The 53,048-nt window shown below is 38.0% G+C and carries 55 protein-coding genes and 1 pseudogene; 38 read left to right on the top strand and 18 right to left on the bottom strand.

Annotated features, from left to right (window positions below; genetic code table 11):
• Positions 1-319, top strand: a 319-nt coding sequence (locus tag BMY57_RS08600) for an ATP-binding protein (RefSeq protein ID WP_177176360.1), incomplete at its 5' end; no start/stop codon positions are given.
• A gap of 31 nt (positions 320-350) precedes the next feature.
• On the opposite strand, the gene BMY57_RS08605 is transcribed toward BMY57_RS08600, so the two are convergent.
• Together BMY57_RS08605 and BMY57_RS15865 are read right to left on the bottom strand one after the other, a co-directional pair.
• Positions 351-581 (bottom strand): VOC family protein, encoded by a 231-nt coding sequence (locus tag BMY57_RS08605; protein ID WP_091773611.1) that lies wholly within the window; start codon positions 579-581, stop codon positions 351-353.
• Between the two features lie 81 nt (positions 582-662).
• On the bottom strand, positions 663-770 hold the full coding sequence (locus tag BMY57_RS15865) for a putative holin-like toxin (protein ID WP_143063807.1): 108 nt from the start codon (positions 768-770) through the stop codon (positions 663-665).
• 254 nt (positions 771-1,024) lie between these two features.
• On the opposite strand from BMY57_RS15865, the gene BMY57_RS08610 reads away from it, so the two are divergent.
• The 3 genes from BMY57_RS08610 (at position 1,025) to BMY57_RS08615 (ending at position 3,829) form a co-directional block, all read left to right on the top strand.
• Positions 1,025-2,983 carry an aconitate hydratase gene (locus BMY57_RS08610; protein ID WP_091773612.1) on the top strand — a complete coding sequence of 653 codons (1,959 nt, stop codon included), beginning with the start codon at positions 1,025-1,027 and terminating at the stop codon, positions 2,981-2,983.
• Positions 2,984-3,160 carry a hypothetical protein gene (locus tag BMY57_RS16085; protein WP_175614439.1) on the top strand — a complete coding sequence of 59 codons (177 nt, stop codon included), beginning with the start codon at positions 2,984-2,986 and terminating at the stop codon, positions 3,158-3,160.
• Between the two features lie 183 nt (positions 3,161-3,343).
• Positions 3,344-3,829: a DinB family protein gene (locus BMY57_RS08615; protein ID WP_091773613.1), complete on the top strand. Its 486-nt coding sequence runs from the start codon at positions 3,344-3,346 to the stop codon at positions 3,827-3,829.
• 138 nt (positions 3,830-3,967) lie between these two features.
• On the opposite strand, the gene rsgA is transcribed toward BMY57_RS08615, so the two are convergent.
• Positions 3,968-5,008: a ribosome small subunit-dependent GTPase A gene (rsgA, locus tag BMY57_RS08620; protein WP_256205282.1), complete on the bottom strand. Its 1,041-nt coding sequence runs from the start codon at positions 5,006-5,008 to the stop codon at positions 3,968-3,970.
• Positions 5,009-5,304: 296 nt separating this feature from the next.
• On the opposite strand from rsgA, the gene BMY57_RS08625 reads away from it, so the two are divergent.
• The 6 genes from BMY57_RS08625 (at position 5,305) to BMY57_RS08645 (ending at position 9,404) form a co-directional block, all read left to right on the top strand.
• Complete coding sequence (locus tag BMY57_RS08625) at positions 5,305-5,943, top strand: trimeric intracellular cation channel family protein (RefSeq protein WP_091773615.1); 639 nt, start codon at positions 5,305-5,307, stop codon at positions 5,941-5,943.
• A gap of 1 nt (position 5,944) precedes the next feature.
• A complete protein-coding gene (locus BMY57_RS08630; RefSeq protein WP_091773616.1) occupies positions 5,945-6,634 on the top strand; it encodes a Crp/Fnr family transcriptional regulator in 690 nt (229 codons plus the stop codon).
• 152 nt (positions 6,635-6,786) lie between these two features.
• Complete coding sequence (locus BMY57_RS15870; protein ID WP_143063808.1) at positions 6,787-6,906, top strand: cytochrome c oxidase subunit 2A; 120 nt, start codon at positions 6,787-6,789, stop codon at positions 6,904-6,906.
• A 16-nt stretch (positions 6,907-6,922) separates the two neighbouring features.
• Positions 6,923-7,390, top strand: a complete 468-nt coding sequence (locus BMY57_RS08635) for a cytochrome c oxidase subunit II (protein WP_091773617.1) — start codon at positions 6,923-6,925, stop codon at positions 7,388-7,390.
• On the top strand, positions 7,391-9,019 hold the full coding sequence (locus tag BMY57_RS08640) for a b(o/a)3-type cytochrome-c oxidase subunit 1 (protein WP_091773618.1): 1,629 nt from the start codon (positions 7,391-7,393) through the stop codon (positions 9,017-9,019).
• 28 nt (positions 9,020-9,047) lie between these two features.
• Positions 9,048-9,404, top strand: a complete 357-nt coding sequence (locus BMY57_RS08645) for a cupredoxin domain-containing protein (RefSeq protein ID WP_091773619.1) — start codon at positions 9,048-9,050, stop codon at positions 9,402-9,404.
• Positions 9,405-9,443: 39 nt separating this feature from the next.
• On the opposite strand, the gene BMY57_RS08650 is transcribed toward BMY57_RS08645, so the two are convergent.
• Complete coding sequence (locus BMY57_RS08650) at positions 9,444-9,701, bottom strand: hypothetical protein (protein ID WP_091773620.1); 258 nt, start codon at positions 9,699-9,701, stop codon at positions 9,444-9,446.
• Positions 9,702-9,826: 125 nt separating this feature from the next.
• Here BMY57_RS08650 and BMY57_RS08655 point away from each other — a divergent pair, with 125 nt between their 5' ends.
• From BMY57_RS08655 to BMY57_RS08665, 3 genes are all read left to right on the top strand, one after another.
• Positions 9,827-11,116, top strand: a complete 1,290-nt coding sequence (locus BMY57_RS08655; protein ID WP_091773661.1) for a hemolysin family protein — start codon at positions 9,827-9,829, stop codon at positions 11,114-11,116.
• A 124-nt stretch (positions 11,117-11,240) separates the two neighbouring features.
• Positions 11,241-11,465 carry a helix-turn-helix transcriptional regulator gene (locus tag BMY57_RS08660; protein WP_246247155.1) on the top strand — a complete coding sequence of 75 codons (225 nt, stop codon included), beginning with the start codon at positions 11,241-11,243 and terminating at the stop codon, positions 11,463-11,465.
• Positions 11,466-11,467: 2 nt separating this feature from the next.
• A complete protein-coding gene (locus tag BMY57_RS08665) occupies positions 11,468-11,758 on the top strand; it encodes a hypothetical protein (protein ID WP_091773622.1) in 291 nt (96 codons plus the stop codon).
• Positions 11,759-11,793: 35 nt separating this feature from the next.
• Here the strand turns inward: BMY57_RS08665 and BMY57_RS08670 are convergent, their stop codons facing one another.
• From BMY57_RS08670 to BMY57_RS08680, 3 genes are all read right to left on the bottom strand, one after another.
• Positions 11,794-12,189 carry a YuzC family spore coat inner layer protein gene (locus BMY57_RS08670; RefSeq protein ID WP_091773623.1) on the bottom strand — a complete coding sequence of 132 codons (396 nt, stop codon included), beginning with the start codon at positions 12,187-12,189 and terminating at the stop codon, positions 11,794-11,796.
• Positions 12,190-12,386: 197 nt separating this feature from the next.
• Complete coding sequence (locus BMY57_RS08675) at positions 12,387-13,853, bottom strand: catalase (protein ID WP_091773624.1); 1,467 nt, start codon at positions 13,851-13,853, stop codon at positions 12,387-12,389.
• Between the two features lie 218 nt (positions 13,854-14,071).
• Complete coding sequence (locus BMY57_RS08680) at positions 14,072-14,452, bottom strand: RidA family protein (RefSeq protein WP_091773625.1); 381 nt, start codon at positions 14,450-14,452, stop codon at positions 14,072-14,074.
• A 157-nt stretch (positions 14,453-14,609) separates the two neighbouring features.
• On the opposite strand from BMY57_RS08680, the gene mbcS reads away from it, so the two are divergent.
• Positions 14,610-16,190: an acyl-CoA synthetase MbcS gene (mbcS, locus tag BMY57_RS08685; protein ID WP_091773626.1), complete on the top strand. Its 1,581-nt coding sequence runs from the start codon at positions 14,610-14,612 to the stop codon at positions 16,188-16,190.
• Positions 16,191-16,300: 110 nt separating this feature from the next.
• Complete coding sequence (locus BMY57_RS08690; RefSeq protein WP_091773627.1) at positions 16,301-17,320, top strand: nuclease-related domain-containing protein; 1,020 nt, start codon at positions 16,301-16,303, stop codon at positions 17,318-17,320.
• Positions 17,321-17,527: 207 nt separating this feature from the next.
• Here the strand turns inward: BMY57_RS08690 and BMY57_RS08700 are convergent, their stop codons facing one another.
• Positions 17,528-18,415, bottom strand: a complete 888-nt coding sequence (locus BMY57_RS08700) for a cation diffusion facilitator family transporter (protein ID WP_091773629.1) — start codon at positions 18,413-18,415, stop codon at positions 17,528-17,530.
• 148 nt (positions 18,416-18,563) lie between these two features.
• On the opposite strand from BMY57_RS08700, the gene asnB reads away from it, so the two are divergent.
• Positions 18,564-20,411 carry an asparagine synthase (glutamine-hydrolyzing) gene (gene asnB / locus BMY57_RS08705; protein ID WP_091773630.1) on the top strand — a complete coding sequence of 616 codons (1,848 nt, stop codon included), beginning with the start codon at positions 18,564-18,566 and terminating at the stop codon, positions 20,409-20,411.
• A gap of 77 nt (positions 20,412-20,488) precedes the next feature.
• Here the strand turns inward: asnB and BMY57_RS08710 are convergent, their stop codons facing one another.
• A complete protein-coding gene (locus tag BMY57_RS08710) occupies positions 20,489-21,589 on the bottom strand; it encodes a branched-chain amino acid aminotransferase (protein WP_091773631.1) in 1,101 nt (366 codons plus the stop codon).
• A 198-nt stretch (positions 21,590-21,787) separates the two neighbouring features.
• Here BMY57_RS08710 and BMY57_RS08715 point away from each other — a divergent pair, with 198 nt between their 5' ends.
• The 10 genes from BMY57_RS08715 to BMY57_RS08760 all read left to right on the top strand — a co-directional run bounded on the left by BMY57_RS08715 (position 21,788) and on the right by BMY57_RS08760 (position 30,933).
• A complete protein-coding gene (locus BMY57_RS08715) occupies positions 21,788-23,236 on the top strand; it encodes a carbon starvation CstA family protein (RefSeq protein ID WP_091773632.1) in 1,449 nt (482 codons plus the stop codon).
• Positions 23,237-23,248: 12 nt separating this feature from the next.
• A complete protein-coding gene (locus BMY57_RS08720; RefSeq protein WP_091773633.1) occupies positions 23,249-24,001 on the top strand; it encodes a 2-keto-4-pentenoate hydratase in 753 nt (250 codons plus the stop codon).
• Positions 24,002-24,366: 365 nt separating this feature from the next.
• The gene (locus BMY57_RS08725) at positions 24,367-24,651 is read left to right on the top strand and encodes a hypothetical protein (protein ID WP_091773634.1); all 285 of its coding nucleotides are present in this window, start codon (positions 24,367-24,369) and stop codon (positions 24,649-24,651) included.
• A gap of 380 nt (positions 24,652-25,031) precedes the next feature.
• Positions 25,032-25,733 (top strand): ABC transporter permease, encoded by a 702-nt coding sequence (locus BMY57_RS08730; RefSeq protein WP_423809560.1) that lies wholly within the window; start codon positions 25,032-25,034, stop codon positions 25,731-25,733.
• 6 nt (positions 25,734-25,739) lie between these two features.
• Positions 25,740-26,531, top strand: coding sequence for an ABC transporter ATP-binding protein (locus BMY57_RS08735; protein WP_091773636.1), 792 nt, complete (start codon positions 25,740-25,742; stop codon positions 26,529-26,531).
• Between the two features lie 17 nt (positions 26,532-26,548).
• Positions 26,549-27,613, top strand: a complete 1,065-nt coding sequence (locus tag BMY57_RS08740) for an ABC transporter substrate-binding protein (protein WP_256205283.1) — start codon at positions 26,549-26,551, stop codon at positions 27,611-27,613.
• A gap of 202 nt (positions 27,614-27,815) precedes the next feature.
• Positions 27,816-28,604: an ABC transporter substrate-binding protein gene (locus tag BMY57_RS08745; protein ID WP_091773638.1), complete on the top strand. Its 789-nt coding sequence runs from the start codon at positions 27,816-27,818 to the stop codon at positions 28,602-28,604.
• A gap of 23 nt (positions 28,605-28,627) precedes the next feature.
• Positions 28,628-29,287 (top strand): amino acid ABC transporter permease, encoded by a 660-nt coding sequence (locus BMY57_RS08750; RefSeq protein WP_091773639.1) that lies wholly within the window; start codon positions 28,628-28,630, stop codon positions 29,285-29,287.
• On the top strand, positions 29,280-30,002 hold the full coding sequence (locus BMY57_RS08755) for an amino acid ABC transporter ATP-binding protein (RefSeq protein ID WP_091773640.1): 723 nt from the start codon (positions 29,280-29,282) through the stop codon (positions 30,000-30,002). Before BMY57_RS08750 ends, BMY57_RS08755 begins: the two co-directional genes overlap by 8 nt.
• Before the next feature lie 157 nt (positions 30,003-30,159).
• On the top strand, positions 30,160-30,933 hold the full coding sequence (locus tag BMY57_RS08760) for a DUF3298 and DUF4163 domain-containing protein (protein WP_091773641.1): 774 nt from the start codon (positions 30,160-30,162) through the stop codon (positions 30,931-30,933).
• A 27-nt stretch (positions 30,934-30,960) separates the two neighbouring features.
• Here BMY57_RS08760 and BMY57_RS08765 read toward each other — a convergent pair whose 3' ends face one another.
• The 8 genes from BMY57_RS08765 to BMY57_RS08800 form a co-directional block, all read right to left on the bottom strand.
• Positions 30,961-32,799: an ABC transporter ATP-binding protein gene (locus BMY57_RS08765; protein WP_091773642.1), complete on the bottom strand. Its 1,839-nt coding sequence runs from the start codon at positions 32,797-32,799 to the stop codon at positions 30,961-30,963.
• A complete protein-coding gene (locus BMY57_RS08770; RefSeq protein ID WP_091773643.1) occupies positions 32,789-34,519 on the bottom strand; it encodes an ABC transporter ATP-binding protein in 1,731 nt (576 codons plus the stop codon). Before BMY57_RS08770 ends, BMY57_RS08765 begins: the two co-directional genes overlap by 11 nt.
• A gap of 225 nt (positions 34,520-34,744) precedes the next feature.
• The gene (locus BMY57_RS08775; protein ID WP_091773644.1) at positions 34,745-36,010 is read right to left on the bottom strand and encodes an exo-beta-N-acetylmuramidase NamZ family protein; all 1,266 of its coding nucleotides are present in this window, start codon (positions 36,008-36,010) and stop codon (positions 34,745-34,747) included.
• Positions 36,011-36,112: 102 nt separating this feature from the next.
• Positions 36,113-38,215 (bottom strand): glycoside hydrolase family 3 protein, encoded by a 2,103-nt coding sequence (locus BMY57_RS08780; RefSeq protein WP_091773645.1) that lies wholly within the window; start codon positions 38,213-38,215, stop codon positions 36,113-36,115.
• Between the two features lie 25 nt (positions 38,216-38,240).
• A complete protein-coding gene (locus tag BMY57_RS08785; RefSeq protein WP_091773646.1) occupies positions 38,241-39,956 on the bottom strand; it encodes a serine hydrolase domain-containing protein in 1,716 nt (571 codons plus the stop codon).
• Between the two features lie 615 nt (positions 39,957-40,571).
• Positions 40,572-41,909 (bottom strand): hypothetical protein, encoded by a 1,338-nt coding sequence (locus BMY57_RS08790; protein ID WP_091773647.1) that lies wholly within the window; start codon positions 41,907-41,909, stop codon positions 40,572-40,574.
• Positions 41,902-42,477, bottom strand: coding sequence for an RNA polymerase sigma factor (locus tag BMY57_RS08795; RefSeq protein WP_177176361.1), 576 nt, complete (start codon positions 42,475-42,477; stop codon positions 41,902-41,904). The genes BMY57_RS08790 and BMY57_RS08795 overlap by 8 nt, the downstream gene beginning before the upstream one ends.
• A 71-nt stretch (positions 42,478-42,548) precedes the next feature.
• A complete protein-coding gene (locus tag BMY57_RS08800) occupies positions 42,549-43,148 on the bottom strand; it encodes an HD domain-containing protein (protein ID WP_423809561.1) in 600 nt (199 codons plus the stop codon).
• A gap of 275 nt (positions 43,149-43,423) precedes the next feature.
• Between BMY57_RS08800 and BMY57_RS16185 the strand changes: the two genes are divergently transcribed.
• The 8 genes from BMY57_RS16185 to BMY57_RS08840 all read left to right on the top strand — a co-directional run bounded on the left by BMY57_RS16185 (position 43,424) and on the right by BMY57_RS08840 (position 49,164).
• Positions 43,424-43,597: a hypothetical protein gene (locus BMY57_RS16185; protein ID WP_218143540.1), complete on the top strand. Its 174-nt coding sequence runs from the start codon at positions 43,424-43,426 to the stop codon at positions 43,595-43,597.
• Between the two features lie 52 nt (positions 43,598-43,649).
• Positions 43,650-44,513, top strand: a complete 864-nt coding sequence (locus BMY57_RS08810; protein WP_091773650.1) for a 5'-3' exonuclease — start codon at positions 43,650-43,652, stop codon at positions 44,511-44,513.
• A gap of 14 nt (positions 44,514-44,527) precedes the next feature.
• Complete coding sequence (locus tag BMY57_RS08815; protein WP_091773651.1) at positions 44,528-44,965, top strand: pyrimidine dimer DNA glycosylase/endonuclease V; 438 nt, start codon at positions 44,528-44,530, stop codon at positions 44,963-44,965.
• Positions 44,947-45,138, top strand: coding sequence for a hypothetical protein (locus BMY57_RS16090; RefSeq protein ID WP_091773652.1), 192 nt, complete (start codon positions 44,947-44,949; stop codon positions 45,136-45,138). Before BMY57_RS08815 ends, BMY57_RS16090 begins: the two co-directional genes overlap by 19 nt.
• A 153-nt stretch (positions 45,139-45,291) precedes the next feature.
• Complete coding sequence (locus tag BMY57_RS08825; protein ID WP_091773653.1) at positions 45,292-46,341, top strand: ATP synthase beta subunit C-terminal domain-containing protein; 1,050 nt, start codon at positions 45,292-45,294, stop codon at positions 46,339-46,341.
• Positions 46,342-46,443: 102 nt separating this feature from the next.
• On the top strand, positions 46,444-47,412 hold the full coding sequence (locus BMY57_RS08830; protein WP_091773654.1) for a ring-cleaving dioxygenase: 969 nt from the start codon (positions 46,444-46,446) through the stop codon (positions 47,410-47,412).
• 65 nt (positions 47,413-47,477) lie between these two features.
• Complete coding sequence (locus BMY57_RS08835) at positions 47,478-48,200, top strand: 3-ketoacyl-ACP reductase (RefSeq protein ID WP_091773655.1); 723 nt, start codon at positions 47,478-47,480, stop codon at positions 48,198-48,200.
• Between the two features lie 91 nt (positions 48,201-48,291).
• The gene (locus BMY57_RS08840) at positions 48,292-49,164 is read left to right on the top strand and encodes an EamA family transporter (protein ID WP_091773656.1); all 873 of its coding nucleotides are present in this window, start codon (positions 48,292-48,294) and stop codon (positions 49,162-49,164) included.
• A 78-nt stretch (positions 49,165-49,242) separates the two neighbouring features.
• Here BMY57_RS08840 and BMY57_RS08845 read toward each other — a convergent pair whose 3' ends face one another.
• Positions 49,243-49,548 (bottom strand): YggT family protein, encoded by a 306-nt coding sequence (locus BMY57_RS08845; protein WP_091773657.1) that lies wholly within the window; start codon positions 49,546-49,548, stop codon positions 49,243-49,245.
• A gap of 138 nt (positions 49,549-49,686) precedes the next feature.
• Here BMY57_RS08845 and BMY57_RS08850 point away from each other — a divergent pair, with 138 nt between their 5' ends.
• From BMY57_RS08850 to BMY57_RS15875, 4 genes and pseudogenes are all read left to right on the top strand, one after another.
• Positions 49,687-50,838 carry an acyl-CoA dehydrogenase family protein gene (locus BMY57_RS08850; RefSeq protein WP_091773658.1) on the top strand — a complete coding sequence of 384 codons (1,152 nt, stop codon included), beginning with the start codon at positions 49,687-49,689 and terminating at the stop codon, positions 50,836-50,838.
• Positions 50,839-51,052: 214 nt separating this feature from the next.
• Positions 51,053-52,528: a degradosome RNA helicase CshA gene (gene cshA, locus BMY57_RS08855; protein WP_143063809.1), complete on the top strand. Its 1,476-nt coding sequence runs from the start codon at positions 51,053-51,055 to the stop codon at positions 52,526-52,528.
• 21 nt (positions 52,529-52,549) lie between these two features.
• Positions 52,550-52,732 carry a YtzI protein gene (gene ytzI / locus BMY57_RS08860; protein ID WP_091773659.1) on the top strand — a complete coding sequence of 61 codons (183 nt, stop codon included), beginning with the start codon at positions 52,550-52,552 and terminating at the stop codon, positions 52,730-52,732.
• Between the two features lie 137 nt (positions 52,733-52,869).
• Positions 52,870-53,048: pseudogene (locus tag BMY57_RS15875) on the top strand (IS5/IS1182 family transposase); the annotation flags it as partial.

Below are 53,048 nucleotides of genomic sequence, written 5' to 3' on the forward strand. Positions count from 1 at the left end.
TAGAAAATCACAGATAAGATTGAAACGCCTTCGTGATTCGAACCTTGTGATTATTGATGATTTAATGTTTATGGCTATGGATCAGAAAGAAGCTAATCTCTTTTTTCACTTAATCAATGATTTATATAATTCAGCTTCCATCATATTAACATCAAATAAAGGTCCAAGTGATTGGGGAGAACTTCTAGGTGATCCTGCCATAACAACGGCTGTCCTTGATCGGATAGTGCATCGAGCGGAGGTGATTCAATTAAGTGGAGATAGTTATCGAATGAAGAACAGAACTTCCATTTTTGAGGAAGAAAGTGTACAAAATTAATTAGCAAAAAGTGTTCAATTTTACTTGACGGTCACAACATGTCTTCATCAAGGTTCTCTGACTGAATACCAAGCACAACATTATTGTTTATGTCTAAATCGTGATGTTCCTCAAGTACGATCGGGATGTTAGCATGCTTTAGACTTACAATCTTCTCGCCATAATATTGATTAACCTCGAACCCTAATACCTTAGTATAAAAAGCTACTGACTCTTCTAGATTTTTCACTCTTACCGACATCACACATACATGATTTAGCATAATTGCCTCCTAAAGTTTATTTTAGGTTCATCTAAAGTTGAAGTTAATTAATTGTAAACAATTTCCTCTATAAATACAACGTTATTTTTTCTTTGTGATTGCCAAAATAATCTGTACGATGAGCGAGATTAATCCAATGATAAAAGAACCAAAGGCGAACAATATTAGGATGTACGCAGAACCGTCCATGTTGAACACCTCCAAATTATTCCACTAAATAGGTGGTTGTCCACATTATAAAACACGAACACATGTTCGTAAACCTTTTTTGAGAAAATCCTACAATGTCACTATTTTTCGGTGTAAAAATGTCGCTTTTGTACAAAATAAACATTGTTATAACTATCGATTAGTTTGTTTTGGAACCATTTAGGGTAAATTTTACATAGAAACGTTTTTAAATAACGTGGATATGTACGGAGAATATGGAAAGGAGTTTTCAAATGAAATTGAATGTAGCTCAGAAATTGATTCAAGAGCATCTTGTTTCTGGTGAAATGAAACCAGGGACAGAAATTGGTCTAAAGATTGATCAAACCTTGACACAAGATGCAACTGGTACAATGGTCATGCTTGAACTTGAGGCGATGGGAGTTGACCGTGCTAAGACTGAAGCGTCAGCTCAGTATGTTGACCATAACTTAATTCAATCCGATCACCGTAATCCTGATGATCATTTGTTCTTACGTAGTGCGGCGAAAAGGTTTGGGCTTTATTTCAGCCGTCCAGGTAACGGTGTCAGTCACCCTGTTCATATGCAAAAATTGTGTAAGCCAGGTCGTACGTTATTAGGTTCTGATAGTCATACGTGTGCGAATGGCTGTATGGGAATGCTTGCGATGGGGGCTGGAGGTATTGACGTTGCGATGGCAATCGCAGGTGAACCGTTTTACGTTAAAATGCCTCAAATTTGGGGCGTGAAATTAACGGGTAAATTACCAGATTGGGTAAGTGCTAAAGATGTCATTTTAGAAATGCTACGTCGTCACGATGTAAAAGGTGGCGTTGGTAAAATCATTGAATATTACGGCCCTGGTTTAAAAGACTTATCAGCTATGGATCGTCACGTCATTGCAAATATGGGAGCTGAGCTTGGAGCAACAGCTACAGTATTTCCATCTGATAATGAGGTTAAGCGTTTCTTGAAGCAACAAGGTCGAGAAGAGGACTGGCAAGAGATTACAGCAGACCGCGGTGCCGAATATGATCTTCATGATGAGATTGACTTATCAACTCTAGAGCCATTAATTGCTAAACCTTCTAGTCCTGGTAATGTCGTTCCAGTTAGTGAAGTAGCAGGTGAAACGATTTATCAATCTTATATAGGTTCATCAGCAAATCCAGGTTACAGAGATTTTGCTGTTGCGGCTGAAATTGTGAAAGGAAAACACGTGGCCAACGGTGTTTCTTTTGATATTAATCCATCCTCACGTCAAATTTTAACTCAATTAGTGGATGAAGGACATATCGCAAGTTTACTAAGCGCAGGTGGACGATTACACCAAGCGGGTTGTAACGGTTGTATCGGAATGGGGCAGGCACCAGCTTCAGGGCGAAACAGTTTAAGAACAACGCCTCGTAACTTCCCTGGTCGTTCAGGAACAAAAGAGGACAGTGTTTTCTTATGTAGCCCGGAAACGGCTGCAGCATCCGCATTAACAGGTGTTATTACAGATCCAAGAACGTTAGATATGGATTACCCAAGAATCAAAGAACCAAAAGTTGATTTTGAGAAAGATCAAGGTATGTTAGAGGAGCCAATCGATCCAGCAGAAGGGTTGAGTGTAGAACTAGAAAAAGGTCCTAACATTAAGTCGATCCCGAATTTAGCTCCTATTGAGGATAACTTTGAAATACCAGTGTTACTTAAAATGGGTGACAATATATCGACAGACGAGATTTTAGCTGGTGGTTCACGCGTACTACCATATCGTAGTAACCTTCAAAGAATCAGTACGTTTACATTTGAAATTGTCGATGACACCTATTATGAACGGGCGATGAAACAGAGAGATGAAGGTGGTCACGCTGTTGTTGGTGGTTTTAACTACGGGCAAGGTTCATCTCGTGAACACGCAGCATTAGCCCCACGCTTCTTAGGTTTAAAAGCCGTGCTTGTAAAAGATTTTGCTCGTATTCATTTACAAAACTTAATTAACTTCGGTGTTTTACCAATTCAATTTGTCGACGAAAGCGATTATGACAAAATTGAATCAGGTGACGTGTTAGTGTTTGAAAATGTACGTGACAAGGTTCGAAACAATCATGAATTTGAAATTAGCATTAAAGGTAAGGATGAGAAAATCCGAGTGAAACACAGTTTAACAAGCAGGCATCTGGACATAATACTAGAAGGTGGCGTAATTAATTGGATCAAGAAAAAACAAGAAAGTGGGGTTTAAATGGGCTCTCAAGAATTCAGATGTAAGGCTTGTGAAGGTAGTGGACTTTTAATGGATGATGAAGAATGGCATTACACATGTACGGTTTGTGGTGGCGACGGTTATGTCTCTAAATATGAAAACCGAGAGCAAAAACATGTCAGTGATGTTGATGAAAACAATCGAATATTAGATTAATGAAGGGCTGTCCCCAAAGTCATGAGTAGTGACTTATGGGGCAGCCTTTTATTTTAAAAGTTAAATGGCACCATCAGGCGACATCTTCACTCTTTAGATTTGGACGATCCCCTTACTTTTTATTTTCATATGCAGGATAACCACTTCCGTTGTAGAACTTTATTTATAAAAAGGAGTGGTTAGATGAGTGAGAAAACGATGATGCATGAAGAAACGGTGTTAAATCAATGGAAATTGTGGCGCAGTTGGGTGGTAGGATTCATTGATATAGTACCTGAAGAACATTATGACGAGATTCCTGAACCTTTTAAAAATAATATACGCTGGAATGCTGGACACCTATTAGTTGGGTTTGATGATGTTGTTGCCTCAGCTTTGGGTACGGAACGTCAGCTTTCTGAAAAATACCATATGATGTTTCCTCGTGGCAGTAGTCCAGCTGATTGGAAAGAAGAGCCGCCTGCGATGGAAGAAATAAAAGAAAAATTGAGAAGACAGCCGGAAGAATTAGAAGAATTAATCAAAGGAAAGCTTGATACTCCACTTAAGAAAGAGTTTATGGGAATGAACACTTTAGGAGAGGCAATTCAATTTTTATCGGCACATGATGCATTACACTTATCAACGATGAACGCTATGCGACGAATCTTAAAAAACAATAATAAATAAAGATTTTAAATAAAGGAAAATCCGAACCAAGATTCGAGACTCTAAAGCTAGAATTCGAATTAGCTCGGATTTTCCTTTATTTTAATTACTTCAACATGTGTTTAAAATATCCGTTTTAGTTATGCCTAGTATAACACTTTACCATTTCCCTTTTAAGATTTCATCAGCTTGAATACGACTTGCTCTTTGACTTCCGTACTTTTTCTTAAGGTCGAGAAACTTAGCTTCACGTTGAAGTTTAAGGAAACTTTTGTACCGTTCTTCGGAAAGTTCTCCAGTTTCAATGGCTTTTTTTACTGCACAGCCAGGTTCTGAACTATGGCGACAATCACGAAATTTGCATTGCTTTTCAAGTTCCTCAATATCTTGAAACGTTTGACTTGCTGCATCTTCACTTGACCAAAGTTGCAACTCTCTCATTCCTGGTGTGTCGATAATAATTCCACCGCTTGGTAAAATGAATAGTTCTCGTTGTGTGGTCGTATGACGCCCTTTTGCATCATCTTCTCTGATACTTTGGGTTTTCTGAACCTCTTCTCCGAGAAGTCGGTTTATTAATGTTGATTTACCGACACCTGAAGAACCAAGTAGTGAAATCGTTTGGCCCTTTTTTAGGAATGGGAAAAGTTGATCCATTCCTTCATTATGAAGAGCATCCACACTTAATATTGGAACACCCATTGCGATCTCTTCTACAGCACTTATTTTCTCATCGACATCTTCACATAAATCTTTCTTCGTTAAAATGAATACCGGAGAGGCTCCGCTTTCATATATTTGTGTTAAAAATCGTTCCATTCTTCTAAGGTTAAAATCGTTATTTAGTGCACTTACGAGAAACACAATGTCAATATTCGCAGCCATTAGCTGCTCCTGTTGTTTTTTACCGGCAGCATGACGTGATAAAACGCTTTTACGTTTTAATACTTGGTGAATCATTCCTTTTGAGTCTGCGGTGGTGTAGTCAAAAAGTACCCAATCGCCTACACAAGGAAAATCATGGGCGTCTTCTGTACGGTGAAAAAATCTACCGGATACTTCGCAATAAAACTTACCATTTACTGAATATGTGAGATAAATGCCATTTGAAGATTTAGCTACACGTCCAATCGTGTATGGAGTGTCTTTTACTAGTTCTTGAAAGTAATTGTCAAATCCTAATTCACATAAATCGTACAATTTCTTTTCCTCCTTTAAAATAACAGGAGGATAAAGCTTACTATTAAGAAGCAGCATCCCCCTTGTTTTGTCGCTGTTTCCTATGAGACTTTCGGTTATATACAATGATCATAAGCCATCACGCTCCTTTATCGTTGTTGATGTTAGTATACCAAAGTAGATATAAAATGCCACACTCTAACTAAATGATTGAAAGTGAAGGGAATAAAAGATATTTATGGAATTAACCCATTTTCATATTTCAAACAAGTTTAATTTTGTTATGATAGTTTTGTACCAAATGGAGGTGCAAAGCGATGACATGGGACATTTTAAACATCATAGGTACGATGGCATTCGCCATTAGTGGAGCGATTGTAGCTTTAGAAGAGGAATTTGATTTATTTGGTGTCTATTTATTAGGGTTTGTAACGGCATTCGGTGGCGGGATTATTCGAAATGTTTTGCTAGGATTGCCGATTTCAGATATATGGAATCAGGATGTACTCTTTACAGTAGCGTTTATAACCATGACACTCTTGTTTTTTATCCCTTTTCACTGGGTATTAGGATTTAAGAAGTTGTGGGGAGTTTTCTTCGATGCAATTGGTTTAGCTTCATTTGCTGTTCAAGGAGCACTGTTTGCCGTAATGGCAGGTTATCCGATGAGTGCTGTGATTGTAGCTGGGGTGTTGACTGGCACGGGTGGAGGTGTCATCCGTGATATGTTAGCCGATCGAAAACCACTTGTACTCCATCAAGAGATCTATGCAATATGGGCTGTACTAGGAGCGATGGCTGTTGGATTCGGGCTTGCAACCACGATGTGGCAGTTTATCTTATTAATTGTTGCGATAGTGATACTTAGAATGTTTTCTGTCGTTTACCAATGGAGTTTGCCATCACGTTTTGATTGGTTGCGACAACTGAAAAAATTTAAACGTCAGGGGGAGTAAGGTGTTTCGTTCAGAGTCTTTTTTTAGGCAGTTTCCGATTTTTACGGATTTAACAGAAGAAGAATTGAATCGGTTGAGACAAATCTCTGTAGAACGGGATTTAAGAAAAGGTGAGACCATTTTTCGTCAAAATGAAAAACGACATTCCGTTTATTTTATTCGAACAGGTCTTGTGAAAGTGTATAAAATTGACCTTGAGGGACATGAACAAATCGTTAATGTACTGCATTCAGATGAAATGTTTCCGCATGTTGGTTTTTTCGATGAGACCCCTTACCCTGCGACCGCTATTGCTTTAACTGATGTCCGAATTGTTGGGGTTCCAATTGAAGAATTTGAATGGCTTTTAATGGAGAAACCTGGTATGGCGATTAAAGTCATGCGTGTGATTGGAAAGAAGCTTTTGGAATTACAAGAAAGGCTGCAAACGATTCAATCACAAGATGTATTCCGACGAATTGTGATGATGTTAGTGAGATTTGCAAAGGAACTAGGTGTAAAAAAATCAACAGGAGAAATTTATTTACAGCTGCCTATTACTAACTCCGAGTTAGCGAGTATGATTGGCGTATCTCGTGAAACGGTCAATCGGGTATTTAATCGACTGAAAAAAGAAGAAATCATAACCTATAATCGAAAGGAAATACATATTTTAGATTATGAACAATTAAAAACATATTGGATTCATTAACGCCTTTTATGAGGCGTTTTATTTTTGGCTCCATTTGTGAAACTTTTCACAAATTCGTCAACAAAAACGCCTGAGTTTGTGATTTAAATCACAAACTTTAGATTATTTTACCAATAAGATAAAGGTAGAACATGAGATAAGGAGGGCTGCTGATGAAGCGTTCAAATCTTCATGATGAGAAATTGTACGGTGCCTTTATTTCTGTATTATTCGTAGGGGCTTTTATTGTTGGTTCATGGTTGTCTGTGTATTTTCTATTCATATCACGTTAGGTCTTAGAAGGAGGTTATACACATGCATAAGTTAGAAAAAGTGTGGCTAATGATTGGTGTAATGACACTCATTGCATTTTTATCAACAGTAGGGTATCAAGCTTTTGCGTCTGGTCATGCACCGCCCAGTGATTTAACAAAATTGGATCCAGAAAAAGTAGAAGAAACCCCACCGTTTGATGAACCAGGGTTACATCAAATAGGTGACAACGAGTACGAACTAATTATGGTTTTACAATCATTTGGATTTACCCCAAATAAAGTTGAAATTCCACAAGGGGCAACCGTTAAATTTATCGTTACGTCAGTTGATGTCGTTCACGGATTTGAGATTGCAGGAACGCGTGTCAATATGATGGTGACGCCGGGTCATGTGAATTCCATGACATATAAGTTCAATGAAAAAGGTGAGTATTTGATTCTTTGTAATGAATATTGCGGAATCGGTCACCACATGATGAGTGCCGAATTGGAGGTGAAGTAGATGAACCGATTAGACAGTAAGCTGAGTATGGCACATTTTTATATCGCCTTTGGAGCTATTGCGATTGGAGGGTTATTCGGTTTACTTCAGACGTTAGTGAGAAGTGAGATGATTACGCTGCCACCTTCACTTAATTATTATCAAATCTTAACAGCACATGGTGTGTTAATGGCGATTGTATTTACGACATTTTTTATCTTCGGTTTTCTATATGCAAGTGTGGTTAGAACAACAGGAGCTTTAAGTGAAGGAAGAAGACGTTCTGCATGGATTGGGTACTGGATGATGGTGGTAGGGATGATTCTTGGAGTCATCATGATTATGCTTGGTGAAGCGACAGTCCTTTATACGTTTTACGCACCCCTAGAAGCTCATCCACTGTTTTACGTGGCATTAGCTATGATTATTGTCGGAACTTACTTTGGTTCATTTTCAATCATTCGCCAATATAACCATTGGAAAAAAGAGCACACAGGCGAAACAAGTCCGCTTATCGCTTTTATGGCAGTTGCCACTTTAGTACTTTGGTTGATTGCTACGATTGGTGTGGTGCTTACCGTTGTTTTTCAGTTTATCCCTTGGTCGATCGGATGGGTAGATGAAATCAATATTGCCCTTAGCCGAACGCTATTCTGGTACTTCGGTCATCCGTTAGTCTACTTTTGGTTATTGCCAGCTTATATGGCCTGGTACGTCATTGTTCCTAAAATCATTGGTGGAAAAATCTTTAGTGATTCACTCGCTAGATTAGCATTTTTACTCTTTATTTTATTCTCCATTCCAGTTGGATTTCACCATCAATTGTTAGAACCAGGCATTAGTCATGAGTGGAAGTTTATTCAAGTCGTATTAACCTTTGCCGTAATCATTCCTTCGCTTATGACGGCATTTGCTTTATTTGCGACATTTGAAATGAGAGGACGTAGCCTCGGAGGAAAAGGTTTATTCGGTTGGTTTAAAAAATTACCTTGGAAAGATGTTAGATTTTTTGCTCCATTCATGGGAATGACTATCTTCATTCCTGCTGGAGCAGGAGGAATTATTAACGCTAGTAACCAGATGAACCAAGTTGTTCATAACACGATTTGGGTTACCGGCCATTTTCATCTGACCATTGGAGCGACAGTCGCTTTAACATTTTTCGGTATTAGTTATTGGCTCATTCCTCACTTAAAAGGGCGCATCTTAACAAAACAGCTCAATGGAATCGCTATCTATCAAACAATTCTTTGGACTGTAGGTATGTTGATCATGTCAGGCGCGATGCACTTCTCAGGCCTTTTAGGAAACCCAAGGAGAACTCAAGTGACCACTTACTTTGATCATTCTGTTGCATCAGGTTGGGGTGCATATGAAACGGGGATGGCGATTGGTGGTTCGTTACTTTTCATATCATTAATTCTCTATCTCATTTTAATGGTTAATCTATCGTTTTTTGCACCAAAAGGTCAAGAAGCATTTCCGATTGGAGAAGAGGCAGGCGAATCATTGAATCCTCCTCGAATTTTAGAAAATTGGAAGGTATGGATAGGCGTAGCCTTTGCTTTAATCTTATTTGCTTATACGATTCCGATAATCGATATTATTCAAAACGCCCCTCCAGGATCTAAAGGGTTTAAGTTTTGGTAAACAATAAAAATTTAGGAGGATGTAAGTGATGAAAAAATGGTTTTTAAGTTTCTCTTTAATCGTAATGGTGACCTTAGCGGCTTGTGGAGGAGAAGACTCTAATGGAGATCAAGACGCACATGAGGTAACTGACAAAATTATTTTAGAAGCAACTAACTTTGATTTTGATCAAGAAACATATGAAGTAGAATCAGGAGATATAACGATTGAATTATTGAATAAAGAAGGAATGCACGGAATCACAATTGATGAGTTGGAGGATTTTGAATTACAAGGAGATGAACGTAAGACCGTTCACTTGGACCCAGGCGAATATACCGTGAGATGTAGCGTCCCATGTGGAGAAGGTCATATGGATATGGTCGCAACCATTGTGGCGAATTAAGACAAGGACCTCTGCCTAAATAGGGGTGGAGGTCTTTTTCTAACTAAGTTCGTTATACCAATAGGAAACTGCCAAACTAATAAGTGAGCCGATAAAAAATAAAGCCCCATAACCCATGAAAAATAAATGATATTTAAAATCTAAAAAGTAGCCGAACAAAAAGGCGAGCACGCTTAAGATTAGTACACTACCAAAAATGTAAAAATTATAATCACGGCTTAAATTCAACCCGTTTTGAATGTAGTGAATTAAGAGCGACACCACAAAAAAGCCGATTAAAATAAATAGATAGATCATATTCCTTCCCCTTTAAAATGAACTCAATCCACTTTCATTATATCATAACCTTCACTTGATAAAATCCGATAGAATGGGAAAGCTAAGCTTGATGTTTTGTAGGAGTTGATGAGTCTATTATGAGCATGACATTACTATACATACTTTTAATTATTTTATTAATTGCTCTCACTGCTTTTTTTGTTGCATCAGAATTTGCGATTGTAAAGGTTAGGAGTAGCAAAATTGAATATCTTGTTGAACAAGAAGATAAACGTGCTATTGCAGCTCAAAAAATAATAGGTGAGTTAGACGCTTACTTGTCGGCATGTCAGCTTGGGATCACGATTACGGCATTAGGTCTTGGGTGGATTGGTGAACCGACTGTCGAAAGCCTCTTGCGACCGTTGTTTCATTATTTTGAATTGCCGTCTTCATTATCTCATTTGTTTTCCTTTATTCTAGCATTTGCAATTATTACATTTTTACATGTTGTCATCGGCGAACTGGCGCCAAAAACCTTTGCCATTCAATTGACTGAAAAAGTTGCGTTAATGACTTCTCGACCATTGATTTGGTTTTATAAGATTATGTTTCCATTTATTTGGTTATTAAATGGTTCCGCTCGACTTTTGACTCGAATGTTCGGCGTCAGTCCTGCATCTGAACATGAAATAGCTCATTCAGAAGAAGAGCTACGGATCATCTTATCAGAAAGCTATCAAAGCGGAGAAATTAATCAATCAGAATACAAGTATGTCAATCGAATTTTCGAATTTGATAATCGATTAGCTAAAGAGATTATGGTGCCCCGAACGAAAGTAGAAGCGTTTGAAAAAGATACCACAGTTCAAGATTTTTTAGAGGAAATTCGTGAATCGACGTTTACACGTTACCCTGTGATTGAAGGCGATCACGACCACATTGTGGGTATGATCAATGTCAAAAGGGTGATCACTAACATTTTAGATATTTATGATTTTGAAAACGAGACGATTGAGCCGTTCGTCAAACCAGTTATAAGGGTCATAGAAACGATTCCTATTGAGGAACTACTTAAAAAGATGCAAAAGGAACATATACATATGGCTGTACTGGTGGACGAATATGGTGGTACGTCAGGAATAGTTACAGTTGAAGATATTTTAGAAGAAATTGTAGGAGAGATTCAAGATGAGTTTGATCAAGATGAAGAAGAGTTATTGCAAGAAATTGAGCGAAATGTTTACTTAGTAGATGGACGTGCTTTGATTAGCGAAGTGAATGACTGGTTCGACTTAGATATTGAAGCTCCCGATGTCGATACACTAGGTGGTTGGTTGTTAACTGAAAAACATGACCTTAAAAAAGGAGACAGCATTCAGTATGAGAACGTATCATTTTTAGTCAAACAGATGGAAGGTTATACGGTGAGTAAAGTTGAAGTGAGTAAATAACCCTTTTAGATAAGAGGGTTATTTTTGTGTTCCATTTGTAAAAAATAGTTTACTTTATGTAAAAAATATATTACTCTATAATTAGAAGATAATGGTACATATAGATATTGGATGGTGGAAGCATTTGGCTGACAAAACATATGGAACTTTACATAATCGATTAGCTGTTTTACGTGCTGAAAATAAATGGTCCCAAAAAGAAGTTGCGGATCGAGTAGGGGTAAGCAGGCAAACGATTGTGTCTTTAGAGAATAATCGCTATAATCCTTCGTTAAAGTTAGCATTCGAGTTAGCATATTTATTTGAGTGTGATATAAATGACATTTTTCGATATGAGAAGGAGGGATAATATTGGAAGGTTTTCAAAGTTTTTTGACGTTAGTTTACTTAATCAGTATATATGTATTCTTCAAGTTTGTCTGGGGCAGCGAGGGTAAAGATGAACGAGGAGAGCGAATTATGGGGAAAACAGCTATTGGTGCGTTTAGCGTTTTCCCTGTTGGATGGATCTTAATTGATTCTTATCATGAATATATTCAGCCAATATCATATTCACTTTATCGAGAGCTTATTTCTATGTTAATCCCCATTACATTTTTAATTTGTGCGATATTAATTGTTCATAATAGAAGGAAAACATAAAACAAGGTAAGTTGTGTTCTTACCTTGTTTTTAAATCACCATCTCAAATCCATTGTTAAATGACAACAGTCAGCCCCTTCGACTTCGGTTTGCATGGTCATCTTAATGCCGTCCGGGTTATAATCGACCTCTACTTTGTTATGAATTCCAGTCGATTCTAATAATTGCCTCACTCTTTCTACGTCATCTTTTTGTGCAGCATCCATCACTTGAAAAGCAAAATCCTCCGATTCTGAAAGGCGTTGTAAGATTCCGCTAGCATCATAAAGTATTTCACGGAAAGCCTCTGCGGATTCTTTGAACAAACTCGGGTCAACTTCCGGGTATTCTTGCCTTGGAAAGTGACCGGTATGATAAGTGCGATAGATGTCATGCCAAGGGTAGTTATAATAAGGATTATTATGAGCATTTGGGTTATGTCGGTTTCTCATTTTTCTCCTCCTAAACGATTGTCATTATATGTATATGTTGATAGAAGGATATAAAGTGAGATGAAATTTGAAATTGGTTGGTCTAGTAATTTTTAAAATTTTTCTAGTAAAAGCGAGATTTTGTCTAGAATAAACACTATCTTTCCTAATAATGAAAAAATCCAGTCGTTATATAACGACTGGATTTTATTAATCTATTAAGCTTTTACCTCTTCAGGTACATGTAGACCTAAACCTTCAGCCACGCGCTCACCGTATTCAGGGTCAGCTTTGTAGAAGTGGCCAATTTGACGAAGTTTAATTTCATCACTTTCAACTGGTTGCATATGACCAACAATGGCTTCGATTAGACGATCTTTTTCATCGGCACTCATTAAGCGGTATAAGTCACCAGCTTGAGTGAAGTGGTCATCATGGTCGTAAGGGACACTGTCAGCCCAACCTTCAACCTCGAATGGGTCGATTTTAGTTGATGAATCTTCTTTTGGTAGATGATCATAGCTATTAGGCTCATAAGCGTAATGGCTTCCACCGTTACCATCTACACGCATGTAACCGTCACGTTGGTTGTTGCTAACCTCTGCTACTGGACGGTTAACCGGAATCTGTTCATGGTTTACACCTAAGCGATAGCGGTGTGTATCAGAATATGAGAATAGACGGCCTTGTAACATTTTGTCTGGTGATGCTTCGATCCCAGGTACAAAGTGAGCAGGTGAGAACGCTGCTTGTTCTACCTCTGCGAAGTAGTTTTCAGGGTTACGGTTAAGTACCATTTTACCTACTTCGATACGAGGGTAGTCTTTTAATGACCAAATTTTTGTAACATCAAATGGATCCCATTTGTATGTTTTCGCATCTTCATAAGGCATGATTTGAACATATAATGTCCAAGAAGGATAGTCGCCTTCTTCAATTGCATTAAATAAGTCTTCAGTATGGTAATCAGGGTTGGTACCTGCTAGTTCATCAGCAACTTTAGGGTCTAAACCTTTAACACCTTGGTCACTAACGAAGTGATATTTAACCCATACAGGCTCACCGTTTTCATTAACCCATTTGAAAGTGTGGCTTCCGTAACCGTTCATATGACGATAAGTAGCTGGAATACCACGATCACCATGTAAGTAAGTCACTTGGTGTAGTGATTCTGGAGAATGAGACCAGAAATCCCAAACCATGTTCTTATCTTTTAGGTTCGTTTGTGGGTTACGTTTTTGTGTATGGATAAAGTCAGGGAATTTGATGGCATCACGAATAAAGAAGATCGGTGTGTTGTTCCCTACTAAATCATAGTTACCTTCTTGTGTATAAAATTTAACCGCGAAACCACGAGGGTCACGTACTGTATCTGCAGAGCCTAATTCACCAGCAACTGTTGAGAAGCGGATGAACATTGGTGTGCGTTTACCTTTTTCACTTAGAAAATCAGCTTTTGTATACTTTGAAATCTCATCGTTTGTTACCTCAAAGTAACCGTAAGCTCCGGCACCTTTTGCATGTACGACACGCTCCGGAATACGTTCACGATCAAAGTGTGCTAGTTTTTCTAGCAAATGTACATCTTGAATTAATGTTGGGCCACGACGACCAGCCGTAATAGAGTTTTGGTTATCACCGACTGGGGCCCCGCTTGAAGTGGTTAGACGTTTCTTATCTACCATGAATCATTCCTCCTCTTAAAATGATTACATATATATATTAATCTATTAATAATAACTTGTAAATTAAAATGATTATAATTTGATTAAAACTATAAAGAATCATAGATAAGTAGGATGAAAGGCGATAAAACGGCTTTTTTATATAAAAAATATGCATGGGGTAAATCTCATTTGATAAAAAATTGGATTAATAATTGAGAGAAAAGCGTAGATTAGGACTACGCTTTAGTGGCTACAGCTTCGATTTCAACTTTAGCACCTTTTGGTAATTCGCTAACTTCAAAGGCAGCTCTTGCAGGGTATGGTTCTTCCAAGAAACTAGCATACACATCATTTACTGTAGCGAAATCGGCCATAGAGTCGAGCAATATAGTGGTTTTAACGAGATGTTGAAAATCCAAGCCTGCTTCTTTAAGAATGGCACCTAAATTTTTCATAACTTGTTCAGTTTGTTTGGCTACGTCATCACTGACTATTTCCATGCTGTTGGGATCAAGTGGAATTTGGCCGGAAATAAAGGCGAGGTCTCCGACTTCAACAGCTTGAGAATATGGACCAATAGCTGCTGGAGCTTGATTAGTAGAATATACTTTTTTCATTATAAAAACCCCTTTCTATTAGATTTAGTTTAACATAATTTTCTATTAATTTTATTTGATTTGTTCGCTGTTCGGATATTTTAAATTTTTCTGAATTTTGTTATAATATATAGTGCATTTAGTGAAGTATAAATAAAGTTTATCGGAGGGGATCGAATTGAAAAGAGAAGAATTAATTGCACCAAATCAGTACAACATCGTATCGGAGTTTGAAAAGTTTGCGACTGAAGGTAGTCGTAAAGCGATTCTCTGGGAGGATGAACAAGGTAATCGTAAAGATATTACCTATGTTGAATTAATTAAAAATGCTAACAAAATTGCAAACGCTTTCTTAGATAATGGGTTGAAAAAAGGGGACAAAGTTTTTATTATTGTTCCACGTTTAATTGAAGCATATCAAATTTATATTGCGGCATTAAAAGCAGGGATTGTCGTGATTCCTGGTTCAGAAATGTTGCGAGCAAAGGATATTGATTACCGCTTATCGCACGGTGAAGCCAAAGCGGTTGTAAGCTATTATCCATACGTTTCAGAGTTTGAAAAAGTGACTCGTGTGAATGATCTACAACGATTTGTCGTTGGAGCTGATCACGATGATTGGTTACATTTAGAAACATTAATGGAACGCGCTTCCGACCAGTTTAAAATGGCAGATACACAACGTGACGATATGGCGTTTTTATCATATACGTCCGGAACAACGGGTAATCCTAAAGGTGTCGTACATACGCATGGTTGGGGATATGCTCACCTTAAGACCTCAGCGGCTAATTGGCTTGGCGTTGAAGAAGGTGATGTCGCATGGGCGACGGCAGGTCCAGGTTGGGCTAAATGGCTTTGGAGTCCGTTTTTATCTATTTTAGGCTCAGGCGCAACAGGATTAGTTTATAACGGAAAATTTTCTCCAAATAAATACCTTCAATTGTTGCAAGATTATAAGGTGAATGCCTTGTGCTGTACGCCTACGGAATACCGCTTGATGGCAAAGGTTGACGGGCTTGATCGATATGATTTATCGAACTTGAAAAGTGCCGTTTCAGCTGGCGAACCATTAAACCGTGAAGTGATTGATACGTTCCGTCGTTATTTTGATGTGACCGTGCGTGATGGTTATGGTCAAACGGAAAACACCTTACTCGTAGGAATTACAAGAGACATGGAGGTTCGTCCAGGTTCCATGGGAAAACCAACACCTGGTAACCGAGTAGAAATTATTAATGAAGACGGGGAGCCTGCTGGAGTAGATGAAGTTGGTGATATTGCGGTACACCGTTCTACGCCTGCGTTGTTTAAGGAGTATTACAAGGACCCTGAACGTACCCAAGCTGCCTACCGAGGTGACTACTATTTAACGGGAGATCAGGCTAAGAAAGATGAAGACGGCTATTTCTGGTTCGAGGGCCGTAGTGACGATATTATTATTAGTTCAGGCTATACGATTGGACCTTTTGAAGTAGAAGATGCACTCGTAAAACATACAGACGTACAAGAATGTGCTGTGGTCGCAAGCCCTGATGAAATCCGCGGAACCGTCGTAAAAGCATTTATTGTATTAAAAGATGAAATAGACCCGAACCGTGATGGATTAGTCGAAGAATTACAAGAGCACGTGAAGCGATTAACAGCTCCATATAAATATCCAAGAAAAGTTGAGTTTGTCAAAGAATTGCCGAAAACAACCTCCGGTAAAATTCGCCGCGTCGAGTTAAGACAACGTGAAAAAGAGGCCGTAAAGTAAGGATCGAAAGTGCAGAGAGGCCAAGGCCCGCTGCACTTTTTATATTGCAAAAATCTAGAAAATTTTTATAATAAAATTATCTAATGGAGAAAGGAGATCAAAATGATTAAATGATTTTAAAAGAATTACAGATCTCACCTTATTTACTTCAGTTAGAGTCTATTATAAGAAGGGTTCCACCTAACCACCCGAGTTTTGAAAACATACGGGACGTGTTAATTCGTGAGCAAGCTGGATATTATGGTGAAGCACAACTAGTTTTTCCAATAAGTAAATTAGACTTTCAGCATGATGATTTACATAATTTACGTTTGCAGTATAATGGTCATTATTTTCAGTTGGATTTCTTGTTACTAACTCCTCGTTTTCTCCTTATAATTGAGGCGAAAAACTATCGAGATCAAGTTATATTTGATGATGAGTTTAATCAAGTGTTGCATAAAGACAAAGTATATCAAGATCCTGTAGTTCAAGTGGAAGAACAGAAGTATCAATTAGAAATGTGGCTTCAAACGAAAGGCTTTCCTCATATCCCTGTCGAGACGGTCGTTGCGATGACCAACTCCCAAACTTTATTAAAAACCTCTTCTGAGAATTCCATTTATAAAGAAAAAGTAGTCACTCTCCCCAAACTTACTAGTAAGATCCGAGAGATTTCAAGTCGTTATCCTAAACCATGTATAAGTGTAAGTGAAATGAAATGGTTGGGTAGTCAGTTCATTAAAGAGCATAAAGATTACGTTTCAGATATTTTTTTAAGAACACGTATTAATAAAAGTGAACTAGCTTCGGGAGTGGTTTGTCCAAATTGTGGTGAAATTGGGATGAAGATAAGAAATTTAAGATGGGATTGTTCGAATTGCGGATTTCGTTCGTCAGATGCCTATAGAACTACGTTAAAAGATTTTTACTTATTAATAGGAAACGAGATTACTAACTGTGAATTTCGTAAATTTACGGGGATCAGTTCAAGTAGTACCGCTAAAGCGATGCTAAGGAGAAGTAATTTTCCTAAATTAGGGACACGGCGTTATACAAAGTATAAGCTATCTTTTAATTACGCTGTTGATTTTGATTATTTAAAGAACCGAAACATTTATAGAAGTAGGAAACATATCTATAGAAATTAAAAACATGACGATAAAATTAAAAAACATGTCTATAGAATTTGAAAACATGTCTATAGAATTTGAAAACATGTCTATAGAATTTGAAAACATGTCTATAGAATTTGAAAACATGACTATAGATTTTAAAAACATGCCCATAGAAATCGAAAACATGTCGATAGAACCCCATAAGATAACCCCCTCTCACTAAATAAGAAGGGGTCTACCTTAATGATAAGGATTCACGTGAACATAGACATCTTGGACTTCTGCATGCTGGTCCATTAGGCGTTCTTTAACGCGGGCGGCGATGCTATGGCCTTGGTCGACGGTGATATTAGGGTCGACGCTGATTTTGACGTCGATGATGACGTAAGAGCCGTGGCTTCGTGCGTTTAGCATGTCCACTCGTTCAACGCCACCAACTGTCATCGTGGTTTCAAAGAATTCCTTCGTTTCTTCGTCATCAAGTACTGTTTCGAGGGTCACGTGGACGGCGTCTTTTCCTAATTTAAAGCCCATCCACATAACAAGTACAGCGATCATACTTCCAGCGACGGGATCAAAGTAAAGTAAAGCCGTAATGTCGTACTCTCGTCCCAGGATGGATAGGCCTATACCTGCGAGCGCAATAAATGATGAGATAGCATCTGATCGATGGTGCCAAGCGTCCGCGATAATGGCAGGACTATTAATTTTTTTGCCAAGTCGATGTTTATATTGAAACAAGGCCTCTTTCACTAATATAGAAAAAATAACGACGTAAAGGGCATATGTACTCGTGTTTTCCGTAGTTCGATCCCAAATGGATTGAATGGAGTCGAGTAAAATTTCAACACCAACGACTATTAATAAAATGGAAACGATTAAAGTGGCGATATTTTCAGCTTTACCGTGACCATATGGGTGTTCTGGGTCAGGTGGCTTTCTAGCAGCTCGTATACCGATTAACACTGCAAATGAGCTTACGACATCTGAAGCTGAATGAAAAGCGTCGGCGATTAATGCCTTACTATTTGTAAATACTCCTGCGACCCCTTTAATAACGGCTAATATCAAATTAGCGATAATACCGAGTATGGATGCGAATTGTGCTTTCGAATAACGTTGGTCCATTAGACAACCCACTTTTTATATGTATTATATGGTAGTTTTAATCTTAACAATAAAAAATAAGATGGTCTATTAAAATAACGAACCATCCAGTCTCTCCTTCATATAATACTCCATAAGTGCATTTTTACACAGAAAAGGGAGTGGCAATATGTGCGGAATAACCGGATGGATTGAATGGGACGGCATTAATCACCGGGAACACGACCAGATTATTAAAAATATGACCAATCAACTTATTAAGCGTGGGACTGATGATGAAGGGTATTACTTTAACCAACATGTTGCATTCGGTCATAGGCGCTTAGCCGTTATTGATGTGGAGAATGGAAAGCAACCGATGATTGTGAACCATGTCGGCCATACTTATACCATTGTTTACAATGGTGAATTGTATAATACGCAAGACATAAAAAAAGAATTACTGAAAAAAGGTTACCGATTTAAAACGACATGTGATACCGAAGTGTTGCTGAATGCTTATGTCCACTGGGGACCAGATTGTTTAGATTATTTGAACGGAATTTTTGCTTTTGCAATTTGGGATGAAAAACATAACCAACTCTTTATCGCGCGTGACCGACTAGGTGTAAAGCCATTGTTTTATGCAGAAGTCGATCAAAAACTTATATTCGGATCTGAAATAAAAGCTATTTTAGAACATCCTGACGTTGCGCCAACGGTTGATAGGGAAGGATTAGCGGAAGTATTTGGGCTTGGCCCTTCAAGAACACCAGGACACGGAATTTTTTCACAAATTCAAGAACTACGTCCGGGTCATGCGATGTTAGTCACTCGTCACGGTTTGAAAAAACGGCGCTACTGGAATGTGAAAAGTGAAGAGCATCTAGACTCTTTTGAAGAAACAGTAGAAAAAGTTCGCCACTTATTCGTGGACGCCGTTGAACGACAGCTTGTTTCTGATGTGCCTCTTTCAACGTTTTTATCTGGTGGCGTTGACTCAAGTGCGATTACAGCTATAGCAGCTAACTATTTTAAGAAAACAGATCAAGGTCAACTGCCAACGTATTCTATTGACTATAAAGGGAACGATCAGCATTTTGAGAAAAGTGTGTTTCAACCTTCTGCCGACAGTGATTTTATTAAAGTCATGGTAGAACAATTTAACACAAACCATACAGATTGCATCATTACAGAAGAAGAGCTGTTTAACACATTGAAAGAATCGGTTATTTTGCGTGATCAACCGGGGATGGCCGATGTCGATTCATCCCTTCTTTGGTTCTGTCACAAAATTAAGCAGGATACAACTGTGAGCTTATCCGGAGAGTGTGCAGATGAGATCTTTGGAGGATACCCGTGGTTCCACAATCCTGATACCAATGGAGATAATGGATTTCCGTGGATTCGTTCGTTAGATCATCGAGAAGAATTACTTTTACCCGAATGGAAGGAAAAATTAAATCTAAAGAGTTATGTGCAGCAACGTTATGAAGATACAATTGCTGAAACACCATTATTAGATGGAGAAAGCGAATTGGATCGTAAGCGGAGAGAGATGTTTTATTTAAATATGCACTGGTTTATGTCTCAGCTACTTGATCGTAAAGATCGCATGAGTATGGGCGCGACGCTTGAGGTGAGGGTACCTTTTGCAGATCACCGTTTAGTAGAGTACGTATGGAATGTTCCATGGGAGATGAAGAACGCTGGGGGACTAGAGAAGGGATTGCTCCGTAAAGCTTTAGAAGGGTTGCTTCCTGATGATATTTTATATCGTAAGAAAAACCCGTATCCGAAAACATTCCAACCGAAGTATACAGAACTTGTGATGAATTGGATGAATGACATTCTTCAAGATCCTAACAGTCGACTATTTGAAGTATTGTCAAAAGATAAAGTGCAAAAGCTTGTTGAAACGGAAGGTGCGGACTTTAAAGAACCTTGGTATGGTCAGCTCATGCAAGGACCTCAACTGATTGCGCATCTTTGCCAAATCGATTATTGGATGCGCCAATATGATATAAGGATTAAATAAGACAACGATTATAAGGAAGCAATAAAACGCCCTAATTCAATTAAGGATTAGGGCGTTGCATTTTACCTCTGATAAGCTTATCCTACTTTATCAATTTTTTCTTCAGGCAAGACTTTTTCAACCCAATTGAATGGATCGTCTATTTGACCGTACTGAATTCCCGTTAGAGTGTCGTAAAGCTTTTTAGCCAAAGTACCTGTTTTTCCTCCATTAAAAACCATTTGATGCTCGTTCCAATCTAATTGTCCAATGGGTGAGATGACAGCGGCCGTACCTGAGCCGAACGCTTCTTGGACATTTCCATTTTGATACTCATAATATAATTCCTCAATCGTTAATTTTCGCTCGTTAACCATGACTCCCCAATGCTCTAACATCTCAATGACTGAACTACGTGTCACCCCATTTAATATACTTCCGTTTAATTGTGGTGTCACGACTTCATCACCGATTTTGAAAAAGACATTCATGCTACCAACTTCTTCAATATACTTTTTCTCAATACCGTCTAGCCACAAAACTTGTGAATAACCATCTTTAGCGGCTATTTCTTGCGCTTTTAGACTTGCCGCGTAATTGCCGCCCGTTTTCGCTTCACCTGTTCCACCACGTACTGCGCGAACATACTCATTTTCGACAGCGATCTTTATAGGGTTAATCCCTTCTTTGTAGTAAGCACCAACCGGCGATAAAATAACGACTAATTTATATTGCTTAGATGGAGCAACTCCTAAAAATGGTTCCGTCGAAATGATCACTGGACGAACATATAATGACGTTCCTTCTGAAGACGGAATCCAGTCTTTTTCAATATGGATTAATTGTTTTAAAGCATGTAAGAGAAATCCTTCATCAATCGGTGGGATACATAAACGTTCATTGGATTGGTTAAGTCTCGCGATATTTTTCCGTGGACGGAATAGAAGAGGTTCACCTTTGGGGCTTAGGTAAGCTTTTAGGCCTTCAAATACGGATTGGCCATAGTGAAAGACCATAGCAGCTGGGTCAACTTTAAGAGGTTCATAGGGAACGATTTTGGCATCGTGCCAGCCTTCTGATTCGGAATAATCCATTACAAACATGTGATCTGTAAATGTTCGACCGAATGCAAGCTCGTCGCTGTTAGGTTTTTCTCGATAAGTTGTTGTTTTAAACACTCTAAGTGTACGGTTTTCCATGTTGTCATCTCCCTTATTATCCGAAAATTTTAATAAAAATGATAATACAGGTTGAACTAGTTTTCAACCCCTTTTTTAAAATGTAAGCGTTTTTATTTGAATTTTTAAAAAATTTATTAAAAAAGGTTGATTTGCGGAAGTTAGACGAGTAGAATACAGATTAAATTTTCAAAAAAATGATTGGAAGGGGGTCCAGTGATGCTGACATTTATGGCATCCATCTTTATTTTAATCTTTGGGTATATCATTTACGGAAAGGTGGTTGAACGAATTTTCGGCGCTGATGATCATCGAACGACACCAGCCTATTCAAAACATGATGGGTTTGATTACAGTCCGATGAGTTGGTGGAAAGGAAGCTTGGTTCAACTATTAAACATTGCTGGGCTTGGTCCAATTTTTGGAGCCATCTTAGGAGCGTTGTATGGTCCAGTAGCATTTATTTGGATTGTGATTGGAACCATTTTTGCTGGGGCTGTTCATGATTATTTTGCTGGAATGATTTCCTTAAGACATAACGGGGCACAATATCCAACCATTGTTGGAAAATACTTAGGTAAGTATGCACAATCGGCTATAAATATCGTCTCCATTGCACTAATGGTTCTAGTCGCGGCAGCTTTTACTGCAGGACCAGCTGAACTCATTGCGCAAATTACACCACTAACGTTTACGACTGCGATTGTCATCGTATTTCTTTATCTATTAATCGCTGCTGTGCTACCGATTAATAAAGTCATTGGAAAAATATATCCAATTTTCGGCGGTATTTTGTTGTTTATGGCAGTAGCGGTCGGGTTTGGTATGCTCTTTATTTTTGAAAACCCAATCCCGAACTTAACGTTTGAAAACATGCACCCTGGGGAGTTGCCACTTTGGCCATTATTAATGGTGACGATTTCATGTGGAGCGATTTCAGGGTTTCATAGTACACAAAGTCCAATTTTGGCAAGAACGTTAAAAAAAGAGTCGGAAGGGCGTAAAGTATTTTATGGTGCTATGGTAGCTGAAGGGGTGATTACTTTAATTTGGGCAGCTGCAGGGATGACTTTCTTTGGAAGTACTGGAGGCCTTCAAGAGGCCATTGCTGCTGGTGGAGCTGCGGGTGTTGTTAATGAAATCAGTCAGACAACATTAGGAACACTTGGAGGGATTTTAGCGATTCTAGGTGTCATTATTTTACCTATTACAACAGGAGATACGGCCCTTAGATCATCTCGTATGATGTTAGGTGATTTACTTACTCAAACAACAAAACTAGATTTTGCTGGTAAAAAAGCGAAGTTGTTACTCATCGTACCGGTTGCATTACCTGCTTTTCTATTATCACAAATTGATTATTCATTCTTATGGCGTTATGTTGGGTGGACCAATCAAGTCGTTGCAACGGTAATGCTATGGACAGCAGCTATTTATCTATTAAAACAAGCAAAATTCCATTGGATTTGTAGTGTGCCCGCAACGGTTATGACCGGTGTGACAGCGACATATATTTTCTATGCGCCAGAAGGATTTGGACTAGATTATTCTCTTTCTATGATTCTCGGGACCATTCTATGGGTGGTAGTGATGGTGTGGTTTGTATGGCAGGTCTATCAAGAAAAACGTCAAGGCTACCCAAGTGTAGCTCAATCGAAAGTTAGTTAGGGAGTGGGGTATGTGAGCTTATTAGAGAGGTTACATCATGCAACTCATGGTGGTCCGAGAATCAGTCGGTCTACCTCGAGTACTTTAACACTTCAAGAAGCGTATGAGACTCAAAAGAATTTAATCGGATTGGAATCAAAACGAGGTAATCCTTTAAAAGGCTATAAAATTAGTTTAACAAGTCAAGAAACTCAGGGTTTGTTTGATGCGAAAGCACCATTATACGGTGCTTTAACGGAAGATTCTTTAGTATTAGACGGTGAGTTAATGCTAGATCAACTGTCGGAACCTTTAGTCGAAGTGGAGCTCATGTTTTTTGTAGATGACAAGATCACAATCGATGATGATGAAACGGCCATTTTACAAAAAACACGAATCGCACCAGGAATCGAAATACCAGATTCCCGTTATGAAGATTGGTTCCCCCATTTGACACTTGGACAAATCGTAGCTGACCGTGCAGTTGCTGGTAAAGTCGTAGTGGGTCAGCCTAAATCAGGTCTTACCTTGGATCAGTTAAATTCAATTAAAGCTACAGTGACATTAGACAGTGAAGTAATAGCAACAGGATATTCAAGTGACGTTTTAGGAAACCCTGTTCATGCTATAAAATGGCTGGTACAGGAATTAAACCGATCTGGGCAACAACTCATGCCAGGATTGGTGATCTCATCCGGAACCTTTATCATGCCAAAAAAGTTACAAAGAGGACTTTATAGCGCGCAATTTGATCAAGTTGGTGAAGTTCAGTTACGTGTAAAGTAAGTAGTAATATCAACTTTTAGAGTTGAGGCCGTGCTACTTGATCCTCTTTGGGTAAAACGGTATGTCTGAAGAGAATTAAATATTCTATATTATTTTGTTCCTAAACAGGTTTCTAATAACACAGAAACCTGTTTTTGTTATATGTTTGTAAAAAATAAGTCGATATTTGCAGGGCTAGTATCCTATTAAACCTATTATATCTATTTTTCTTTAGGACTTAAGATACATATATTTTTAACTAAACATTTCTTTGTTTACAAATTAATAACATGCGTTATAAATCTGTTTAAGGCGGGTATTTATGTAATGCAACATAAAAATGTTGCGAACACACATTTCAAAATATGTAAAAGGAGTGTTTCGAAATGAAAAAATTCATTATCAGTTCATTACTAGTAGGTACAGGATTCTTAGCAGCTTGCGGAGGCGGAGACGATACAGAGGATCCAGCAACAGAAGATCCAGCTGTTGAAGATAGTGGAGATATGGAAGATGGCTCTACTGAAGATGGTTCAACAGGTACGGAAGATAATGCAGGTACTGAAGATGATGCAAGTACTGATGAAACAGAAACTGACGATGGTATGACAGATGATACTGAGGAAGATACTGACTTAGGCGATACAGGCTCTGAAGAAGATACAGAGTAATCTCTTAAACATTAAAACTCTTACCCTATAAAAAGATAGCTTAAGCATAAACTCCCCCTAGTAATATATAGATTCTAAGAAAAAACCTAAGGTCCCAAAATGGGCCTTAGGTTTTTTGTGTTTTATTTTACATATTTATGAGGTTCAGATGTGGTTGCAATATTCCTTCCGATATAAATCCGTGTGGGCTGATGCACAATTTTTTCGAACATAAAAAGTTAGGACAGACACGGATAAACGCCCAACGCATAGTATGAAGCGTAGAGGTGAGAGCTTTGGAAGAGTTAAAAAAAGCTGTTGAGGTGGAACAACAGGATTTTAAACGTAAGCAACGGAGTAAACGAATCAAGCAAGTTTTAACAATCTCTTCGCCCGTATTTATGTTGTTGATTTGGGAGATTCTTTCACAGACAGCCATTATTGATCCTAGGTTTTTCCCGCCACCAACGACTATTATTGAAACGCTAATTTCGATGAGTGCTTCTGGCGAGTTATTTGAACATGTCAAAGTGAGTTTAACTCGAATATTGTTTGGGTTTTTAATGGGAGTGATCCCAGCAATCACATTAGGTTTGATCATGGGAATGTACTCATCCATTAGGCATTTTTTCTCGCCACTGATCATGGCTTTAATGCCGATTCCAACTCTTGCGATGTTACCAATTATTTTAATTATTTTTGGAATTGGTGAGTTTTCAAAAATGGTGACGATTGCAGCAAGTGTATTTTTCCCAGTCGTTATTAATACGGTCGCAGGTGTGATGAATATCGATAAAGTGTATTCAGATGTGGCGAAAAACTATGGTGCGAACCCAAAAGACTTTTTTATGAAAATTGCATTACCTGGGGCCATGCCAGTCATGATGGAAGGAATTCAAATGGGGCAGGCAATTGCGTTATTAACGATTGTCGCCGCTGAAATGATTGGTGCGAATTCAGGAATTGGTTATGTTATTTGGATGAATTATAAAGCTTTTCTCATTTCAGAAATGTTTGTAGGTCTCATCTTAATATCGTTTTTTGGCTACTTGTTCTCGTTATTATTGCGGGGCCTGCAAAGCAAGTTGATTCCATGGAAGTAGGAGGGAATGACGTTGCAATATGAAAAGAAAATTCAAGTGGATCATTTAACAAAGGTGTTTTTGAAAAATAGAGAGCGCGTCATGGCCCTAGAGGACATAAACTTTTCGATTCGAGATGGCGAATTTGTTTGTATATTAGGTCCAAGTGGTTGTGGGAAAACGACATTACTTCGAATATTAGCTGGATTGGAAAAACCAAGCTCTGGTGACTACAACATAGAAGTGAACGGGTCAGAACGTCCTTTACAGTCAATGGTGTTTCAAGAACAAGGTGTCATACCTTGGATGACGGTTGAAGAGAATGTTGCTCTTGGATTAAGAATGCGTCACGCTCCTAAGAAGTTAATCAAAGAGCGAACGAATCTATATCTTGAAAAAGTTGGTTTAACAAAGTATAAAAACTTGTTCCCTAAAGAATTATCAGGTGGAATGAAACAACGAGTGAGCATTGCTCGAGCTTTTGCGAATGATCCTGAAATTTTATTAATGGATGAACCATTTGCAGCTCTAGATGAGCAAAACAAATTTATTTTACAAGAGGAATTACTTTCGATTTGGGAAGAGACGAAAAAGACGGTTATTTTTATTACGCACAGTATTGATGAAGCGATATTACTTAGTGATCGAATCTTCTTAATGACTTCTCAACCAGGGACGATTAAAGAAGAAGTTAAAATTGATTTACCGAGACCGCGTCAGATGACACAAGTGCGGTCTGATCCTAATACAGCTGATGTTTTCTTAAAAATTTGGAACCACCTCCAAGATGAGGTCCAAGAATCAAGAAATCAATCATGAAAGGTAGAGTGAGTATGTTGAAAAAGTGGTTAGCATTTCCGCTTTTAGCAATATTCTTGACTTTAGGTGCATGTAGTCAAGATGAGGGAAAGGAAGGGTCAGGAAACGAGACTGAAGAAGGTTTAGAGCCGTTAGAAGAACGTGCGACTGTGGTTATTGCGGAAGATGGAGCTGCTTCTGGAGCTGGTTTTTACATCGCAAATGAAATGGGATATTTTGAGGATTACAACATAGAAGTTGAATTTGCGACGTTTAGTAATAGTGATGAGATGCTACCAGCTATAGCTGCTGGTGAAGTGGATGTCGCAGGTGGAATTTCAACAGCCTCATTTTTTAATTCCATTGCTCAAGGGATTGACGTCCGTATGATTGCGGATAAGGGGCATAACACTCCAGGGAGTTCGTATTTTACATTTGTGATTCGAGAGGATCTACAAGATGAGATTGTAGATTATGAAGATTTTAAAGGAAGAACGATTGCTGTATCTTCTAGGAATGCTGTCGATGATTACATTTTTGGTGAAATGTTAAGTCATGCTGGATTAACTAGAGATGATGTTGAATTCGTGTTAATGTCAGACTTCGGTAACATGTTGGCAGCAATGGGAAATCAATCAATTGATGCCGCATTACAAATCGAACCACTGATAACACAGGGTGAATCACAAGATTTACATGTTCGATTTAAAGATGCAACTGATTACGCTCCCGAAGCACAAATCGCAATGGTACTCGGTTCTCCTAAATTTTTAACTGAGGAAAGAGATGTTGCGCAACGTTTTATGGCAGCCTACTTAAAAGGAGTTCGTGATTATAACGATGCCTTTATTAAAGAAACAGGGGATTTAGATCGTGTGATCGAAATTATGACTGAATATACAGCGTTAAAAGATCCAGAGCTTTGGAAAAAAGTAGGTGTAACAGGTTTAAATCCAAATGGCCGTATGTTTGTAGAGGACATTAAGAATCAATATGAGGTTTATAAGGAAAACGGCGCAATTAAAGGTGAAGTAGATTTTGATCAAGCGGTCGATACGTCATTAGTTGAGGAAGTTCTCGACTTAATTGGAGAATATGAATAATAAATTCATAGATAGATAAACAACGAGCGGATTTAACGTTCGTTGTTTTTTTATGGTCACATTTATAATCTTGCATCATTAATGTATGCCCTTTCAATTATCTGAATTATTTTTCTTTATATAAAAAGGTGTTTTTATGCATAATTATGTGTTAATATTCATTTAATCGTATAAATATACAATTTTGAGAGGGGATTATACAATGTTTAAAAAAATATGTTTACCGGTTTTATCTATGATTCTATTATTTTTACTTGCAGCGTGTGGAACGAGTAATGCTGAAGCGGAGGGAAACTCTGAAGCTGAACAAGAAGAAAGCAAAGGCACGTTGATTATGGGAACCTCAGCTGATTACCCGCCGTTTGAATCATTCACACCTGAAGGAGAATTCGAAGGTTTTGACATTGATTTAGCTCATTTGATTGCTGAAGAGTTAGGTTATGAGCTGAAAATTAAGGACATGAAGTTTGATGGATTAGTAGGTTCGCTTCAAGCTGATCGTGTCGATATGGTGATGGCTGGAATGTCAGCAACAGAAGAGCGTCAGGAAAACGTTGACTTCTCGACGGAATATCATCATTCAGGTGAAATGTTTGTAACTGCAAAAGATTCGAACATTAAAAGTATTGATGATTTAGAAGGAAAAATCGTTGGGGTGCAATTAGGTACCATTCAACATGAAGGTGCAGAAGAATTACAGAAAGAGATTGACTTTGAAATTAAGTCAATGGATCAAGGGAGTACATTAATTCAAGAGCTTAAATCTGGAAGAATTGATGTCGGTTATATGGATAAAACGGTTGCTGAAGGTTATATCAAAGAACAAGATTTAGCTGGATTTGATGATCCTACTATTAGCTCACCAGGGATGGCAGTTGCATTTCCAAAGGGAAGTGAACTAAAAGATGAGGTTAGTGCGATTATCGATGAATATTTAGAAGACGGTACGATTGATGAACTCGCAGAAAAATGGGAATTAAACGAAGACTAAACATAGAATTGAGGTGTTAAGGCATGAATTTGGATTTCACCCAAATCGTGCCTTATATTCCTTTTATGCTGGAAGGAATATGGGTAACGTTACGATTTGTTATTATTGCTATTATTATTGGATTTTTATTAGGTGCAGTGATCGCATTAGTTAAAATAAGTGATGTTAAAGTTTTAAGGTGGCTGGCAGATTTTTATACGTCTATATTTCGCGGAACGCCTCTGATTCTTCAATTAATGTTTGTGTATTATGGGATTCCACAAGTATTAGGCTATGATATTTCAGAGTTTTTAGCTGCTATTTTAACATTTGGTTTAAATTCATCTGCTTATGTATCTGAAATCATCCGTGCGGGAATACAAGCGGTTGATAAAGGTCAAAAAGAAGCTGCTGAAGCTTTAGGGATTCCATATCGTCAGACAATGGTCAGAATTATTATGCCACAAGCCATGAAAAACATTTTACCAGCATTAATGAATGAATTTATAACGTTAACAAAAGAATCGGCCATCGTATCAGTCATTAACTACCTTGACTTAATGCGCCGCGCAACGGTTGTTGGTGCGGATTTATATCGTAACTTCGAAGCATATTTATTTGTTGGCTTAATTTATTATGTCATCGTAATGATTCTTACATTGTTAGGGAAGTTACTTGAACGGAGGTTGAGTCAGAGTGATTAAAGTGGAAAGTTTATATAAAAGTTTTGGAGATCTAGAGGTTTTACAAAATATTGATACGACCATTGAAAAAGGTGAAGTTGTTGCTGTCATTGGCCCTTCTGGTTCTGGAAAATCTACACTATTAAGATGCTTGAACTTACTTGAAACACCAACGGATGGCCATATTTGGGTTGATGGTGAGGATCTGACGGTACCGACAACCAATATCTTAAAGGTTAGACAAAAGATTGGTATGGTATTTCAGCATTTTCACCTATTTCCACATATGAAAGTGATCGATAATTTAACCTATGCACCGATGACCGTGAAGGAATTGTCAAAGCAAGAAGCTGAGCAACAAGCCAAGCTATTACTGTCTAAAGTCGGATTAAGTGATAAAGAACAAGCTTATCCGAATAGCTTATCAGGTGGGCAAAAACAACGTGTCGCTATTGCACGTGCTCTTGCCATGGAGCCTGAACTTATGTTGTTTGATGAACCAACGTCTGCATTAGATCCTGAAATGGTTAAAGAAGTCCTAGATGTTATTAAGTCTCTTGCCAATACAGGTATGACAATGGTCGTCGTCACACATGAAATGGGATTTGCGCGTGAAGTGGCCGATCGAATTATTTTTATGGATTATGGAAAAATTGTCGAGGAAGCAAAACCAACTGAGTTTTTTGCTTCTGCTAAAACTGAACGTGCAAAAGATTTTCTCGATAAAGTTTTATAAGCAGTTAACCTTTCAATTTTGATAAAATAGACCGCTAAAAAACCTTCGCATAGATGCGAAGGTTTTTTAAAATGTAATTTTCTTTGGTAAATATGCATAATTCTTCTAATCTTGGTTTAACTAAAAATATACAAATATACTAGAAAGAGGAGTCGGTATGAATCACAATGCCAAACAAACTGTTAAGTACTTTGTTATTGCTTTTATCATTAGTTTTATTATTGGTAATATACTCTCGGCTATTTTCTCAAGTGCAGAGGAGATACATGTTGATCAGGAAAAAGATTTCGACATTGTGGAGACTGATTTTGATGAGATTAGATTATTAACATATGAGACCAAAGAGGATTTGTACAGTATTAAATTTGAATTGCCATTCTTTAAGTCGGAGGGGCTTAATAACTTTTTTAAAGGTTACATGAAACGAACCAATGATCAGTTTTTAACAGTTATTGAAGGGAACGTAACTGAAGAACGACCAGGGAATCTGAACGTTAACCTGGACATATATGAGTCTGGTGAAGACCTATACTCGCTAGTCTTTACAGAATCAGAGTATACAGGTGGTGCCAATGTTAACGAAACAGGCCACACATGGTTAGTTGATTTGAAAAAGAACCGGATCATAAAGCAAGGAGAGCTGTTTAAAAATACTCGAAAGGCTCGTGATATCATACGACCTAAAGTTCAACAAGCATTATTGGATCAACCTGATTTAGGTGTTTTTGAAGAAGAGTTGGATCAGTGGGTTAATCAGCCAAAATATATGTTTGAAAATATGTTTATTCGAGATGGTAAGTTAGTATTTAGGTTCGATAAATATGAAATCACACCAGGTGCAGCAGGAATGCCGGAAGTTGAAATTTCAATCGATGAGGACATTCAATCATTATTCAAGAAAAATTGGGCAAAAAGATTAGGGGTTAATTAAAAGTGGCGAGCTATTCGGCTCGCCACTTTAATTTGCCAAATTGTCTAATTGACTTTGATATAGGTTGGCATAATGTCCACCTTGTTTGATTAGTGATTGATGAGTACCTTTTTCAATGATTTGACCATGTTCTAACATAATAATTTGATCCGCACTTTGGATCGTATTGAGACGATGGGCAATGACAAAGCTAGTGCGCCCTTTCATCAGACGTTGTAATGCCTCTTGAATTTTTACTTCAGTCACCGTATCAATACTACTCGTCGCTTCATCTAAAACAAGGATTTTTGGATCAGCAAGTAAGGCACGGGCAATTGTGAGAAGTTGCATTTGTCCTTGGCTAATCCCTGTGCCATTAGGATCGAGTACTGTATCATACTGATCAGGAAATTTCATAATAAATGAGTGTGCATTTGCGTTCCTGGCGGCTTCAATAACTTCCTCATCGGTAGCATCAAGTCGTCCGTAACGAATATTTTCTTTGATCGTTCCTTCAAATAAAAATGCATCCTGTAAAACAAACGCCATATATTTTCTTAAACTAGACCGTTTGATATCTTTAATTTCTTTTCCATCTAATAAAATTTTTCCACGATCATAATTGTAAAAGCGTGAAATTAAGTTAATAATCGTTGTTTTACCAGCTCCGGTATGGCCGACAAATGCTACGGTTTCTCCTGCATTCGCTTTAAATGATACGTCTTTTAACACGACTTCATCTTCATCATAAGAAAAAGTAACGTGTTGGAATTCCACATCTCCTTTTGGTTCGTCAATTTCTATTGCTTGGCCTTCATCTAATTCCTCGCTGTCTTCATCAATGATATCAAAGACACGTTCTGCACCAGCGATCGCAGATAATAGTTGATTAAATTGGTTAGATAGTTCATTTAATGGTCTAGTAAACTGACGAGCAAGTTCTGTAAAAATGACGATGGTCCCTACAGTTGCCATATTATTTAAAACTAAAACCCCGCCGATAAACGCAATGATTGCAAAGCTGAATGAATTTAACATGTTCATAAGTTTTGGAATAAACCCTGAGATCGCAGCTGCCCAAAAACTTGCCATCATTACTTGATCGTTTTTTTCTTCGAAGGTATGTTTAACTCGATCTTCTTGAGAGAAGGTTTTAACGATTTTTTGTCCAGATACCGTTTCTTCTACGTATCCGTTTAGGTCGCCAAGTCGTTTTTGTTGGATTTTAAAAAGAGGACCTGTACGTTTCGTAATCCATTTCATTCCGAATACCATCATTGGAATAATCGAAAGAGTTACAAGGGCTAATATAGGACTTAAATACATCATAACTGCCACAGTCCCAATTAATGTTAGGACACTTGAAAAGATTTGAATAACAGAAGAGTTAAGAGTGTTACTAACGTTATCGACGTCATTTGTCACACGACTCATAATTTCTCCGAATTGTCGTTTATCAAAAAATGCAATTGGAAGTAAGTGTAGTTGATTAAATAACTGTTTCCTTAAGTCATAAACCGTATGTTGAGCAATTCCAATCATGAAAAATTGCTGCAAGAACATAGATAGAGAATAAAAGATGTAAATGACTAATAAAGCAAGCATCACTTGGCCTAGTCCAGCAAATTCTCGTTCGACTATATAATCATCCACTGCCATCCCAATCATATACGGTCCGAGGATGGCAAGAGCAGAGGAGATAACGACCATTAGAAACACGAACAATAGCATCCATTTTTCAGCCATCATCATGTTCCAAATGCGTTTTAACGTGCCTTTCCAATCGCGGACTTTAGGCTTTGCTCTTGGATCATTAACACGATCAGCTTCACTTAGATCAACTTTGTCGTACGTAAATGGCTCTGTTAGCAGTCGTTTAATACTCATGCACACCCTCCTTTCCGAACTGTGATTCGACAATTTTTCGATAAAGATTAGAGGACTTCAATAATTGCTCATGACGACCTACATCAAGCAATTTACCATCATCCATCAAGAAAATTCGGTCGGCATTCATCGCTGTGGTAACCTTTTGCGTGACAATTAAGGTCGTACATTCATAGCCTTGAATGGCTTCTAGTAAGCGTGATTCTGTTTTTAAATCAAGTGCGCTCGTACTGTCGTCAAGCATTAAAATATTTGGCTTTCTAATTAAAGCACGTGCAATGGAAACGCGCTGTTTTTGACCACCGGATAAGTTAACTCCTTTCTGACCTATTTTGGTATCATAGCCATTAGGCAATTCCTTAATAGTCTCATGGATTTGAGCATCTTTAGCCGCTTGGATGATGTCATCTTCAGTAGCATTATTTTTACCCCAACGAATATTTTCACGAATCGAACCAGTAAAAAGTAGTGGGGCTTGGGGAACATAACCGATGGCTCGACGTAAATGGTTCAGCTTGAAATCACGAACATCATGACCGTCTAGGTAAACAGATCCTTTTGTCACATCATATAATCGCGGGATTAACTGGAAGAGAGAAGTTTTCCCAGAACCAGTTGCTCCAATAATCGCAATGTGTTCTTTTGGTTTAATCATAAACGATAAATCCGACAACACGTCTTCTTTTAGATTAGGGTAACGGAATGACACATTGGAAAACTCAATTGCTCCGTCCTTTACACGATATTGGTCATTCGCATCTTCAGACTCTAACAAATCAATCTCAGCATCTAATACATTCCCAATACGGTCTGCTGAGGCCTTCATGCGAGCAATCGCCATCGTTAAGAATCCGAACATCGAAATCGCCATCGAAACTCGAAGTGCATAGTTAACAATTGCCACAACATCACCGACTTGTGCATTGTTGTTTCCAACTTCAATGTTTCCATACCATAATATAAAAAGTAAGCTCATATTCATGACAAGCAGTAAAACAGGCATGGACGTTTCAATGAGTCGTAATGAAGTTTTCGTATAGTTCATTAATTCTGTATTCGCACCTATAAAGCGGTTCGTTTCATGTTTTTTGCGTAAGAATGCTTTAATGAGCCGAATCCCAGATAAGTTTTCTTGCATGACACGATTCACGTTATCTAAACGCTCTTGTACTTTACCGAATAATTTTCCGGCTTTACGAACGATTAACAGTAAAAAGCCGATTAATAGTGGGACGGTTACGAGGAAAATTAATGCGATTCTCCAATTGACGATAAAGGCCATCATCACCCCACCGAGTACTAACAATGGGGCACGAAGCATAATCCGGAGCCCCATGAAGATCCCGTTTTGAATCATTCGAATATCGTTGGTAAAACGAGTGATTAATGATGAGGTTGGGTATTCGTTTAAATTTTTAAAGGAAAATGCTTGGACTTTCTCAAATAATTTTTGACGGACATCATATCCAAATTTAAATGTCACGTGTGCTGAATAAAATGAGTTAATAATACCTGCTGCAAATGATAAAAGAGCCAACCCAATCATGATGGATCCCCAATAAATAATGGTGTTTAAATTTTGAGTTTGAATTCCTTCATCAATCATTCTTCCTAAGAAAATGGGAAGGAGTAGTTCAACTGTTAACTCTATTAACATTAACGACCAAGCAATGATCATATGTAAATAGTACGGTTTTAAGTATCGAGCGACGTATTTCATGATGAATCCTCCATATAATAATTCCATTAGTATTCCTTATTTTATCGAAAAGTCTAAAAAATAAATAGTACGGTGCTCGAACTTTATTTTAGAAATTTAAGAATTCCTATCATGAACCAAATTTAAGTAAGGTATATTTTGGCATATAAAATGGGCTGAACCCAATGAGTCATTTTCACGACTTTTGGGACAGCCCTTTATAACAAGAGTCAACCTAAGGTTAAATTAATATAGTAAGTAATTTTCGCGAATTTCCTTGAATTCATTTAGTTCATCCTGCCATTCATCTTGAATATCTCCAACAGATTCACCGTTTTCGATCGCTTCACGAACCCAGCCATTACCGATTAAGTTGTCAAAGAAGGAAATACCTGCACTGTTTTCAGCACGGAATTCAAAGTCCTCAGGGTATAGGTCATGAATGGCTTTGACGATGTGTAAACCTGTCGTAACAGGGTTATATGATTGTTGGTGTGTCACATGGATTTCAATTCCGTGTGAGAGATCACCTGCATGCTTAGAAAAAGTAGGTGTAAAGGATGCAGCACGGAATGTCACACCTGGTAAATTTTGATTGTTTAAGTGTGTCGCTAATTCTGCAGAATTAATAAATGGTGCGCCAATTAGCTCAAATGGCTTAGTTGTACCCCGACCCTCAGATACATTCGTTCCTTCAATTAAGGCTGCTCCTGGATAAACGAGAGCTGTATTTAAAGTCGGCATATTTGGTGACGGTAATACGAATTCTAGATTTGTATCTTCGTAATACATATTGCGCTTCCAGCCGTTCATTTCAACAACGGTTAAGTCAGCACCAATCTCAAATTCTTCATTAAATAAGTTTGCTAGCTCACCAACCGTCATACCGTGACGAAGTGGGATTTCATAGTTTCCGACAAATGATTTGTATTCTTCTTCTAAGACTGGCCCTTGAACTTTTGTTCCACTAATTGGATTAGGACGGTCCAAAACGACAAACTCGATGTCGTTTTCCTCAGCTGCTTCCATAGCATAGGCCATTGTGTAAATGTAGGTGTAGAAGCGTGTTCCGACATCCTGTATATCAAACAACAGGACATCTATATCCTCTAGCATTTCTGGGGTCGGCTTACGTGTTTGACCGTATAAGCTATATACAGGAAGTCCAGTTATTTCATCGATATAAAATTCAACGTATTCACCTGCTTGCGCATCTCCACGTACACCATGCTCCGGTCCATATAAAGCCGTTAAGTTAACATCTGGATCGTTGTGCAACGTATCTACAATGCTATTAAGCTCTTTGTCAACGCCGGTTGGATTCGTGATTAAGCCAACATTTTTCCCATCTATTAATTCTTTTTGTTCATTTAACAGAACCTCAACACCAAGCTCTAAACTTTTATGTTTTCCTTTTGCCTTACCGTTTCCATTACTGTTGTCTGCCATAACGACAGAAATTGAAGTAAAAACAAGAGCAAGTGCGATTAAGGATATGAGCCATTTTTTCATTATAAATTCCTCCTCATCCTTTTTGTATAAAGACCTCTTTCCTGCATGAATTGTATCTCTCTGAATTCACTTTCGATGTTTGATTAATGACATGGTGATTCGTTAATAACTTAAGCCATAGTCGTACTCAAATAACACATCTCCGTCATTATTTGGGATTGTGACTGGTAATAACCCCGAAGGATTATTTTCTCCGAAAATGGTATCAGCTGTCGCTTTAAAACTTGCCTCCCTGAATCCGTATTGAGCAATATAGGCATCAATATCTGGGTATGCACTGATGTCATATGGGTTTCTAATGCCGACACCAATGACAGGACTTTCTGTTTCCTCTATAATCGTGTTAATTAACTGCATTTGAGGATTATCTGGTGATCGCCCCGAAACATTATATGTGTATGAACCAGCAACGACTGCGTCTGCATTTCTTATCTGTTCAAGTTGTTCGTCGGTTAAATCACCTGATGTTTGGATAACGGTTGTTTGATCATGATGTTGTTTTATTGCATCTCCTAGGCTAGAAATATATGTGTTACCGATTACAACAATGTTATCAGTTTGATTCGATACGAGTGGTAAGACGTCATCATTTTTTACTAATGTAATCGATTCTGCTGCAGCTTCTGCTTCAATAGCTTTATGTTCGTCAGATCCGACCACCTCAAGAGCATTATCGATTTTGTCCTCGATTGATTCTGGATTCTCCTGTTTAATAATACCGCGTTGAAGCTTAAGGGTTAAAATGCGTTTAACTGAGGCGTCGATGCGACTTTCAGAAATCTCACCTTTTTCAATCGCTGTTAATAACCCCTCTCTTACTTCTTCTAAGCCAACCGGCATTAGTACAATATCCGAGCCTGCTTGTACGGCACGAATTACAGCGTCAACAGGTCCAAAGTGATCCGTAATGGCATTCATGTTTAAGGCATCAGTGGTAATGACACCATCAAAGCCCATTTCTTCACGCATGAGCTCAGTTAGGACTTTGTGTGAAAGAGTTGCAGGCAATGCAATTTCTTCACCTGTTTTTTTAGATATGACTTTAGTGTCGTCGATTTTTGGAAAGGTGACATGAGCTGTCATAATCATATCTAATCCGGAATCCATCGCTTGTTGAAATGGGTAAAGCTCAATTGCTTCTAGTCGCTCTTTATCATGTGGCACTTCTGGTAACCCTAAATGCGAGTCAACGTCTGTGTCCCCATGTCCTGGGAAGTGTTTAGCTGTAGCTGCAACACCCGCAGATTGCAACCCTTTAGTGTAGCTAATACCCATGTCGGCCACTAAGTCTGGATCTTCGCCGAATGATCGAACACCAATTACCGGGTTGTCCGGATTATTATTCACATCCATAACAGGGGCAAAATTAGTGTTGATGCCTAGAGAATTTAATTCTTCTCCAATGGCTTGTCCAACACGATATGATATGTCTTGTGAACGTGTTGCACCTAAAGCCATATTACCAGGCATATCAGTTCCAGATTGTAAACGTGTGACAATTCCACCTTCTTGGTCAATCGTCATCAATAACCCAAATTTTTCAGCCGCATCTTGATAATCTGAGACTAATTGAGTCGTTTGTTCAGTGGTGACAACATTTTCTCTAAATAAAATAATGCCTCCTAAATGATAATCTTTGACGAGCTGTTCAATCTCAGGGAGCATTTCGGTCACGTCCTCACCGTTCCATGTACGGAAATCTGGCATCAGCATTTGACCTACTTTTTCTTCGATCGTTAAAGCTGAAACGGCATGTTCAAGGACATTATAACGCTCGCCTTTTTCTTTAATGATTTTGACTTTAGAATTTGGTTTGCCTTTACCTTTATCATTCGGGTCAACTTTATAATCAATTGCTATTCGATCTTCGAATTGACCATCCGTCACGCTAATAAAGGTTCGGCCATTTTGTCCAGTTAATGAAACTTGACCTTGATCATCGACTGTTGCGACATTTTCGTTAGAAGAGGACCATTCTAGATCTAAAGAAGCTAGGGTAAAATGACCTTCTTCAAAAATGTTGAGTGCATCGAGCTTTAGATGATCAGTATCTGGATCAATGTCAGGTACATTTTGTAGGATGATTAAATCCTTAGCTGTTTCCTCTGAGGCTGTGACTCTTGGTTGGCTTGTCGTCAAGAATAATTGAGAAATGACTAACATTAAAGTTAGGAGAAGCATAAAAACTCTTTTAGGTTTAATCATTCAAGCACCACCTTATTTAATAGAATTAATATTCCCTTTCAATCCATCCATCTCCAGCTAGGTCTGGCTCAATCATGTCTCCATTTGGATATTCAATTTTAACGTTGTTAATGTACCAACCGCGACTGTTAACAGAACCGTCAGTTTGATAACGGAAGCGAATGTACTTAGTATTTGCAGGGATTTCAACGGTGTTATGTTCCCAATTAACATTGCGATCAGTAAATGATTTAAGTTGATTCCATTCTTCACCATCTACTGATACTTCAATGTAGCCATAATCATAATTAGACTCGATACGATACCAAGTTTCAAAAGATAGAAGAGAATCTTCAGCAATATCAACTTCTGCTGTTAAGTTGTGCTCAATGTTGTCGCCATATCCTGAGAACCATGCTTCGCCATCATTAGGTATGGAGACGGGTATCGAATCCGCAACTTGTCTTGCTAAGTCTCTTCTAGCAAAATTGGTTGAAACGGTTTCTCGAGTTGGGTGAACACGGTTTGTAAGTAAGATCGCAATGGTGTCATTATTTTGATTAATGACAATCGAAGTGCCAGTATAACCTGTATGCCCCAAAGTATTGCCCTCTGTTAGAGCATCCATGTACCAGGCTTGTCCTAATTCCCACCCGAGACCGTGATCATTCCCTGGGAATTGCGGGATTTGATTTTCTGCTAAAAGCTTTACCGTCTCTTCTTGTAGGATTTGTTTGCCGCCATATCGTCCATCGTTTACGAACATATGAGCAAGTTTAGCAAGGTCAGAAGCTGTTGAGAAAACACCCGCATGACCTGCTACACCATCAAGTGACCAGGCATTTTCATCATGTACTTCGCCCCAAACTAACCCACGGTCAATATAAGGCTGATATTCAGTGGCAGCAATTCGATGCTTTAGCGACTTAGGCGGATTGTACATCGTATCTTCCATTTTTAGAGGATCGGTTATATGTTTTTTGACAAACTCATCAAGTCTTTGTCCTGATAAGCGTTCAATTAAAACGCCAAGGGTGATCATATTTAAATCACTATACGTATAGGATTCTCCAGGATCATTGTCCAATGGATATTCCAAAACGATTTGTAAACGCTCTTCTCGGTTATCCCCCTGAGTATACAATGGAATCCAAGCTGGAAAACCTGCAGTATGCGTCATTAATTGACGAATGGTGACATCCTCTTTGTCATTTTCAGCAAACTCAGGAAGATAGTTAGCGACTGGATCATCGAGTTCAAAATATCCTTCTTCATACAATTTCATTGCTGCAGTTGTCGTGAAAATTTTACTAATGGAAGCTAGGTCAAATATGGTGTTCTCTTGCATGTCAATCGGGTTTTCTGCTTCAGTGAACTCATCATCCGTATACTGATAAGCATAACCGTAAGCATCATGTTTCACGATATGACCTCTTCTAGCGATAAATGCGACTGCACCAGGCATAACTTGATTCTCAATCATCTCTTCCATAATAGGGTCAATACCATCAAGTGGTTGTTCTACCATTCCAGCTCCAGTCGGGGATCCTGGATGTAAGACAGGAGATGTCGGTCCCGGTTCGTCCCAAGAGAAAGTAGAATGGGCTTTAAAATAGGTATTCTTATGTTTTTTTTCTTCGATGGTAGGAGAAGGTCCGTCGTTATGTTCCGCTGATGAATTATATGATGCTGGCATGAGCAGAGTTGTTGTACTGAGAAGTGTCACAAGAGCAATTGAAACGGTTTTATGACGCTTAATCATTTAATACCTCCCAATTTTATTATTTTTTAGCGTGCTCATGATGAAACTCTTTGTAAATGGGGTTTTAGAGATGAGGGTTAAAGTTGATTAGTGAAGCGCTTACAAATTAGGATAAAAAAATATTTCACAACCTTTGTTAAATAAGTGAAATATAAATTCAGAATTAATTTAACATTCAAATAATTTGTTGTCAAATGTGATAAAGTTGCGGTTTTTATAGTCGTTTGTCCTATGTATATGTCAGTTTTTTGATAGTTCACTCGAATGTATAGGACAAAATATATATAAATGTTTACGTGTACTGTGATGGAATGATTCATTTTAGAAAAAATAGGTCAAAAGTGATAATTTGATGCAAGGTTCTTAGAATCAACTGTACATCATATCAAGAGTCCCTTTGGACATAAAATAATGACCTCGATTTCAATATCGAGGTCATTTTATAGTTGGATAGCTTTTTGATACTACCTGTTTTTAAGGCAGCGTCATCTGATGATTGGCATAGCTATAGGAAGAGAATGAATTTTTTATGGAAAAGTCATACAACGAATGTATCCTTAATTGAGTGTCATTCGATGTATGAAATATTATCCTTTAAATGGGGAGGGTGGTTACTTATTCTACCTTTACATATTCTTCGCCATTATAATCGTACATTAGAGTCAAATTATTAGTGGCAATATCATACTCATAAATCGCTCGGTTCTCAAGGTTGATATAGTACCATCCATAAGTGGCTGTAGCATTTTCATTTTCTTCGTACACATGAATTAATGCTAGATTTTGACCTTCGTATTCTTCAGAAGGGACGTCTTGACCTTCATAATCCAATTGGTATTGATCACTTAATTGTAATGCTTTTTTAACTTCTTCTTTCGCCTGTTGATCGGATTCTATTTTGACTGAATTTTGTTCTAATGATTGAACATCAACATCCTCAACAATCCATTGATTTTGCTGATTTTGGATGATATAAGTGATTTCGATATGGTTAGTCAACTCGGTATCTTGCTCTTGAATCGCGTGATAAGTGTCTTTATCAATTTCCTCTGTTAGATACGCTTCATTTGTATTAATAAATGTAGGGAATTCAGTTTCCCTTAAATATAACTCCCCGTCACGCTCCATAATATAGTTTTCAATATGACTGTCTGCTAATGTTTCAGACATCGATTGAGTTAGATAGTTTTTCAATTCTTCCTTCGTATCAAAATTGATTTGCTGAGTATCGTCGTTTTTTAATGAAGTAATGGTATCCTCATATTCATTTATGATTTCCTCTATAACTGGCTCTTGGCTCGTTTCAGTATCGTGCTCGGTCATAATTTCTTGTGTCTGATCGTCAATATTAAATTCCCAATCGCCTCGATCATTGAGTGACAATTGAATAGTCCAAACTTGTGTGCTTGGCTCGTATTCTACTGAACGAACCATAATAGGATCAAAACGACTATAGTCTTCTGTAGTTAAAGCGGTTCTAATCACTTCTTCTTCCGTCATATTCGAACCTTCAATGGTATGGCTAGGCTTTATTTCAAAATCATTTAAAGTTGGCGAATCTTGAGTTGAACTGGAATTATCATACGACCCTTGAATTTTTTGTCCTATCTCAAATTCTTCAGGTATATCGGATAACCAGATGGATTGTTGCGTATCTGAATTTGTAACCAAGGCTTCATTGTCTTCGATTTTTACAATGTAACCTTCTACCTGTTTATCTTCGGGAGAACCACTATTTTGATTAACCAACAGATCTGTATTGGTTAAGAAAAGAAATCCAATTAACAGAGTTGCAATTAAGGCCGATATTACTGGAAAGGGGTGAAAGATTCCTTTACTTGGTTTTGTCAGCTTCGATTCAGATATTTTTTCGAGAACTTTATTTCGATCGTTATCGGTAAACGTAATTTCACCTTGATATTCTTCTTTAGCTTTTTGTAGTTCTTTATCCAAGTTGATCACCTCCATCATGTTCCAATTTAGGTTTTAGTTTTTTTCGTGCCCTTTGTAATCTTGCTTTTGCAGTGTTCAATTTGATCGATAATGCTTCCGCAATCTCTTTTAAAGTCAGATCTTCAAAATAATATAAAATAATAACTTCTCGATATTTTAAAGGTAATTGTTTTACGCTTTTTAAAATCTGGCTCGAATGCTCTTGTCTGATCGAATGTTTTTCAGGTGTTTCATCATCTTTGTTGTCCCAAAGCTTAACTACTTTTTCCTTATAAATCCGTTGTCGTTTTTTTAACGACCTTAAATGGTCTTTACTTTTATTAATGGCTATTGAATATACCCAACTTTTAAAAGAAGATTGACCTTTAAAAGTGTTTAAGTTTTCATATACTTTAACAAAAACATCCTGAGTAATGTCATCAGCGTCGGTTGAATCTTTAACATATGAATAAACGACACGTTTGACTTCATGACCATATTGAGTCATGCATTCTTCAAGAATTTCGAGGCGTTCTTGTTCAGATAATTGATTCGTTGGATTGGCTAGTGCCTCAAAATTATTTTCCATCATGAGCCTCCTTCCTTCTAATTGTTAGACGTGTAGCATAAAACATAGGGTGCAAAAAAAGACCTGGTTTATTAACCAGATCTTGTTGTATTGTTTATTTTGTCATCAGCTTCTTGTTCGATGACGTTTTTGAATTGTTCTAAGACTGGACTGAATGACGTATGGCGCCCTAGCATATAGCTCATATCATATTCAATTGGCAGCCATGTATCGATATCTGCTTCGTTGTGTTGGATTTGCGCTTCGAGTTTATCGAGGGCATTTGCCACTTTTGCTTCAAACGTGTCTTTATTTTCAAATTCATGCCAGAGGTGATACCACTCTTCGCCTTGTTCGCCTCCAACTAATTCTTTTATATATAAAATCGCTTGTTCTTCATTTTTGGCTTTCAGTTGTTTCGCTTCTTTATTATCTAGTGTGTCAAAGGCAGGTATATCCCCGGCCTCAGCCTCTACTAAATCATGGATGATGATCATCTTTAATAGTTTTAAAGTATCGATGTCTTTTTCTAAATGAGGGGTAATGAGCATGGCCATTAATGAAACACGCCAAGTGTGCTCTGCGACACTTTCTTGTCTTCCGTTAGATAACCAGCTATGACGCAGCTCAAATTTTAGTTTTTCAGATAGGTGAATGACTTCGATCATTTGCTTGAAATTATTATCTATCATATTCTCAACCCCTATAATGGTTTGTTAATAAGAAGTGTATAATAGGAATAAAAGATTGTATAGAGTAATAAAGAATAACTTTACTTTTCGCATACGTCATCAGACAAGACAGGGCTCGTATTCAATGCTATAATTATTTCAGAACATTGAAGGGAGTTTTAGCTATTTTACATAAACATCCCTACTTCAGCATTAGGCGAGAGATTGATCATTTTAACTTTCAGCAGAAACGTATCGAAGAAGAGTATTGGGTAGAATTATATAAGGATCGGATCGTGACTGAAGAGAAGGAGTTTCCAATTGAACAGGTTTTCGATTTATCATATAAGATGTTATCGAATCAATATGGGTTCTTCTATTTGCATACGACAAAAGGTGTTATATCCCTGCATATTAAGGATGCACCTGAAGAGTTTATAAAAAAATTTAGGACAGTTGAGAAAAAGTAGGCACACAGAAGCTTTAGGGTGTGCCTTTTATAATAATATTGGAGGATTTGAGATGGAAAAAAATAAAGTTTTATTAGTTGATGGAATGGCGTTGTTGTTCCGAGCATTTTATTCAACAGCGATGAGTGGATATTTTATGGTAAATAGTAAAGGGATTCCGACGAATGCTGTTCACGGGTTCGTCAGGCATTTACTAACTGCTACCAATACGTTTAATCCTTCACATGTGATAGCATGTTGGGATATGGGAAGCCATACATTTAGAAATGATTTATATCTTGAATATAAAGCCAATCGTGGAGCTCCGCCAGAAGAGTTAGTCCCACAGTTTGATCTCGTAAAAGAAGTGACTGAAGCAATGGATATCCCGAATGTTGGGGAAGTCGGTTATGAAGCGGATGATTGCATCGGTACATTAGCGAATCTATATAAAAAAGATTCAGAGGTTTATATTTTGACAGGCGACCAAGATATTTTGCAGCTCCTCGATCATAATGTCCATGTTGTCTTATTGAAAAAAGGATATGGGAACTATGATGTCTATCATGCTGAACGTTTTACTGAAGAAAAAGGAATCACCCCTCAACAAATGATTGAGTTAAAAGCAATGATGGGAGATACCAGTGATAACTATCCTGGTGTTCGAGGAATCGGTGAAAAAACAGCTCTTAAACTATTGAAACAACACGGCACATTGGACAACATTTTAGATAACTTAGATTCATTAACAAAAGCTCAACGAACCAAATTTGAAAATGACCTTGATATGGTTCGCTTATCTAGACAGTTGGCTGAGATACATTGTGAAGCAGGAGTTACGTGTGACCTTTCAAAGGCCCAGTTTAACATGAATCGTGATCGTGTCATGGAAAAATTCCAAGAGCTTGAATTTAAACGTTTAGATCAAATTATATAGAGGTGGTTGGCAAGATGCGTTTATGGTCTATACACCCAAGATATTTAGATGCTAAAGGATTGGTTGCCTGCTGGCGTGAATCATTATTAGCTCAAAAGGTACTTTTAGGTGAAACGAGAGGATATAAACAACACCCACAACTTGCTCGATTTCGTGAACAAGATGACCCGATTCAAGCAATTGGGATTTATCTTGAATACGTCTATATTGAAGCTAAATCGAGAGGCTATAATTTTGACCATTCTAAAATTGTAAAAATTGAACCTGGGGACCAGATTCCGGTTACATCGGGGCAGCTGGAATATGAATGGGCTCACCTTCGTGCTAAGTTACGCCAACGTGACCCTAATCGATTAAAGCAACTGAAGTCATTGGTGGCTAAAGACATTATTCCACATCCGATGTTTCAAGTTGTTCATGGTCCTGTGGAAGAATGGGAAATGGTCAATTAAGTTCGGGAATCCGACAATATTTGGTTGTATCTACACCTAATGCTCTCATTACTTGTAACGAAGAAAATATGGGTTCAAGAAAAGTCATACTCAATAATGGTGGGGTTCAAGACCAGTCATTTATTGAAGAGGATGGCACAGTGGTTAATCGGTTTTGGATTGATATGAAATAGAAGAGAAGCTTAACGGTCATAACATCGTTAAGCTTTTTAAATACTCTAATTACGTTTAAAAGTAATTATTTTTATTTTATAAAACAAAAATATTGCTTTTTAGAGTAAAATATATTACTATATAAAGTAATTAAGGTGAAGGAGGGGTGAAAATTGAAACAGGAGATCAGGTTAAATACAGAGCTATTGAGAAAGCGCGTCCCAAATTTAACAGTGGCTGCTAAGTCGGTAGGTTTAAGACCTGCAACAGTTTCAAATCTAAGCACAGGAAAAATTCCTCTCGGTCAGGCAAAAGTAAAAACGTTAGTCAGTTTAGCGGAACTTGCTAATTGTAAGGTGGATGAACTAATCTTAAGGGGGAGTCAAATGACAAGTGTAGAAACGGGTATTAAGGTAGTTGATCTCTTTTCGCCAATAGTACGAGGGGGAACGGTTGGGTTAGTTGCAAGGCATGGAATGGGACAATTAGTAGTATTAGCAGAAGTTTTTCAAAGAGTGAAAAACAAAGGATTTAAAACAGCTTTTTGTTTAAAGGATGAAGAAACTCAAGGCATTGAAGAAGTAATCGAGCAATCAGATTTTTATAGTTCTAGAGTAAGTGATATCAAAACGTTTGTTGAACAACAGTTATTAGACACGGAAGTACTCTTAGGAGTAGACCGCGAAAAGTATTTAACAGACGAATTCCAGGATTTTTTTGAACAATTTGATGGTGTGGATGGAACTAAGGTTACGTTTTTAATAGTAGACACATCTGGGGATGCCGTTGATGAAGAATTACCTTATGGCCCACTTGATACTCTATGGCATTTCGATATGAGTTTAGCTTCTAGAGGACTTTTTCCTGCTATTGACCCTGTTCAGTCAGTCTCGGTGATCTTGGAAGATATTCATACGAACGAAGAACATATGAAGGTTCAACAAGAAGCAAAAAAAGTAATAAGACGGTATAGGGAACTCTCCTATATAGTCAATCAAAGAGGAATTGAACGACTCTCAGATCAAGATCGAATGATGTTCGAACGTGGTAAGCGTTTAGAGATGTATTTGACTCAACCTTTTTATGTGGCAGAACCTTTTACAGAGAAGAAAGGAGAATGGGTGAGTCCAGACCAGTTACTTGATGATGTTAATCAGATATTGAATGGATATTATGATCAAAAGGATGTTGACAGTTTAAAGTTTATCGGGAGCTTTTCATAAAATATTAAAGTTACCTGCACGTATATACAAAAATCATTTTATTTTTAATTCAAGATAATTTTCGTTACTATAAAGTAAAAGGTTTCAGGAAGGAGCTTTTTCATGGAGTTATTAGGTATTCACCATTTGTCGGCTTTTACCGCAAATGCTCAGAAAAATTTAGATTTCTACACGAAGATCTTAGGTATGAGAATGGTAAAGAAGACAGTCAACCAAGATGATCCGTCTGTTTATCATTTATTTTATGGTGATGAGGTTGGAAATCCTGGAACAGAGTTAACATTCTTTGAAATTCCTCGTGCAGGTCAAAATCATGATGGAAATAACAGTATTTCAACAACTTCTCTAAGGGTACCAAATGATGAAGCGCTTGATTATTGGAAAACGCGTTTGGATGAATATGATGTTGAAAATGATGGTATTATTGAACAATTCGGGCGTAAGGTGATTCCATTTAAAGATTTTGAAAAGCAACGATTAATGCTAGTATCTGATGAAACGAATAAAGGAGTTGCGGGTGGAACGCCTTGGGAAAGAAGTGCAGCAAATCCTAATTACGGGATTATCGGGTTAGGTCCGATTCATTTAACGATTCCCGAATTAGAACCGACTGAAGCGATCTTGACGAAATTAATGGGTTTTCGGCGTGCAGGTGAGTATCTGCATCATTCGACTGGTCGTGAAGTCATTGTATATGAAACGGGTGAAGGTGGTACGGGTGCTGAATTACACATCCATGTTCGAACTGATTTACCACGTGAACGATTAGGCCGTGGTGGAGTTCACCATGTAGCGTTCCGTGTTGAAAATGAAGAGAAAATTAGGGAGTATTTAGAGGAGCTAAATCAATTAGGAATTGGTAACTCCGGTTTTGTGGATCGCTTTTATTTCCGCTCAGTTTATTTTAGAGAACCAAATGGCATTCTATTTGAACTGGCCACGGACGGTCCTGGGTTTGCAACCGATGAGGATGCCAATCATTTAGGTGAATCGCTTGCATTACCTCCATTTTTAGAAAGTCGACGAGATCAAATTGAGAACAACTTAAAACCAATTGACTATAAGCCGTGATCATTGTCGCGGCTTTTCTTTTTATCTAAAATGAATATTAACGATGATATGAAAGGATGGATTCGATGGGTCAAAATATTAAAGGCAAAATTGCTTATGTCACAGGGGCGGGATCTGGAATCGGGCGTGCCACAGCTCGCGAATTAGCAAAAGAAGGTGTTCACGTCGGCCTCATAGCACGAACTGAAAGTAAACTACAAAAAATAGCTGAGGAACTTAAAGCACATGGAGTTAATGTAGAATTTGTAGCGGTGGATATATCTAATATGGATGCCGTTAATGAGGCGATTGATCAATTAAGAGAACGCCTTGGCAAAGCGGATATTTTAATTAATAATGCTGGGGTTGGTTCAAAAGGTGATCTTGTCGATACAGACCCTACAGAGTGGAAGAAACCATTTGAGGTCAATGTTTTTGGAACTTATTATGTCACGCGAGCTGTACTTCCAGACTTGATTGAAAAGAATAAAGGTGACATTATAAATATTTCATCAAGTAATGGTCTTAAGGCGACAGCAGGATCGTCTGCATATAGTGCATCAAAATTTGCCGTTCAAGGTATGAGTGAAGCGCTCATGCAAGAAGTGCGTCGTTATAACATACGTGTCTTTACGATGAATCCAAGTCTTGTTGCTACTGAATTAGTTTTTGGCGATCAATTGGAAGAGAAGAATGAAGATAAATATATGCAACCAGAAGACTTGGCTGAATTTATGGTCGCCCAATTGAAACTGAACCAGCGTATATTTATCAAACAATCCTTACAATGGGCAACCAATCCATTTTAAATCGATTAATTTCTCCTAATATCTAAAAAATGGTAATATTAAGGTGATTTAAGATGTGAAAAAATAAATAGAAATATAGGGATGATGGAGAGTGAAGCTTCATATTTTGCTAGTTTTATTTGCAGCAATTCTTTGGGGAACAACGGGTACTGCTCAGGCGTTAGCACCTCATGAGGCCACGCCTTTAGTTGTAGGGGCATTGCGCTTACTTATTGGAGGTGGCGCATTATTTATATATATTAGTTTTCAAAGGAATGTTTCGTTAAAAAAGCTTCCTAAAATTCCTTTACTCATTAGCGCCATGGCCATGGCTTTATATCAACCATTCTTTTTTACTGGGGTGGATCTAACAGGTGTTGCTATAGGTACGGTCGTTGCCATTTGTAGTGCACCGGTATTTGCAGGTGTGATTGAATGGTTATGGTATAAACGGCTACCAGACTGGGTGTGGGGCATTTCAACATTATTAGCGGTCTTAGGATGTACACTTTTATTTCAGTCCGGTGAACAAGTTGTGTTTAACCCGATTGGAATGTTGTGTGCATTAGTCGCGGGGCTCTCTTTTGCAGTTTATACATTTGTCAGCAAAACTTTAGTTGAAACTCATCCACCAGATGTTGTAGTAGCGTTAGTTTTTACGACAGCCGCCATTTTTTTACTCCCACTATTGTTTATGGCTGATTTAAGTTGGACGCTTCAGTGGTCAGGAACTTTATCAATTTTACACCTTGGGTTAATTGCGACATCCTTGGCTTATTTATTATTTGCTAGGGGATTAAAAGGTGTCACCGCCTCTACTGCTGTCACGTTAGCCTTGGCAGAACCATTAACGGCTTCTTTATTAGGAATTGGTTTATTAGGTGAAGCCATTAATTGGTTATCCGGAATTGGTTTAGCTTTATTAATCATAGGGCTATTAATCTTATCCAATAAAGAACGAATAAAAAAACGCACGGTCACGTAAGTACCGTGCGTTTAACAGGTAGGGAACCATACTACCTGCGTCCGATCGACATCGCCTAGAGGCTAGCCTTTGGACAACCTAAGAGCTATTCCACTTACGTTCGAACCCCATTATTAGACTCGTAAGGAAATAGCCGATGATCGTATAGATCAAAAAGGCAAATATAGCGGAGAATTCGACCACGAATGTCCCATCTAACACTTTAGTCGGAAAGATCCCTTCAAACGGGTGTAGTAAAGGTTCACTAGTATTATATGTCCATTCAACAATTGGAGCCGATACAGATGCCCCAAATAGCTTTAAAATAATTCGTAAGCCTAGAATTAATTGAACCAGTCCAAAAACGATATTAATAAGATAGTTGATAAAAGCAATTCCCTTCATCCATAACCCCTCCTTTGTAAATAGTTTTCCTTCACTTTTATAAACCTAAACATTTTATAATCCTGTGCTTTTGTATTAAGCTAATTCCTAGTCAGTACATATGATATCTTATACTTGGGAAAGGAGCTTCAATACACGATGCAAGAAGATCATATATTTTTGAAAAATAACCGGCATATCGATTTGTATCAGCGAGCGACTAAACTATCTAATGAATTAAAAAATCATGTGAAGGAAGCTGATGAAAAAGGACGATTTTTAAATAAAACAGTTCAAACGTTAAAGGATCATCAATACTTATCGTTGGTCCTCCCAGCTTCATATGGTGGTGAGGATCTATCGTTATACGAGTGGCTCATTATGCAAGAGAAGATTGCTGAAGGGGATGCCGCAACAGCCCTATCAGTCGGTTGGCATAATGGAATTTTGATGGAGTTAAAAGAAGGCAAGCTTTGGACTGACGAAAATTTTGACTGGGTCGCAAAGAAAGCTCATAAACAGAAGTTATTCAATCGAGCGTCAACTGAGAAAAATACCGGAAGCCCGACTCGTGGAGGAAGACCCGAGACGGTTGCTAAGCGGACGGTGGATGGCTATAGTTTGACTGGGCGAAAAACATTTACAACCATGGCCGAAGTATTGGATTATGCCATTGTATCTGCGTGGATTGAAGACGAAGAGCAGATGGGTTGGTTTTTGATCGACATGAAACAAGAAGGTGTTTCAGTGGAACCAACATGGGATACACTAGGAATGAGAGGAACTGCAAGTGATGATCTCGTTTTAGATAATGTCGTCGTTAGTAAGAGACATTTAGTTGAAAGAAAAGGTAAATCCTCAGGTCCAAAGGGTTGGTTATTACACATTCCAGCGTGTTATCTTGGAATTGCCAAAGCAGCTTTAAAGGATGCAGTTCAATTTGCGAAAGAATTTCAACCGAATAGTTTAGATCATCCGATAGCGAAAGAATCTCATGTTAGACAGAAAATCGGTGAAATGGATCTTATTTTAAGGCGTGCCAGAACTTATTTATTTCACGTGGCTGAAGAGTGGGATCGTCATCCAGAAAAACGTCCACAACTTGCTAAAGAATTAGCAGTTGTAAAAGTTACAGCCACCAATGACGCCAATAAGGTGGTTGATTTAGCGATGAGAATCGCAGGAGGACGCGGATTATCTAAAGAATATCCATTTGAACGTTATTACCGTGATGTAAGGGCAGGATTACACAATCCACCAATGGATGACTTGATTCTTGAACAGTTAGCTTCGGGCTTATTAGATGAATAAAGTTGATTTTTTATATTGAAACAGTTATACTGAATTGTCTTATGAAAAGTTCGGGAATTTTTGGATTTAGTATTCCTTCATAAAATTATCTCTATTTAGGAAAGCTAATTTTAGAATAATATGTCCATCATCTCCAGTTCCACGCCTGGAGGAGAGGGTCAGACGAGTTTTTCATAAAAAAGATAATTTTACTTATTTATTAGGAGGAAAAAGATTGAAAGCATTTAAAGATTTTAATATTGGTCAGGACATTGTAAAAGCATTGTCAAATATGGGTTTTGAAAATCCAACGCCAATTCAAGAAAAAGCTATCCCGGTTGCTTTAGAAGGCCGGGACATGATCGGACAAGCACAGACAGGTACAGGTAAAACAACTGCATTTGGGGTTCCGATGATTGAAAAAATGGATATGAACCAATCGAAAGTTCAAGGATTGGTGATCGCTCCAACACGTGAATTAGCGATTCAAGTAGGTGAGGAGCTTAATAGAATCGGCCAAAATAAAGGTGTTAGAACCGTTCCTGTCTATGGTGGACAAGACATTCAAAGGCAAATCAAGGCATTGAAAAAACACCCACAGATTGTGGTGGCAACACCAGGACGTTTATTAGACCACATTCGCCGTCGTACGATTCGTTTAGATGAAATTCATACAGTGGTATTGGATGAAGCGGATGAGATGTTAAATATGGGATTCATCGAAGATATTGAAGCGATTATGGCTGAAATCCCATCTAACTATCAGACACTATTATTCTCAGCGACGATGCCTAAGCGTATTCAGAACTTAGCTGAACGTTTTATGGACCAACCTGAAGTCATCCGTATTAAAGCTAAACAGCTAACGGTTGAAAACATCGAACAGTATTATTTAGAAATAAAGGAACCACAAAAATTTGATGTACTATGTAAACTATTAGACATTGAATCACCAGAACTAGCGATTATTTTTGGTCGTACGAAAAAGCGCGTGGACGAACTGACTGAAGGTTTATTAAAACGAGGATATTCAGCTGAAGGTATTCATGGTGATATTACACAGAGTAAACGTGAAAGAGCGATTAAACGTTTTAAAGATCAAACAACAGATATATTAGTTGCAACGGATGTTGCAGCCCGTGGTCTAGATATTTCGGGAGTTACACACGTATATAACTTTGACTTACCTCAAGATCCTGAGAGCTATGTTCACCGCATTGGACGTACAGGACGAGCAGGAAATAAAGGTCAAGCTGTGACGTTTGTCGTACCAAGAGAATTTGAGCATCTTAAAAACATTGAAGAGCTTACGAAACACAAAATGACTCGTAAGCAGATTCCATCTTATGATGATGTTTTAGAAGGTATTCAACAAGCTACTCGAGATGAGTTATTAAGTGTTATTGAGGAGCAAGACTTTCAAAAATACAAACATGTAGCTGAAAACCTGTTAGATGAATATCATTCGGTTGATGTCGTTGCTGCTGCATTAAAACTATTAGCGAAAGAACCTGACCGTACACCTGTTAAATTAACAGCTGTATCACCTTTACGTGTGAAGAAGGTGTCAGGTGGAAAAGGTGGCGGTGGAAACCGTAACCGTGGACGTCGTGGGCGTCAAGGAGATCGTAATCGCGGAGGTCGTCGACGTGATGATCGCCGTTCAAATAACAGAGGACAAAAGGGGAACCGAAATCGTCGGAACTCCTAATAGAGTTAGAGGTGTTTAGGGATGTTAAAAGTCCTTTTAATTTCAATTGCTATTGTACTCGGAGTACTCGCCTTAACGGTTTTCGTTATTTCTAAAGGTTATTCTTATGAACATAAGGTAGATCCGTTACCAGACAATCATAAAGGTGAGAAAGACTTAAACGATCGTCATAATGAAGAAAGAGGCTGGGACAAAACCCAGTAAAATAAAAAATCGTGGAAGACATCAAAATTGATGTTCTCCACGATTTTTTTATACTCTTTTTTAATTTTAGATAAACAAAAAGGATCCCCTTTGATAGAATTAAAGTAACTACACCATAACCCCAAAGGAGGATCCTTATGTTTAAACATTATAACATGAATCAAGTGGTTTTGCCTTTAGATTTAGAAATAAAATTAGACAAAGATGATATGGCTTTTGTTGTGAATGATTTAGTCGAACAAATTCCGGAAGAAGCTTTCGCAAGCTTTTCACGCGACACCGGCTGCCCTGCTTATCACCCTAAAATGATGATGAA

Source organism: Piscibacillus halophilus, assembly GCF_900110685.1.
GTDB classification, from domain to species: domain Bacteria; phylum Bacillota; class Bacilli; order Bacillales; family Alkalibacillaceae; genus Piscibacillus; species Piscibacillus halophilus.

Coding starts and splice junctions, on each gene's coding strand:
- BMY57_RS08845 (WP_091773657.1), bottom strand. CDS start 49,548: ATGAAGGGAATTGCTTTTATCAACTATCTTATTAATATCGTTTTTGGA.
- BMY57_RS08640 (WP_091773618.1), top strand. CDS start 7,391: ATGAACCGATTAGACAGTAAGCTGAGTATGGCACATTTTTATATCGCC.
- BMY57_RS08815 (WP_091773651.1), top strand. CDS start 44,528: ATGCGTTTATGGTCTATACACCCAAGATATTTAGATGCTAAAGGATTG.
- BMY57_RS08625 (WP_091773615.1), top strand. CDS start 5,305: ATGACATGGGACATTTTAAACATCATAGGTACGATGGCATTCGCCATT.
- asnB (WP_091773630.1), top strand. CDS start 18,564: ATGTGCGGAATAACCGGATGGATTGAATGGGACGGCATTAATCACCGG.
- BMY57_RS08655 (WP_091773661.1), top strand. CDS start 9,827: ATGACATTACTATACATACTTTTAATTATTTTATTAATTGCTCTCACT.
- BMY57_RS08800 (WP_423809561.1), bottom strand. CDS start 43,148: ATGATAGATAATAATTTCAAGCAAATGATCGAAGTCATTCACCTATCT.
- BMY57_RS08745 (WP_091773638.1), top strand. CDS start 27,816: ATGTTTAAAAAAATATGTTTACCGGTTTTATCTATGATTCTATTATTT.
- BMY57_RS16090 (WP_091773652.1), top strand. CDS start 44,947: ATGGGAAATGGTCAATTAAGTTCGGGAATCCGACAATATTTGGTTGTA.
- BMY57_RS08785 (WP_091773646.1), bottom strand. CDS start 39,956: ATGATTAAGCGTCATAAAACCGTTTCAATTGCTCTTGTGACACTTCTC.
- BMY57_RS08680 (WP_091773625.1), bottom strand. CDS start 14,452: ATGAAAAAAGTATATTCTACTAATCAAGCTCCAGCAGCTATTGGTCCA.
- BMY57_RS08850 (WP_091773658.1), top strand. CDS start 49,687: ATGCAAGAAGATCATATATTTTTGAAAAATAACCGGCATATCGATTTG.
- BMY57_RS08715 (WP_091773632.1), top strand. CDS start 21,788: ATGCTGACATTTATGGCATCCATCTTTATTTTAATCTTTGGGTATATC.
- ytzI (WP_091773659.1), top strand. CDS start 52,550: ATGTTAAAAGTCCTTTTAATTTCAATTGCTATTGTACTCGGAGTACTC.
- BMY57_RS08810 (WP_091773650.1), top strand. CDS start 43,650: ATGGAAAAAAATAAAGTTTTATTAGTTGATGGAATGGCGTTGTTGTTC.
- BMY57_RS08615 (WP_091773613.1), top strand. CDS start 3,344: ATGAGTGAGAAAACGATGATGCATGAAGAAACGGTGTTAAATCAATGG.
- BMY57_RS08730 (WP_423809560.1), top strand. CDS start 25,032: ATGTTGTTGATTTGGGAGATTCTTTCACAGACAGCCATTATTGATCCT.
- BMY57_RS08795 (WP_177176361.1), bottom strand. CDS start 42,477: ATGGAAAATAATTTTGAGGCACTAGCCAATCCAACGAATCAATTATCT.
- BMY57_RS16085 (WP_175614439.1), top strand. CDS start 2,984: ATGGGCTCTCAAGAATTCAGATGTAAGGCTTGTGAAGGTAGTGGACTT.
- BMY57_RS08735 (WP_091773636.1), top strand. CDS start 25,740: ATGACGTTGCAATATGAAAAGAAAATTCAAGTGGATCATTTAACAAAG.
- BMY57_RS08690 (WP_091773627.1), top strand. CDS start 16,301: ATGATTTTAAAAGAATTACAGATCTCACCTTATTTACTTCAGTTAGAG.
- BMY57_RS15870 (WP_143063808.1), top strand. CDS start 6,787: ATGAAGCGTTCAAATCTTCATGATGAGAAATTGTACGGTGCCTTTATT.
- BMY57_RS15865 (WP_143063807.1), bottom strand. CDS start 770: ATGGACGGTTCTGCGTACATCCTAATATTGTTCGCCTTTGGTTCTTTT.
- BMY57_RS08770 (WP_091773643.1), bottom strand. CDS start 34,519: ATGAAATACGTCGCTCGATACTTAAAACCGTACTATTTACATATGATC.
- BMY57_RS08765 (WP_091773642.1), bottom strand. CDS start 32,799: ATGAGTATTAAACGACTGCTAACAGAGCCATTTACGTACGACAAAGTT.
- BMY57_RS08670 (WP_091773623.1), bottom strand. CDS start 12,189: ATGAGAAACCGACATAACCCAAATGCTCATAATAATCCTTATTATAAC.
- BMY57_RS08700 (WP_091773629.1), bottom strand. CDS start 18,415: ATGGACCAACGTTATTCGAAAGCACAATTCGCATCCATACTCGGTATT.
- BMY57_RS08710 (WP_091773631.1), bottom strand. CDS start 21,589: ATGGAAAACCGTACACTTAGAGTGTTTAAAACAACAACTTATCGAGAA.
- BMY57_RS08610 (WP_091773612.1), top strand. CDS start 1,025: ATGAAATTGAATGTAGCTCAGAAATTGATTCAAGAGCATCTTGTTTCT.
- BMY57_RS08650 (WP_091773620.1), bottom strand. CDS start 9,701: ATGATCTATCTATTTATTTTAATCGGCTTTTTTGTGGTGTCGCTCTTA.
- BMY57_RS08830 (WP_091773654.1), top strand. CDS start 46,444: ATGGAGTTATTAGGTATTCACCATTTGTCGGCTTTTACCGCAAATGCT.
- BMY57_RS08725 (WP_091773634.1), top strand. CDS start 24,367: ATGAAAAAATTCATTATCAGTTCATTACTAGTAGGTACAGGATTCTTA.
- BMY57_RS08760 (WP_091773641.1), top strand. CDS start 30,160: ATGAATCACAATGCCAAACAAACTGTTAAGTACTTTGTTATTGCTTTT.
- BMY57_RS08675 (WP_091773624.1), bottom strand. CDS start 13,853: ATGGTAGATAAGAAACGTCTAACCACTTCAAGCGGGGCCCCAGTCGGT.
- BMY57_RS08750 (WP_091773639.1), top strand. CDS start 28,628: ATGAATTTGGATTTCACCCAAATCGTGCCTTATATTCCTTTTATGCTG.
- BMY57_RS08775 (WP_091773644.1), bottom strand. CDS start 36,010: ATGAAAAAATGGCTCATATCCTTAATCGCACTTGCTCTTGTTTTTACT.
- BMY57_RS08835 (WP_091773655.1), top strand. CDS start 47,478: ATGGGTCAAAATATTAAAGGCAAAATTGCTTATGTCACAGGGGCGGGA.
- BMY57_RS08605 (WP_091773611.1), bottom strand. CDS start 581: ATGCTAAATCATGTATGTGTGATGTCGGTAAGAGTGAAAAATCTAGAA.
- BMY57_RS08645 (WP_091773619.1), top strand. CDS start 9,048: ATGAAAAAATGGTTTTTAAGTTTCTCTTTAATCGTAATGGTGACCTTA.
- BMY57_RS08780 (WP_091773645.1), bottom strand. CDS start 38,215: ATGATTAAACCTAAAAGAGTTTTTATGCTTCTCCTAACTTTAATGTTA.